Source organism: Desulfoprunum benzoelyticum (assembly GCF_014201505.1).
Classification (GTDB): domain Bacteria; phylum Desulfobacterota; class Desulfobulbia; order Desulfobulbales; family Desulfocapsaceae; genus Desulfoprunum; species Desulfoprunum benzoelyticum.
The window spans coordinates 114,447-170,688 of record NZ_JACHEO010000004.1 but is presented as its reverse complement, the minus strand read 5'-3'; the positions used below and the strand labels follow the sequence as shown (position 1 = coordinate 170,688).

At 53.4% G+C, this 56,242-nt stretch carries 56 protein-coding genes and 4 tRNA genes (2 of these 60 only partly in view); 28 read left to right on the top strand and 32 right to left on the bottom strand.

All coding sequences use genetic code 11. The features are described 5' to 3' along the window. On the bottom strand, positions 1-916 hold the 5' portion of the coding sequence (gene radA / locus HNQ81_RS06075; RefSeq protein WP_183349352.1) for a DNA repair protein RadA. The gene continues 452 nt to the left of window position 1, outside the view; 916 of the gene's 1,368 nt are visible here — the first part of the coding sequence; its start codon is at positions 914-916; its stop codon lies off the left edge, out of view. 146 nt (positions 917-1,062) lie between these two features. Here radA and HNQ81_RS06070 point away from each other — a divergent pair, with 146 nt between their 5' ends. Both HNQ81_RS06070 and HNQ81_RS06065 read left to right on the top strand, forming a co-directional pair. Beyond that, positions 1,063-1,857: an EI24 domain-containing protein gene (locus tag HNQ81_RS06070; protein ID WP_183349350.1), complete on the top strand. Its 795-nt coding sequence runs from the start codon at positions 1,063-1,065 to the stop codon at positions 1,855-1,857. Positions 1,858-1,866: 9 nt separating this feature from the next. Continuing rightward, a complete protein-coding gene (locus HNQ81_RS06065; RefSeq protein WP_183349348.1) occupies positions 1,867-2,340 on the top strand; it encodes a CYTH domain-containing protein in 474 nt (157 codons plus the stop codon). A 19-nt stretch (positions 2,341-2,359) separates the two neighbouring features. On the opposite strand, the gene hemW is transcribed toward HNQ81_RS06065, so the two are convergent. The 5 genes from hemW to rdgC are packed head-to-tail and all read right to left on the bottom strand — an operon-like array spanning position 2,360 to position 6,876. Continuing rightward, complete coding sequence (hemW, locus tag HNQ81_RS06060; protein WP_183349346.1) at positions 2,360-3,487, bottom strand: radical SAM family heme chaperone HemW; 1,128 nt, start codon at positions 3,485-3,487, stop codon at positions 2,360-2,362. 7 nt (positions 3,488-3,494) lie between these two features. Next, on the bottom strand, positions 3,495-4,226 hold the full coding sequence (gene radC / locus HNQ81_RS06055) for a RadC family protein (RefSeq protein WP_183349344.1): 732 nt from the start codon (positions 4,224-4,226) through the stop codon (positions 3,495-3,497). Then, positions 4,226-5,662 carry an Asp-tRNA(Asn)/Glu-tRNA(Gln) amidotransferase subunit GatB gene (gene gatB / locus HNQ81_RS06050; RefSeq protein ID WP_183349342.1) on the bottom strand — a complete coding sequence of 479 codons (1,437 nt, stop codon included), beginning with the start codon at positions 5,660-5,662 and terminating at the stop codon, positions 4,226-4,228. The genes radC and gatB overlap by 1 nt, the downstream gene beginning before the upstream one ends. Positions 5,663-5,678: 16 nt before the next feature. After that, the gene (locus HNQ81_RS06045) at positions 5,679-6,230 is read right to left on the bottom strand and encodes a hypothetical protein (RefSeq protein ID WP_183349340.1); all 552 of its coding nucleotides are present in this window, start codon (positions 6,228-6,230) and stop codon (positions 5,679-5,681) included. 40 nt (positions 6,231-6,270) lie between these two features. After that, a complete protein-coding gene (rdgC, locus tag HNQ81_RS06040) occupies positions 6,271-6,876 on the bottom strand; it encodes a recombination-associated protein RdgC (RefSeq protein WP_183349338.1) in 606 nt (201 codons plus the stop codon). 294 nt (positions 6,877-7,170) lie between these two features. Here rdgC and HNQ81_RS06035 point away from each other — a divergent pair. The 3 genes from HNQ81_RS06035 (at position 7,171) to HNQ81_RS06025 (ending at position 7,607) form a co-directional block, all read left to right on the top strand. Then, a tRNA-Lys gene (locus tag HNQ81_RS06035) sits at positions 7,171-7,246 on the top strand. A 10-nt stretch (positions 7,247-7,256) separates the two neighbouring features. Next, a tRNA-Glu gene (locus HNQ81_RS06030) sits at positions 7,257-7,334 on the top strand. Between the two features lie 96 nt (positions 7,335-7,430). Next, positions 7,431-7,607 carry a hypothetical protein gene (locus HNQ81_RS06025; RefSeq protein WP_183349336.1) on the top strand — a complete coding sequence of 59 codons (177 nt, stop codon included), beginning with the start codon at positions 7,431-7,433 and terminating at the stop codon, positions 7,605-7,607. Between the two features lie 184 nt (positions 7,608-7,791). Here HNQ81_RS06025 and HNQ81_RS06020 read toward each other — a convergent pair whose 3' ends face one another. After that, the gene (locus HNQ81_RS06020; protein WP_183349334.1) at positions 7,792-8,232 is read right to left on the bottom strand and encodes an RT0821/Lpp0805 family surface protein; all 441 of its coding nucleotides are present in this window, start codon (positions 8,230-8,232) and stop codon (positions 7,792-7,794) included. Positions 8,233-8,349: 117 nt separating this feature from the next. After that, a complete protein-coding gene (gene nadB / locus HNQ81_RS06015; protein ID WP_183349332.1) occupies positions 8,350-9,999 on the bottom strand; it encodes an L-aspartate oxidase in 1,650 nt (549 codons plus the stop codon). Positions 10,000-10,216: 217 nt separating this feature from the next. Between nadB and HNQ81_RS06010 the strand changes: the two genes are divergently transcribed. From HNQ81_RS06010 to HNQ81_RS06000, 3 genes are all read left to right on the top strand, one after another. After that, positions 10,217-10,996 (top strand): ParA family protein, encoded by a 780-nt coding sequence (locus HNQ81_RS06010; RefSeq protein ID WP_183349330.1) that lies wholly within the window; start codon positions 10,217-10,219, stop codon positions 10,994-10,996. 4 nt (positions 10,997-11,000) lie between these two features. After that, positions 11,001-11,870: a ParB/RepB/Spo0J family partition protein gene (locus HNQ81_RS06005; RefSeq protein ID WP_183349328.1), complete on the top strand. Its 870-nt coding sequence runs from the start codon at positions 11,001-11,003 to the stop codon at positions 11,868-11,870. Between the two features lie 94 nt (positions 11,871-11,964). Next, positions 11,965-12,360 (top strand): SH3 domain-containing protein, encoded by a 396-nt coding sequence (locus HNQ81_RS06000; protein ID WP_240191648.1) that lies wholly within the window; start codon positions 11,965-11,967, stop codon positions 12,358-12,360. A 72-nt stretch (positions 12,361-12,432) separates the two neighbouring features. On the opposite strand, the gene HNQ81_RS05995 is transcribed toward HNQ81_RS06000, so the two are convergent. Together HNQ81_RS05995 and HNQ81_RS05990 are read right to left on the bottom strand one after the other, a co-directional pair. Continuing rightward, positions 12,433-12,525: transfer RNA gene (locus tag HNQ81_RS05995), tRNA-Ser, on the bottom strand. A gap of 9 nt (positions 12,526-12,534) precedes the next feature. Continuing rightward, positions 12,535-12,620 (bottom strand) — tRNA-Ser (locus HNQ81_RS05990). A gap of 167 nt (positions 12,621-12,787) precedes the next feature. Between HNQ81_RS05990 and HNQ81_RS05985 the strand changes: the two genes are divergently transcribed. From HNQ81_RS05985 to HNQ81_RS05975, 3 genes are read left to right on the top strand one after another with little or no spacing between them, the layout of a single operon-like run. Beyond that, positions 12,788-14,341 (top strand): sigma-54 interaction domain-containing protein, encoded by a 1,554-nt coding sequence (locus HNQ81_RS05985; protein ID WP_183349324.1) that lies wholly within the window; start codon positions 12,788-12,790, stop codon positions 14,339-14,341. Positions 14,342-14,344: 3 nt separating this feature from the next. Beyond that, on the top strand, positions 14,345-14,932 hold the full coding sequence (locus tag HNQ81_RS05980; protein WP_183349322.1) for an epoxyqueuosine reductase QueH: 588 nt from the start codon (positions 14,345-14,347) through the stop codon (positions 14,930-14,932). Then, positions 14,898-15,569: an XTP/dITP diphosphatase gene (locus HNQ81_RS05975; protein ID WP_183349320.1), complete on the top strand. Its 672-nt coding sequence runs from the start codon at positions 14,898-14,900 to the stop codon at positions 15,567-15,569. Before HNQ81_RS05980 ends, HNQ81_RS05975 begins: the two co-directional genes overlap by 35 nt. Positions 15,570-15,578: 9 nt before the next feature. Here the strand turns inward: HNQ81_RS05975 and HNQ81_RS05970 are convergent, their stop codons facing one another. From HNQ81_RS05970 to dnaN, 4 genes are read right to left on the bottom strand one after another with little or no spacing between them, the layout of a single operon-like run. Then, positions 15,579-16,604 (bottom strand): NAD(P)H-dependent glycerol-3-phosphate dehydrogenase, encoded by a 1,026-nt coding sequence (locus HNQ81_RS05970; protein WP_183349318.1) that lies wholly within the window; start codon positions 16,602-16,604, stop codon positions 15,579-15,581. Further along, the gene (gene gyrA / locus HNQ81_RS05965) at positions 16,582-19,038 is read right to left on the bottom strand and encodes a DNA gyrase subunit A (RefSeq protein WP_183349315.1); all 2,457 of its coding nucleotides are present in this window, start codon (positions 19,036-19,038) and stop codon (positions 16,582-16,584) included. Before gyrA ends, HNQ81_RS05970 begins: the two co-directional genes overlap by 23 nt. Positions 19,039-19,090: 52 nt before the next feature. Then, entirely contained in the window at positions 19,091-21,508 is a 2,418-nt protein-coding gene (gene gyrB / locus HNQ81_RS05960) for a DNA topoisomerase (ATP-hydrolyzing) subunit B (protein WP_183349314.1), read from the bottom strand. Positions 21,509-21,546: 38 nt separating this feature from the next. Continuing rightward, the gene (dnaN, locus tag HNQ81_RS05955; RefSeq protein WP_183349312.1) at positions 21,547-22,683 is read right to left on the bottom strand and encodes a DNA polymerase III subunit beta; all 1,137 of its coding nucleotides are present in this window, start codon (positions 22,681-22,683) and stop codon (positions 21,547-21,549) included. 315 nt (positions 22,684-22,998) lie between these two features. Between dnaN and HNQ81_RS05950 the strand changes: the two genes are divergently transcribed. Beyond that, positions 22,999-24,141, top strand: coding sequence for a serine hydrolase domain-containing protein (locus tag HNQ81_RS05950; protein ID WP_183349310.1), 1,143 nt, complete (start codon positions 22,999-23,001; stop codon positions 24,139-24,141). A 66-nt stretch (positions 24,142-24,207) separates the two neighbouring features. Here HNQ81_RS05950 and HNQ81_RS05945 read toward each other — a convergent pair whose 3' ends face one another. The 4 genes from HNQ81_RS05945 to HNQ81_RS05930 all read right to left on the bottom strand — a co-directional run bounded on the left by HNQ81_RS05945 (position 24,208) and on the right by HNQ81_RS05930 (position 25,385). Continuing rightward, entirely contained in the window at positions 24,208-24,381 is a 174-nt protein-coding gene (locus HNQ81_RS05945; RefSeq protein ID WP_183349308.1) for a hypothetical protein, read from the bottom strand. A 25-nt stretch (positions 24,382-24,406) separates the two neighbouring features. Beyond that, positions 24,407-24,712 (bottom strand): hypothetical protein, encoded by a 306-nt coding sequence (locus HNQ81_RS05940; protein WP_183349306.1) that lies wholly within the window; start codon positions 24,710-24,712, stop codon positions 24,407-24,409. An 11-nt stretch (positions 24,713-24,723) separates the two neighbouring features. After that, positions 24,724-25,038 carry a peroxiredoxin gene (locus HNQ81_RS05935; RefSeq protein ID WP_183349304.1) on the bottom strand — a complete coding sequence of 105 codons (315 nt, stop codon included), beginning with the start codon at positions 25,036-25,038 and terminating at the stop codon, positions 24,724-24,726. A gap of 89 nt (positions 25,039-25,127) precedes the next feature. Further along, a complete protein-coding gene (locus HNQ81_RS05930; RefSeq protein WP_183349302.1) occupies positions 25,128-25,385 on the bottom strand; it encodes a sulfurtransferase TusA family protein in 258 nt (85 codons plus the stop codon). Positions 25,386-25,699: 314 nt separating this feature from the next. Between HNQ81_RS05930 and HNQ81_RS05925 the strand changes: the two genes are divergently transcribed. From HNQ81_RS05925 to cmk, 6 genes are all read left to right on the top strand, one after another. Continuing rightward, on the top strand, positions 25,700-26,944 hold the full coding sequence (locus HNQ81_RS05925; RefSeq protein WP_183349301.1) for a YeeE/YedE thiosulfate transporter family protein: 1,245 nt from the start codon (positions 25,700-25,702) through the stop codon (positions 26,942-26,944). A gap of 76 nt (positions 26,945-27,020) precedes the next feature. After that, positions 27,021-27,638, top strand: a complete 618-nt coding sequence (locus HNQ81_RS05920) for a 5-formyltetrahydrofolate cyclo-ligase (protein WP_183349300.1) — start codon at positions 27,021-27,023, stop codon at positions 27,636-27,638. Positions 27,639-27,670: 32 nt separating this feature from the next. Continuing rightward, entirely contained in the window at positions 27,671-28,876 is a 1,206-nt protein-coding gene (locus HNQ81_RS05915; RefSeq protein WP_337833425.1) for an HD domain-containing phosphohydrolase, read from the top strand. A gap of 33 nt (positions 28,877-28,909) precedes the next feature. Continuing rightward, positions 28,910-29,194: an Asp-tRNA(Asn)/Glu-tRNA(Gln) amidotransferase subunit GatC gene (gene gatC, locus HNQ81_RS05910; RefSeq protein ID WP_183349299.1), complete on the top strand. Its 285-nt coding sequence runs from the start codon at positions 28,910-28,912 to the stop codon at positions 29,192-29,194. A 63-nt stretch (positions 29,195-29,257) separates the two neighbouring features. Further along, on the top strand, positions 29,258-30,715 hold the full coding sequence (gene gatA, locus HNQ81_RS05905; protein ID WP_183349298.1) for an Asp-tRNA(Asn)/Glu-tRNA(Gln) amidotransferase subunit GatA: 1,458 nt from the start codon (positions 29,258-29,260) through the stop codon (positions 30,713-30,715). Positions 30,716-30,817: 102 nt separating this feature from the next. Next, complete coding sequence (gene cmk, locus HNQ81_RS05900) at positions 30,818-31,549, top strand: (d)CMP kinase (RefSeq protein ID WP_183349297.1); 732 nt, start codon at positions 30,818-30,820, stop codon at positions 31,547-31,549. A gap of 6 nt (positions 31,550-31,555) precedes the next feature. On the opposite strand, the gene pal is transcribed toward cmk, so the two are convergent. Continuing rightward, positions 31,556-32,152 (bottom strand): peptidoglycan-associated lipoprotein Pal, encoded by a 597-nt coding sequence (gene pal, locus HNQ81_RS05895; protein WP_183349296.1) that lies wholly within the window; start codon positions 32,150-32,152, stop codon positions 31,556-31,558. A 199-nt stretch (positions 32,153-32,351) separates the two neighbouring features. Here pal and rlmKL point away from each other — a divergent pair, with 199 nt between their 5' ends. From rlmKL to tsaA, 7 genes are all read left to right on the top strand, one after another. Beyond that, the gene (gene rlmKL, locus HNQ81_RS05890) at positions 32,352-34,496 is read left to right on the top strand and encodes a bifunctional 23S rRNA (guanine(2069)-N(7))-methyltransferase RlmK/23S rRNA (guanine(2445)-N(2))-methyltransferase RlmL (protein ID WP_183349294.1); all 2,145 of its coding nucleotides are present in this window, start codon (positions 32,352-32,354) and stop codon (positions 34,494-34,496) included. Positions 34,497-34,798: 302 nt separating this feature from the next. Then, positions 34,799-36,463, top strand: coding sequence for a response regulator (locus tag HNQ81_RS05885; protein WP_183349284.1), 1,665 nt, complete (start codon positions 34,799-34,801; stop codon positions 36,461-36,463). Between the two features lie 146 nt (positions 36,464-36,609). After that, positions 36,610-37,653, top strand: coding sequence for a 3-oxoacyl-ACP synthase III (locus HNQ81_RS05880; RefSeq protein ID WP_205240182.1), 1,044 nt, complete (start codon positions 36,610-36,612; stop codon positions 37,651-37,653). Then, entirely contained in the window at positions 37,654-38,214 is a 561-nt protein-coding gene (gene amrA, locus HNQ81_RS05875; protein ID WP_183349282.1) for an AmmeMemoRadiSam system protein A, read from the top strand. A gap of 1 nt (position 38,215) precedes the next feature. Continuing rightward, on the top strand, positions 38,216-38,821 hold the full coding sequence (locus tag HNQ81_RS05870) for a hypothetical protein (protein ID WP_183349280.1): 606 nt from the start codon (positions 38,216-38,218) through the stop codon (positions 38,819-38,821). 208 nt (positions 38,822-39,029) lie between these two features. Next, positions 39,030-39,425, top strand: coding sequence for a PaaI family thioesterase (locus HNQ81_RS05865; RefSeq protein WP_205240183.1), 396 nt, complete (start codon positions 39,030-39,032; stop codon positions 39,423-39,425). Positions 39,426-39,445: 20 nt separating this feature from the next. Beyond that, the gene (gene tsaA, locus HNQ81_RS05860; protein WP_183349278.1) at positions 39,446-40,180 is read left to right on the top strand and encodes a tRNA (N6-threonylcarbamoyladenosine(37)-N6)-methyltransferase TrmO; all 735 of its coding nucleotides are present in this window, start codon (positions 39,446-39,448) and stop codon (positions 40,178-40,180) included. Here tsaA and lptC read toward each other — a convergent pair. The 8 genes from lptC to HNQ81_RS05820 all read right to left on the bottom strand — a co-directional run bounded on the left by lptC (position 40,167) and on the right by HNQ81_RS05820 (position 47,404). Further along, a complete protein-coding gene (gene lptC / locus HNQ81_RS05855) occupies positions 40,167-40,745 on the bottom strand; it encodes an LPS export ABC transporter periplasmic protein LptC (protein ID WP_183349276.1) in 579 nt (192 codons plus the stop codon). The two genes, tsaA and lptC, sit on opposite strands and share 14 nt — an antisense overlap. Next, positions 40,742-41,386 carry a KdsC family phosphatase gene (locus HNQ81_RS05850; RefSeq protein ID WP_183349274.1) on the bottom strand — a complete coding sequence of 215 codons (645 nt, stop codon included), beginning with the start codon at positions 41,384-41,386 and terminating at the stop codon, positions 40,742-40,744. The genes lptC and HNQ81_RS05850 overlap by 4 nt, the downstream gene beginning before the upstream one ends. A gap of 22 nt (positions 41,387-41,408) precedes the next feature. After that, on the bottom strand, positions 41,409-42,251 hold the full coding sequence (gene kdsA / locus HNQ81_RS05845; RefSeq protein WP_183349272.1) for a 3-deoxy-8-phosphooctulonate synthase: 843 nt from the start codon (positions 42,249-42,251) through the stop codon (positions 41,409-41,411). After that, the gene (gene pyrG / locus HNQ81_RS05840; RefSeq protein ID WP_183349270.1) at positions 42,244-43,902 is read right to left on the bottom strand and encodes a CTP synthase; all 1,659 of its coding nucleotides are present in this window, start codon (positions 43,900-43,902) and stop codon (positions 42,244-42,246) included. Before pyrG ends, kdsA begins: the two co-directional genes overlap by 8 nt. Positions 43,903-44,124: 222 nt before the next feature. Next, complete coding sequence (locus HNQ81_RS05835) at positions 44,125-44,865, bottom strand: YkgJ family cysteine cluster protein (protein WP_183349268.1); 741 nt, start codon at positions 44,863-44,865, stop codon at positions 44,125-44,127. Positions 44,866-44,956: 91 nt separating this feature from the next. Next, the gene (locus HNQ81_RS05830; protein WP_240191650.1) at positions 44,957-45,412 is read right to left on the bottom strand and encodes a YqaA family protein; all 456 of its coding nucleotides are present in this window, start codon (positions 45,410-45,412) and stop codon (positions 44,957-44,959) included. Between the two features lie 26 nt (positions 45,413-45,438). Further along, entirely contained in the window at positions 45,439-45,633 is a 195-nt protein-coding gene (locus HNQ81_RS05825; RefSeq protein ID WP_183349266.1) for a hypothetical protein, read from the bottom strand. A 115-nt stretch (positions 45,634-45,748) separates the two neighbouring features. Next, on the bottom strand, positions 45,749-47,404 hold the full coding sequence (locus HNQ81_RS05820) for a hydantoinase/oxoprolinase N-terminal domain-containing protein (RefSeq protein ID WP_183349264.1): 1,656 nt from the start codon (positions 47,402-47,404) through the stop codon (positions 45,749-45,751). A 260-nt stretch (positions 47,405-47,664) separates the two neighbouring features. On the opposite strand from HNQ81_RS05820, the gene HNQ81_RS05815 reads away from it, so the two are divergent. Beyond that, positions 47,665-48,480: an enoyl-ACP reductase FabI gene (locus tag HNQ81_RS05815; protein ID WP_183349262.1), complete on the top strand. Its 816-nt coding sequence runs from the start codon at positions 47,665-47,667 to the stop codon at positions 48,478-48,480. Between the two features lie 86 nt (positions 48,481-48,566). Continuing rightward, positions 48,567-49,103, top strand: a complete 537-nt coding sequence (gene lspA, locus HNQ81_RS05810; RefSeq protein WP_183349260.1) for a signal peptidase II — start codon at positions 48,567-48,569, stop codon at positions 49,101-49,103. Here the strand turns inward: lspA and speB are convergent. Genes speB through speA form a run of 4 tightly spaced genes read right to left on the bottom strand, consistent with a single transcriptional unit; the run spans position 49,067 to position 54,344 of the window. Beyond that, positions 49,067-49,975 (bottom strand): agmatinase, encoded by a 909-nt coding sequence (gene speB / locus HNQ81_RS05805; protein WP_183349258.1) that lies wholly within the window; start codon positions 49,973-49,975, stop codon positions 49,067-49,069. The two genes, lspA and speB, sit on opposite strands and share 37 nt — an antisense overlap. Beyond that, on the bottom strand, positions 49,972-51,153 hold the full coding sequence (gene nspC / locus HNQ81_RS05800) for a carboxynorspermidine decarboxylase (protein WP_183349256.1): 1,182 nt from the start codon (positions 51,151-51,153) through the stop codon (positions 49,972-49,974). The genes speB and nspC overlap by 4 nt, the downstream gene beginning before the upstream one ends. A 4-nt stretch (positions 51,154-51,157) precedes the next feature. After that, positions 51,158-52,375 carry a saccharopine dehydrogenase family protein gene (locus HNQ81_RS05795; RefSeq protein ID WP_183349254.1) on the bottom strand — a complete coding sequence of 406 codons (1,218 nt, stop codon included), beginning with the start codon at positions 52,373-52,375 and terminating at the stop codon, positions 51,158-51,160. 43 nt (positions 52,376-52,418) lie between these two features. Continuing rightward, positions 52,419-54,344: a biosynthetic arginine decarboxylase gene (gene speA, locus HNQ81_RS05790; RefSeq protein ID WP_183349252.1), complete on the bottom strand. Its 1,926-nt coding sequence runs from the start codon at positions 54,342-54,344 to the stop codon at positions 52,419-52,421. Between the two features lie 570 nt (positions 54,345-54,914). Here speA and pyrF point away from each other — a divergent pair. Further along, entirely contained in the window at positions 54,915-55,628 is a 714-nt protein-coding gene (gene pyrF, locus HNQ81_RS05785; protein WP_183349250.1) for an orotidine-5'-phosphate decarboxylase, read from the top strand. Positions 55,629-55,654: 26 nt separating this feature from the next. Here pyrF and HNQ81_RS05780 read toward each other — a convergent pair whose 3' ends face one another. After that, positions 55,655-56,242, bottom strand: the 3' portion of a protein-coding gene (locus HNQ81_RS05780) for a hypothetical protein (RefSeq protein WP_183349248.1). 186 nt of this gene lie beyond the right edge of the window; 588 of the gene's 774 nt are visible here — the last part of the coding sequence; the start codon falls outside the window, past its right edge; the stop codon is at positions 55,655-55,657.

Here is a 56,242-nt window from a genome sequence, read left to right as displayed (position 1 = left end):
GGATCGGCCGCGTCCCTTCGACACTGGGAAGAACGACCGAACCGGGTTCATCGAGGGGGCGCTCGGCAAGAAAGATTTCCGAGGGGTTGCTGACCTGAACCAGCCCCTCTTCCTTCATTTCAAAGACCCCGATCTCATTGGTCGAGCCGAAACGGTTTTTCACCGTCCGCAGGATGCGGAAGGCGTGACTGCGATCGCCTTCGAACGAGAGGACCGTGTCGACCATATGTTCGAGGACCTTGGGACCGGCCAGGGATCCTTCCTTGGTTACATGACCAACCAGTATCACAGGAATATTTTGCCGTTTGGCCATGCCAAGGAGCCGATAGGCAGTCTCCCGGACCTGGCCGACCGATCCTGGGCCGGAGGTGAGATCAGCACAGGTCATGGTCTGGATCGAATCGACGGCGAGCAGGGCCGGCCGCATCTTTTCGGTCAGCGCCATGATCTCCTCGACCTCGGTTCCTGTCGCCAGGTATTCGTCCTCGTGAATAGCCAGCAGTCGCCGCGCCCGCATCTTGATCTGGCTGGCCGACTCCTCGCCGGAGACATAGAGAACCTTCCGTCTGCAGCTCGCAGCAACAGCCGCCAGGATATGGAGGATGAGGGTCGATTTGCCTATTCCCGGCTCGCCGCCAATGAGAATGACCGACCCCGGGACTATGCCTCCGCCCAGCACCCGATCGAGTTCGACCATGCCGGTGGCGATCCGTTCCTCATCGCTGTCGGGAGCATCGGCGAGGAGAATAGCCGGCAGGGAACCACCACTCCTGCTACGCGGTTGCGGCGCCGTCTCTTCGACGAGGGTCTCCCAGCCGCCGCAATCAGGGCAACGGCCGAGCCACTTGATACTCTGGTAGCCACACTGCTGACAGATATAACGATTGGCTGATTTTTTTCTTGGTATTGCCGTCATGAACAGAGTGTATACCAGCGCTGGGCAAAAGTCATTAGCTGCTCTTTACTCCAAGCACAAATGCGCTATGGTGTAGGGAGTTTTCCTGCGAACACCGTATTCCCAATTACAAAGACTTCTGTGTTGTTCAAGAGCAAACGACCATCATGCCATCTCCATCGACCTCCACCAGGCTACATTTCTCCCCACCGACGGGATGGATACCGCTCTCGCGGTCGGTCTCCCTGATGTTCAAAACAAAGCGTTTGCTCGGATACAGTATTGTCCTCTTCGCCGTGACCATCGCCCTGACCTGGTTCGGGTACATGGTCACCACCAACTATGCCGACACCTTTATCAGCGGCTATTTCAACAGTCCGCCGGTCGCTGAAGGTATCTGGGGATGGATCAAACACTCCGGATGGGTAACCGGTAAATGGTTTTTGCTCGTTATCTCCCGGATATTCGCCTTCTATCTCTCGTTTCTTTTTTCCTACTCGCTGACAACCCCCGGCTACGTCCTGCTCAGTACCGCCACCGAAAAGGTGCAGTTAGGAAAACACTTCGATCCTGATGATGGTTTTTCCCTGCGCGGCGCACTTATCGACCTTGTCGAGGGGATCAAGATCGGCCTGTATGGTGTCCTGGTCGCCTTCGTCGCCCTGCTCGTCAACTTCATCCCGGTCATAGGCCAGGTTGTCGTTTTCCTGCTCTACACCTATTATTCTGCCCTGATGTTCATCGACTATCCTGCCTCCAGACGACGCTGGACACTGAGTCGCAAGATCGGCTGGATTTCAGCCAACCGGGTAGTCTCCTTCAGGCTCGGTTTTGTCCCCGCCGTGCTCAGTATGGTACCTTTTCTCAATATCTTTCTGCTGGCGTTACTTTTTCCCATACTCACCATTCACGCCACCTTGAACTTCACCAGCATCCAGCCGCACAACGACGGCACACAATAAGGAAGTCTTATGGGCACTGAAATCGAACGAAAATTTCTGCTGGCCAACGACGATTGGCGGGGACTGGCCGAAGGCAAACCGTACTGTCAGGGATACATCTGTTCGGGAGCACCCGGGACAGTCCGGATACGGATCATCGGCGAAAACGGGTTTCTCACGATCAAGGGCCCGACCCGGGGGCTGGTGCGGGCCGAATACGAATACCAGATTCCCGTTGCGGATGCCAGGGAGATCCTTGCAAATCTATGTAGTCGCCCTCTTATCGAGAAAATCCGTTATACGATGAACTTCGCCGGCTCGATATGGGAGATCGACGAATTCAAAAAGGAAAACGACGGTCTTTTGATCGCCGAAATCGAACTGGAAAATCCGCACCAACAGTTTGTCATGCCGCCGTGGGTCGGCAGAGAAGTCAGTGACGATCCGCGTTACCGGAACTCCTCCCTCGTCATCAACCCATACAGCACCTGGGGTAAGAAGTAAGTCTCCACTTCTTTCCCCTTCACACCAGTTCCGCCAGCACCGTGTTGGCCACTCTACGCCCGTAGTCGGTCAGGCGAAGATGTGTCGGGCTCAGTTCGACAAGTCCACCGTCCTGAAGTCTGTCCAGCAGACCACCATAACAGTCCTGTACATCCATGCCGTACCGGGCAACCAGGTCGGCTCGGGATATCCCGGTCAGCATACGCATACCGATGACGACGCTTTCCCTGAAAGAGGTTTCTCGATCCAGATTCTCCTCTTCGATCACCGGACTTCTACCGTTTTCAACCATACGGCAGTATGCAACCGGGTCTTCAGTTCTCCTCTGCCGTCGACCAGAAATGCAGCTGACCGCACCCGATCCGACGGCATAATAGTCTCCGTTCCGCCAGTAATTGATATTATGGCGACATTCTCTGCCCGGCCGTGCAAAATTCGAAATCTCATAGTGCCGCAATCCGGCCGAGCGACATACCTCCACCGTCATCTCATCCATCATCTCAATATCCTCTTCGCCCGGAAGGTCCAAATCCCCCCTTTCCATCATTTCCGCAAAAGGAGTGCCATCCTCGATGGTCAATTGGTAGCAGGACAGGTGTTGAGGGACGTAGCTCAATGATTCCTCCAGGGTCTGCCGCCAGGTTGCAGGCGACTGTCCGGGGACCCCATAGATGAGATCGATGCTGAGGTTGTCGAACCCTGCCGCTTTCGCCGCCATGACCGCCTGTCTCGCAACACCAGTCCTGTACCGACGGCCGAGTTTACCGAGCTCCGAATCATTGAAAGATTGGATTCCTAGTGATATCCGGTTGATACCGGCCTGGCGCAGCCGCGCGAGACTCTCCCTGGTGACTGTCCCGGGATTGGCCTCGATCGATATCTCCGCCTCTGCCGCCAGAGAAAACTTTTTCCTGATTGCGTCGAACAGTGGAATCAGCAACTCCGTCGGCAGAATCGTCGGCGTTCCACCGCCTGCAAACACCGTTTCGATCGGCGTCTCCTGTTCCTGTCGAACCAACGTGGCCAATTCCGATTCCACGGCCCTGGCATAGCGAGGCATGACCTGTTCCATTCCGGGAAAGGAGACGAAAGAGCAGTACGGGCACTTGCTCGAACAGAAGGGGATGTGAAGGTAAAGGCCGGCCATGAACCTGTTATGCCAGTGACGTGAGAAGGACTGAGCTCTCGTCCTTAATACTTGACATCAGGCCATTATCGGCAAAGCTGAAATAGCCGTCGCCGATGATCATATGATCCAGCAACTGGATCTGGAGCCATGAACAGATGATGAACAGCGTTCGGGTCAGATGGAGATCCTGGGGAGATGGCTTGAGTGCGCCGGAAGGGTGGTTGTGAGCGATGATCAGGGCGGCGGCGTGGAGGGCGATCGCTCTCGCAATCAGTTCACGGGGATAGACGGTATTGACATTGATGGTGCCTTCGGCGATGACCTCCGTGTCGATTATGGCGTGCGACGAATCGAGGAAGATGGCCATGAAGACCTCTTTTTTCAGGCCTCGCAGGGCATGCTGCAGATAATCGGTGACTTCCCGCGATGAATGCACATAGCGTTTGCCCCGCAACCGTTCCCGGAGATAGCGACGGGCCACCGCATGAACAAAGTGCAGGGCGATGCTGTTTTTCGGGCCGACGCCATCGACCTTCTGCAGCCCTTTGACGGGAGCCTCCAGAACCGCCGCCAGGCTGCCGAACAATGCCAGCAGGGCCCGTGCCTGTTCCTTGCAGTCTGATCGGGGCGTACCAAAAGTCAAGAGCAGTTCGAGTACCTCAGCATCGGTAAATCCATCCAGCCCCCTCTCCAGAAACCGGTCCCGCAGCCTTCCCCTATGTCCTTCGCCTTTTTGCTGCCAGAGCTCCTTTTCCACTACTGTTGCTCGTCACCAAATATCGCCTTACGGAACAATTCATTGGCCATTGCCGGATTGGCCTTGCCCTTCATTTGTTTCATCAGCTGCCCGACAAAAAATCCCATCAACTTTTCCTTGCCTTCACGCAATTCCCTGGCTTGATCAGGATGCTGCTCGAGGAGCTGCTGCACGACGGTCATGATTTCCCCGACATCGGAAACCTGAACGAGATTTTTTTCCCGAACAATGATCTCAGGATCCTTGCCGGTCTCGAACATGATCTGAAACACCGTCTTCGCAATCTTACCGCTGATAGTTCCTTTCTCGATCAGCAGAAGGAGTTGTGCCAGCTGCTGGGCGCTTATCCGGCACGTGCCGATGGCTTCCCCCTTCAACTCGCGCATCAGTTCGGTCATGATCCAGTTCGAGACCTTTTTTGGATCCGCTCCGGAATTGACCGCCAGCTCGAAATAATCCGCCAGCTCACGCTCGCCCGTCAGAATTCCGGCATCATAGAGCGGCAGCCCATATTCGGCGATGAATCTTTTTTTCCTGGCGTCGGGCAGTTCCGGCAGGGTGGCACGGATCGCCTCGATCCACTCGTCGTCGAGTTCGACCGGCACCAGGTCGGGGCAGGGGAAATAACGGTAATCGTGGGCATCCTCCTTGCCCCGCATCGGCTCAGTTCTTCCAGTATCTGGATTCCACAGCAGCGTCTGTTGCACCACCTTGCCGCCGTCAAGAAGAAGGTCCCGCTGTCGCCGGATTTCATATTCCAGCGCCGCCTGGACATTACGGAACGAGTTCATGTTCTTTAACTCGGTCCGGGTTCCAAATTCCTTTTGACCGACCGGTCGCAGGGAAATGTTGGCATCGCAGCGGAAACTTCCTTCCTGCATGTTGCCATCACAGATATCGAGATAACGCAGGATGGCATGAATTTTTTTCAGATAGGCCGTTGCTTCCTGCGGTGACCGCATATCCGGTTCCGAGACAATTTCGAGGAGCGGGGTTCCGGTACGGTTCAGGTCGACATACGATACCGGTTCACGCTCATCATGAACGAGTTTGCCGGCATCCTCTTCCATATGCATCCGGGTAATGCCTATAATCCTGGTCGCACCATCGACCTCAATCTCCACCTGGCCGTGCTCGATAATCGGCTTGTCGTACTGCGAGGTCTGATAGCCCTTGGGCAGGTCGGGGTAGAAATAATTCTTGCGGGCAAACTGGTTTGACCGGTTGATCGTTGCCTCGGTCGCAAGTCCCATCCGGATGGCGAATTCCACCACTTTTCTATTGAGAACCGGCAGGACTCCCGGCATTCCCTGGCATACAGGACAGGTATGGGTATTCGGGGGTGCTCCAAACTCGGTGGAACATCCACAGAAGATCTTCGACGCCGTTTTCAGCTGGGCATGTATTTCAAGCCCGATGACAGTTTCAAACTCCATGATTATCCGTTACGTATTATGAAACAATGTGTCGATTATCGACTACCCAGGTGCGAACTTTTTCCAGTTCACCGCTCCATTCATCGCTGGTCCGCCTCTCAAGGAATTGACGGAACAGGGCATTGACCGTCTGGACGAGGTCCTCGTAAAGAAAAAGCCTCTCCAAAATCATGCCTTCGACTTCCTCACGGCTCCCACTCTCTTCAGATTCCGTCCCCGCCGTTTTAGGTAATCTGACATTTCGAAACTCCATGAGCCCGGCTGCAAGTGTGAAATTGTATTCATGATCGTCTTTGACAATCCTGACTCTCGCCTGCTCGAGCTTTTTCCCTACCTGCAACCCGGTACGCGCCTCCTGTAGTTCGGCCTTCAACCCACTGCAGATCAACTTTTCGGCCGACTCTCCTTCGCCATATTCAAGAAGCATATGCTTTTCAAAGGCAACAACGATATCGCCATACTCCGGGATCTCGACACTGCCGCCGCGTTCTTCACTTCTCCACCACAGCCAGGTGAGAAATTCCTGTCCAATAAAACGTTTCTCTTCGATAAGATCGACTAAATCCAAAATACACCCCGCTTTTGACTAAAATTCAACCATCAGGTGATTATAAAAATAATGCAGGAGAAAGGGATGGAAGTTTTTCCGACAATCGACCAGGAAGAAGCTGTTCCGCGATTGTGTACGGCGTTTGCTGGCGAAGGAGCAAGCCAAAACTCTCCTTGAAAAAATCTTCCAACACCGTTTGCGCTTTTTTACTGGTCGAAAAAAAGAAGAGCGTCGAATCTGCTAGATTCCAGCACACGTCATACACGGCAGGAAGAGGGATTGCTTTTCGCATCTGCTCGGTTTTGATTCGCTCGCGGATTTCAACCTTCATTGTACGGCTGATTTTCGGGATTTGTTTTTCTCGTTTTACCCGCTCCTCTTCTTTCTGGGTAAGTTTCTTGAGTATCGCCGACGAGACCTTTCGTTCATCGATCCGAAGAGCGAGTACAACGTAGTCTCCACAAAGGTGTGATGAATAGTTAAATGCCGAATCAAACATATTCATTACCGACACCCAACCAATGGAATATTCATCGTAACTGTCATCAATATCGCGAAAGGAGAAGGAGGAAACCCGTTCAGCGATAAAATCCATGGGGGAGGGCGGTAAATCACCTTCGACTCGAAAACGGACAAAACTTGCTGTTCCTTTTAAAAATCCCATTTGCTACCAGTCTATCCTCTTGTTCAGCTGAAATTTATCTGATTGAAAATGAATTGATGTACCACTAACAACGATGCAGGTTGACACCTATCATATAACACCGATGTGGAGGCGACAACGTATTAGTGCAGGAAAGATATTTCCATTCCAGCTTCAATCACGGCAAGGCTAATCATCTAATACGCCAGAAAGAATCCAGCTTGACTAAAGCAAACGCTGATGATAGAAACAATGCAATTGTATTTTTTTATATTGACATGTGAATAATGGCTTTGTATAAGATTGCACTTTGCAGGGTCGTTAACTCAGTCGGTAGAGTATCTGCCTTTTAAGCAGAGAGTCGCGCGTTCAAGTCGCGCACGACCCACCATCACAGACGAGTCCCCATCGTCTAGTCAGGTCCAGGACACCGGCCTTTCACGCCGGCAACACCGGTTCAAATCCGGTTGGGGACGCCAATATAAAGGCCCGCTGATTCAATGAATCAGCGGGCCTTTTCTTTTTTAATACCAGGCATAGCCCATAGGTCGTCTTTCAGCGACACTCGAATTTCGATGGCAATAAAAGAAGCGGAAATTGTGATTGAAATATCAGTGATCACTGCTGAGGAGGGTAACGACCGGAAATCGCAAGAGCAGGCGATGGTGTATCAAACATCTCGATATGCTAAAAACCTTGCTGGACGAAAGCGAAACGTGACTGATGGAAGAGGTGTCATTCGCTGCAACTGAGATTGGTTTCAGTTTACAGACCAACGCAGACGTTTTCAATGTGCTTTGTAATCCACAGCATATAAATCTGTGCTGTGTACACGGGAGGGGATGGAAGGAGGCGGGAGGAACCTCGCCGCCTCCTTCCTGATTCTCAAACTATCAGAACCTGATCACACAGCGCTCGACAACGATCAGCGCCGGCCTACTGCAGCACCCACTGGCCATAATCATCGCGGCATGCCGTAGAATATGTCGTTTCCCTCCGTCCGTCTATAACAGCCTGAATCTCTGCTCTTCTGCACGTACCACGGGGCCCCTGGACGGCGGGTTGCGGTGTGACAGAGTACCTGTTGCCACTATCAGGATTGTGCCAGGCACTCGGCTGGCCAGAGACACCGGTCTCGTACACGTTGTTGAGTTGCTGACGATCGAATTTGTCCATTTCATTGCCAACGATATAGCCAAGCATCGTTCCAACCGCCATACCGATCAGCGTTGCCTCCGTACTCTTTCCAATCGCTTGACCGACAACCGCCCCTCCTGCCGCGCCCATACCAGCGCCAGCCTGTCCTTTGGTAAGTTGTCCACCACAGGACGATAGTGCAAAAATAGACAACGCCAGAACAACAGCCATTCGTTTCATCGTACGCCTCCTCTTTTTAAAAATTTATCCGTGATAATCATCAAGACGGATATCCAGCTCAGATACAACATCCGATCATTATTAATCATAATACACTTGTTCTCTCCGCGACAACTGTCAAGACGATATTTTTTTAGTTCGAACATTGACACCCTCATGCCCAACTGCATCAACGACCTTTTTAAAAACATACCATTTCTGACAGCTTTCTTTTTTTTCAGGATAATCGATAATGTAATGAAGACCTCTCGATTCCTTTCTCTTCAAAGAAGCCATAATGATAAGCGAGGCAATAAGCGCAATATTTCTCAACTCGATCATATTCGGCGTTACCCGATAATCCTGATAATGCTGTTCAATCTCCTGCTGTATTTCAGCAATCCGTTTCTGTGCCAGAAGCAGTCGTTTTTTTCTTCTTACAATCCCGACATAGTTCCACATCGTTCTTCTGATAATATCCCAGTTGTGGTTTATCAGTATTTCTTCATCAAGGCTGGTAGCATTTCCAGATTTCCACAAATCGATATCTGTTTTTTTGTTCGCTTTGATCTTGGAAAGTTCTTTTTCGCAGTAAAGGAAGGCCTTATTAGCGTAAACGACTGCCTCCAGAAGGGAATTGCTTGCCAATCTGTTTGCCCCATGCAATCCTGTACATGCAGTTTCGCCTAAGGCCATCAATCCGTCAATCGTTGTATTTCCCCACTCATCGGTCACCACACCACCACACTGATAATGGGCCGCCGGCACAACAGGTATTCGATCCTTGGTAATATCTATGCCGTATTCCTTACATTTGGCATAGATTCCCGGAAATCTCTTTCGAAGAAAACCAGCATCCTTATGGCTGATATCGAGAAAGACACAATCCTTTCCCGTTTTCTTCATCTCTTCGTCTATCGCTCTTGCCACAGTATCCCTGGTGGCGAGTTCCATCCGTTCCGGGTCATATTTATGCATGAATCGGTTACCGGATTCATCAACCAGTATTGCTCCTTCTCCACGTACTGCTTCAGAAATAAGAAAGTTTTTCGCATCCCTATGGTAGAGGCATGTTGGATGAAATTGAACAAATTCCATATTCGCAACTTCTGCCCCGGCCCTGAAGGCCATGGCAATGCCATCACCAGTCGAGATATCCGGGTTGCTTGTATAAAGGTACACCTTGCCTGCACCACCGGTACACAGTATCGTTCTTTTAGCCTGAAACGGCACGATGTCGTCGCCTTCTTGCTTTAGAACATAGGCGCCGACACATGTTTTGATCTTTCCCGTTTTCGATTTCGGCACAATGAGCAGATCAACACATATAGAATTCTCAAAAAGTTGAATATTCGGATTTTCTTTCACTTTTTCCAACAGAGCTCTTTCTATCTCTCTGCCGGTGAGATCGTGAGCGTGTACCACTCTTCTGCGCGAATGTCCGCCCTCTCGTCCAAGACTCAAGGGTGAGTCCTTGCTTCCTCCTTCCCTTACAAACTGAACACCAACCTCGATAAGATTTCGTACCTGTTCCGGACCATCACCTACAACCAAACGAACTATTCTCTCATCACATATGCCGGCTCCAGACTGCAATGTATCCTGAACATGGAGATCAAATGTATCCATAGTAGAGGTCACCGCGGCAATCCCACCTTGAGCCAGGTTGGTCGCCGTGTCATTTCCCTCTTTTTTTGTTATAATAACAACACTACCCAACCTTGAAGCCCGCAATGCAAACGAAAGCCCCGCAATACCACTGCCAACGATCAAAAAGTCACACTCCATATTCTTCACCGTGGTTGAATGTTTCACGTGAAACACACAAGCGAATGACCACTTTATATATTTGTTCGAAAATTGATTTAAAGTACCTTTCGAACCAGATCCCTACTAAAATCGAAACAAATGCCATCAAGATGTTTCAATTACCTGTTGTTTGAGTTCTCAAGATGGATTAATAGTAGCTTCAGTACACAATGGATAGTTATTTATGGGACGCTGTATGAATGTAAAACGGAAAATCATCGCAATTGCCAATCAAAAAGGTGGAGTTGGCAAGACCACAACCGCAATAAATCTAGCTGCCGCGCTGGCCTTAAAAAAGAAAAAGGTCCTCCTGATAGATTCAGACCCCCAGGGAAATGCTTCCAGCGGTTTAGGGGTTGTCGTTCCCAAAAACAGTCAACACCTGTACCATGCACTTACTGCTGGGGCCCACACAGAAACAATAATCCAGCAAACCGCTTTCAAAAACCTTGATCTCATCCCAACCAACATAGACCTGGTCGCAGCAGAAATTGAACTCGTTTCAATAAAACACCGTGAACAACAACTTGCGACGGTATTATCAAATCATCTCTGTGACAGTTATGATTATCTCTTCATCGATTGTCCACCATCGCTCGGACTTCTTACGATAAACGCCCTGACGGCGGCGGATTCAGTTCTCATTCCCATGCAGTGCGAATATTTTGCGATGGAAGGACTAGCCCAGTTAGTATCAACTATTAGGTCGGTCAAAAAATCCTTGAATCCCGATCTGTATATTGAGGGCTTATTGTTAACCATGTTCGACAAAAGAAACAAGCTCACCCATCAGGTAGCAGACGAAATTTCGAAACATTTTGCTCATCAGTTGTTTAAGACAGTTATCCCGAGAAATGTGCGGTTGAGTGAATCCCCAAGTCATGGGCAGACAATTTTCGCCTATGACAACCTTTCCACAGGGGCAAAATACTATACCGCACTCGCCAAAGAATTTCTTTCTCTACAGAGGAATTGAAACAGTGGCAAAACAAACCGGTTTGGGATTAGGGGCAAGTCTGCTCTTTGGCAAAGATCAGGAAGAGAAATATTTTCAATGTGATGTTGAAAATATTGTTCCGAACAAACATCAACCACGGACAGCGTTCAACGATCGTGAAATACAGGAGCTATCAGATTCAATCAAGGAAAACGGGGTTATTCAGCCCCTGATCGTCGCTCAATCCACCACTCAACCAGGTTTCTTTGAACTTATTGCCGGAGAACGTCGGCTCAGAGCATCCAAATTGGCTAACCTTTCAACCGTTCCGGTTGTAGTTCTCGAAGTTGAAGATGAACACTCACTTCTCGAAATGGCCTTGATTGAAAATATTCAACGAACCGACCTCAATCCCCTTGAAGAAGCAGAGGCATACAATAAGCTCATAGAAAAATTTGGATATACCCAGGAAGAAACGGCTCGACGAGTTGGAAAAAACAGGTCAACCATTACCAACATGCTGAGGTTATTGCATCTTCCTCAATTTGTCAAATCAGATATTATCGAAGGACTTCTCTCCGAAGGACATGGAAGGGCGTTATTAAAACTTATTGAAGACCCTCTCAAACTCAGAGAAATCCGGGATAGTATTATCAACAAAAATCTTTCCGTCAGGCAGACCGAACAACTCGTTCGCAATGTTTCGATCTCCTCTCGGTCAAAGACGAAGCAGAAAAACCTCAAGGAAAATGAAATTCCCGGTTCATACTGTACGACACTGACCAATCAACTGACAAATAAACTTCACTCCCGAACATCTATCGTTCAAAACGGAAACCGTGGAAAAATTGAAATAGAATACTATTCTCTTGATGACCTGGAACGTCTCATCACCCTCATCGTCAGTGCATGACGGGTTACTTTCACAAGGATAACTTAAGGCAAAAATGCGATTTCTTATACTTTATAGTCTCTTCGTTTTCATCATACTCAATCCCGCCAACTTAATGGCTGAAATGCTATCTGTAAAATCCCAAAAGCTGAACCTTCGATCCGGACCGGGTCAAAATTACAGTGTCAAATGTGTCTACAGTAAAGGATTTCCCCTTAAGGTTTTGAAAAAGAAAGGAGATTGGGCCCAGGTCAGAGATTTTCAAAACGAGGTTGGATGGGTATCAAAACAACTACTTGCCACGACACCTCATGCGATTGTCGCTGTAAATCAAGGGAAGAAGAGTAAAATCAATATCCGCTCAGGTCCCGGTACTAATTTCAAGGTTGTTGGACAGGCATATTATGGCGTAGTCTTTGCCGTTGTAGATAAAAAGGGGCAGTGGCGAAAAATACGACATCAGTCCGGCCTATCTGGATGGATTCAGCAGGATCTTCTCTGGGGAACCTGAAATCCAGATTGGAGTGGCTTTTTAACTAAAAACGCCAACTGTTTATCAACAGTTGGCGTTTTTATTATTCTTTGGCGGAGAGAGAGGGATTCGAACCCTCGGTGGGGTTTTACCCCCACACTCGCTTAGCAGGCGAGCACCATCGGCCAGCTCGGTCATCTCTCCATAGGTGGATGGCGGAGGGAGTAGGATTCGAACCCACGGTACTTTCGTACAACGGTTTTCAAGACCGCCGCCTTAAACCACTCGGCCATCCCTCCGAAAACATGTTTTTTTACCACCTTCATGTCGTCATGTCAACTCCACGAGTTAGAATTCTCCAAAACTCTATTTCACGTTTTTGTAATATCTGGTCGAAATATTTTTTATAATCTGGTAATTTTGAAAATATTTTCGGTTTTATTAAATTTAAATCCCATACGTTGCCATGTACGACAATTCAGAAATCTCTTCCAGACTGAAAGACCTCACTACTCTATATGAAATTACCAAAGAGCTCGCCTCGTCACAGGATCTGTCCGAAAGTCTAAAAAAGATCATGCATATATTGTCTTCCATGAAATCGATGGAAAATGGGACAGTGACCATCATCAATCCGATAACTGGAAAATTGGAAATTGAGGTTGCTCACGGATTATCAGAAGAAAAAAGATTGCGAGGTAAATATACCATCGGTGAGGGTATAACTGGCAGGGTTGTGGCTACCGGCCATCCGATTATCGTTCCTCAGATTGCCAAGGAACCTCTTTTTCTCAATAAAACTGGAGCCAGAGCCGATGCTATCGACCAACAGCGGTCTTTTCTCTGCGTACCAATCAAACACGGAGAACAGGTCATCGGCGCCCTCAGTATCGATCGATACTATGAAGGCGGTCTTACCGAACAAGCTAATACGGATCTTCAATTTCTTACTGTACTCAGTGGGCTGATTGCCGAAAGCGCTGTCCGTATCCAGATGGTTAACCAGGAAAAAGAAAGTCTGTACTCCGAAAATCTCAAATTAAAAAGAGAACTATCCGAAAAAAACCGTATAAACGATATCATCGGTAATTCCAGTAAGATGCAGGATGTTTACGAAATGATTCATCGCGTAGTAGATTCCAACGCCACGGTACTTCTGCGGGGAGAATCCGGAACAGGAAAGACTCTGGTTGCCAAAGCCCTCCACTACAATGGTAAACGAAAAGATAAACCTTTCGTTGTGGTGAACTGTTCGGCTCTACCGGAACCGCTTCTCGAAAGTGAATTATTCGGACACGAAAAAGGCGCATTCACCGGTGCAACCGAACGTAAAACAGGTAGGTTTGAACAGGCAGAAGGCGGAACACTGTTCCTTGATGAGATCGGTGAAATCAGCCACGCCGTCCAGGTAAAACTTTTACACGTTGTTCAGGAAAGAAATTTTCAGCGTCTGGGCTCCACTAAACTGATCAACTGTGATGTCCGTCTTGTTGCCGCGACCAACCGGGATCTGGAGAAAGCTGTCTCAGAAAATAAGTTTAGGGAAGATCTATATTACCGACTCAACGTCTTCCCCGTTTATCTGCCACCTCTGCGCGAGAGGAGAACGGATATTCTGCTCCTCGCCGAGTTTTTTCTCGAAAAATTTTCAAAAGAAAACAACAAGACCATCAAACGTATTTCAACATCGGCAATAGATCTGCTCGTTCAATACCATTGGCCGGGAAATGTCCGGGAACTTCAGAATTGTATGGAACGGGCCGTCCTTATCTGTGATGAAGACACCATCAAGTCGATTCATCTCCCGCCATCCCTGCAGACTGCAGACCCAAGAAGCAAAGGAAGTCCACTGTCACTTTCATCCGCGGTTGAAAATTTTGAGAAAGAACTCATTATTGAAGGGTTAAAGAAAAACAATGGCAATCAGACCAAAACAGCACAATATCTGAGTACGAGTCTGAGAATCATTAATTACAAAATTCATCAGTACAATATCGACCCGAAAAAATACAGGATCTGAAACATGACGAAACTCCTTCTTCATGTCTGCTGCGCCCCCTGTGCCGTATATCCGACCGATTTTCTGTTGATTCGTAATTATGATATAACGCTGTTTTTCTACAACCCCAACATCCATCCTTTTCGAGAATTTCAAAAAAGAAAGGAGTCTGTTGAAATTTTTGCAGAAAATCATAATTTACCTGTTCTTATCGATGTTCAGTATCGTTTGACTGAATTCATCAGATCCGTTGTTTTCAGAGAAAAATCGAGATGCTCTGTGTGTCAGCAAATGCGCATCAAGGAAACGGCGCTTTTTGCAAAGAACAACGGATTTGATGCGTTTTCCACAAGTCTGCTCTACAGCAAATATCAAAATCATGAGGAAATTCGACAACAATGTCTTGATCTTTCGAAATCATTGGGAATTCAGTTTTTTTACCATGATTTTCGTGAGGGCTGGAAGATTGGTATCGAATCTTCCATCGCTCAGGGGTTATACAGACAATCCTATTGCGGTTGTATTTACAGCGAACAGGATAGATACGATAAGAGTTTGAGAAAAAAAGGAAAAGATAATGGTGAACATGATCGTTCTGGCTACCAACAATAAGAAGAAAGTCGAGGAATTTCAGGAGATACTCAAAGGCTACAACATTGAATTGAAATGTGTTTCGGATTTCGGCCGTTTGCCTGAACCGGTTGAGGATGGCGATACTTTTGATGAAAACGCCTATAAGAAGGCCCTTCATTATGCGAAGGTCCTTGGTCTTCCAGCTATAGCCGATGACTCCGGACTTGTTGTGGAAGCACTCAATGGGGAACCTGGTGTCTATTCGGCCAGGTATGCTGGAGAGAATGCGACCGATGAAGAAAATTGTTATAAATTGCTAGAAAAAATGGAGGGAATAACAAATAGAAAAGCTGCTTTTCAATGTGTTCTTTCCATCGCTGTGCCGTCCGGTCCCGCTCTGACGTACGAGGGAAGCTGTCAAGGTGTCATAACCGAAACAATGCAGGGGAGTGGGGGATTTGGCTATGATCCGCTGTTCTTTTATCCGGAATTTGGGAAAACCTTCGCGGAAATGACAGCCGAGGAAAAAAACACGATAAGTCATCGCAGCAAGGCTCTTGCCGAGTTCGCCACCGAATTCGCAAAGGTCAGGATATGGATCGATCAAAGACTTGCTGAAGAAAAACCTCCAAAACCAGATCACAGCCAATTTGAGGACAACGATTGGTCGAGTTGATATGCTGTATTATTCCACTTTCAGTTCCCTTGCCAGAAGATCCTTAACGGCAAGGGAACATTCCTTATCTTCATAGAGAATGGCGTATACCTGTTCCAGAATCGGCATTTCGATATCGAGCGGTCGGGTGAGATCGTAAATTGATTTTGTCGTTTTCACCCCTTCCGCCACCATCTTCATTTCATTCAGAATATCAACAAGTTTCCGTCCTCGCCCGAGTTCCATTCCCACGAATCTGTTGCGGCTGAGATCTCCTGTACAGGTGAGGACAAGATCTCCCAACCCACTGAGACCAAAGAACGTTTCTCTTTCTGCGCCAAGATGGACTCCGAGCCTGGTAATCTCAGTCAAGCCCCTGGTGATCAGTGCCGCTCTGGTATTCATTCCATACCCCAATCCATCACATATTCCAGCGGCAATAGCGATGATGTTTTTGAGTGCGGCGCTGATTTCGAGGCCCATGACATCGGTACTTGCATACACCCTGAACGTTTCGGTAACAAAGACAGTTTGCAGATACTGGGCAATTTTCAGATCTTTACAGCCTATTGTTACCGCTGTGGGGATTCCCTGCGCGACTTCCTTGGCAAACGAAGGTCCCGACAAAACGGCAGTTTGAATATCATTTTGTCTTTGTTCCTGTTTCAGGATCTGGTCCATGATTTGAGTCATGGTCATCAAGGTGCTATTCTCAACCCCCTTGATAGCTGAAACAACAATTGCACGATGTTCCAGCAATGGTGTCATCTTTTCAAAAACAGAGCGAAAACTATGGGATGGGACGACAGCGCAGATAATTTCCGTATTCATTACTGCGTCCCTTATGTCACTGGTGGGAATAATATTGTCACTGAGAACAATTCCGGGAAGATGCTTTCTGTTTTCCCGGTCGACTACAAGTTGATGCACATGTTCTTCCCGGTGTCCCCATAGCATGACAGTTCCCGCTTTTCGAGAGAGGACCGTCGCGATTGCCGTACCCCAGGAACCGGCCCCGATGACGGCGACTCTCTCAATTCGATTCTTCACTGTCATCTTCCATGCTGCCTGAAGAATCCTTGGCGACTGAATCCATCCCGACAACCTTTTCCCCCTCCTCCAGGTTGATCATTTTGACGCCCTGCGTGCTTCTTCCTATGATCCGAATTGAAGATAGATCCATCCGAATCATCTTTCCGGAATCAGCGATGACTATTATTTCATCGTCATCCTTGACCTGTTTGGCATCGATCACATAGCCGTTTCTTTCGCTGGCCTTGATTCCGAAAACACCTTTTCCTCCCCGCTTCTGAATCCTGAATTCGTCGATCGCACTGCGCTTGCCATATCCATTTTCGGTGACCGTAAGGATGGATTGATCCGACGAGACGACGATTGCACTGACAACCTTATCGTCGCCCACCAGCCGGATAGCCCTCACTCCGGCCGCCGCCCGTCCCATGCTGCGAATATCGGCTTCGTGGAAGTGGATACACATTCCTTTCTGGGTATAAAGCAGGATACTGCTGTTTCCATTGAGTATATGGGCTGCTATGATCTCATCGCCCTCGTTGATGGTGAGGGCTTTTTTCCCTCTTCGCAACGGACGGCTGAACTCCTGCATGTCGGTTTTTTTGATTCGTCCGGAACTCGTCACCATCATAATGGTTTTATCGCTGTTTTCTACATCCAGAGATGAAACCGGCAATATTGCCGCCACTCGCTCCCCATCGGCGAGGTTCAAAAGATTGACAATCGCCTTGCCCCGGGCAATTCTTCCGGCAAGTGGTATCTGGTAGACTTTTCGCCAGAATACCTTGCCATGGTTGGTGAAAAACAGGAATGTATCGAGGGTCGATGCGACATAAAGATTGGAAACGAAGTCCTCTTCGATATTTTTGACCCCGGTGACTCCCTTGCCGCCGCGATTCTGAGATTTGTAGAGACTTACCGGGTTCCTCTTTATATATCCAGAATGGGTGACGGTAACGACCATGTCCTCCGGGGCAATCAGATCCTCCGGCAGTAATTCATCTGCAGCGTCGACTATTTCCGTCCGGCGGTCATCACCATATGTGTCTCTGATGTCGAGAAATTCCTCTTTAATTATCTCCATGATAAGGGTTTCATCGCCCAGAATTGTTTTAAGGCTTTCGATTTCGATTAATATTTCATTGTATTCCGAAACGATCTTTTCTCTCTCAAGCCCAGTTAAGCGCTGCAGCCGCATATCAAGAATGGTCTGGGCCTGAATTTCCGAGAGGTTAAACCGGTTGATCAAGCCCTCCTTCGCCTCCTGTGGATTTCTCGCCGCCTTGATCATGGTGACAACCTCATCGAGGTTGCTTATCGCGATATTCAGGCCGGCCAGGATATGGGCTTTTTCCTCTGCCCTGTTCAATTCGAATGCCGTTCGCCGATAAACGACACTCTTGCGATGGATAATGAAATGCTCCAGAATTTCCTTGAGATTAAGTACTTCTGGTTTGTTGTTGACAATAGCGAGGAAGATGATGCCGAAAGATTTCTGCATCGGTGTCATCTTGTACAATTGATTGATAACAATATCGGCTATCTCGTCCTTTTTCAGTTCCAGGACAATCCGTAAGCCATGCCGGTCCGATTCATCCCTGACTTCAGCTATTGAACTGATTTTCTTGTCTTTAACAAGGTGGGCTATTTTCTCAACCAGAACGGCCTTGTTCTGCTGAAAAGGGATTTCAGTGACTATTATCGACTCCTTCTTGGAATCCTTCGATCTCTCAATGTGGGTCAAGGCCCGCGTAACAACAATACCTTTCCCGGTCTCGTAGGCCTCCCGGATTCCTGCCCGACCGCAGATCAACCCGCCGGTTGGAAAATCAGGGCCTGTAATGATCTTCATCAACTCACTGATGGTGATGTTTGGATCTTCAATCAGGGCTATCAGACCATTGATGACTTCATTCAGATTATGCGGTGGGATATTGGTCGCCATGCCGACGGCAATTCCTGAACTGCCATTGATAAGCAGGTTTGGAATCTTGCACGGCATGACCGAAGGTTCAACAAGTGAGCTATCGTAGTTCGGAACGAAATCCACCGTGTTCTTTTCAAGATCACCGACGATCTCCCGATCGATTCTGGTCATCCGCGCCTCGGTATACCGCATTGCCGCCGCAGAATCTCCATCCAGTGATCCAAAGTTGCCCTGCCCATCGACCAGAGGGTACCGCATCGAAAAATCCTGGGCCATGCGGACGATCGTATCGTAGGCGGCCGTATCTCCATGGGGATGAAACTTACCGATAATATCACCGACAATCCTGGCAGATTTGACGTACGGTCGGTTGTAGAATACACCAAGTTCGCGCATCGCGTACAGGGACCGTCGGTGAACGGGCTTCAGTCCGTCTCTGACATCCGGCAGGGCCCTGCCTATGATGACACTCATGGCATAGTCAAGATAGGATTTTTTTAATTCATTCTCTATTGCTATGTTATTAATCATTTTTTTCACTGTCCATATATTGCTGAAAAACTCTTGCGCTCATGCTGGCATGTCAGATATCAAGGTCGACAACTTCCAAGGCATGATTCTGGATGAATTCCCGTCGTGGTTCCACCTTGTCGCCCATGAGGGTTGTAAAAATATCATCGGCTTGTTCGGCATCATTGATCGTTACTTTGACCAACCGTCGTTTTTCGGGGTTCATCGTGGTATCCCACAACTGTTCCGGATTCATTTCGCCGAGACCTTTATATCTCTGCAGGTGGCTTCCCTTGAAAGATTCATCACGTACGGTCTGCAACAACTCTTTCCATTCCGGTATTTTCTGAATTGTTTCCTGACCGCTTCCTGTCTGGATGCTGATAACGAATTTCTCCGTCAAAAAACGTTTGATCTGTTGAAAAAGAGAAATGGCTGTACGATATTCGTTGATCAATGGTATCTGCGGTCCCAGTGTCGTTCTTGCCTGGACCTGGCCCTCGAGCGCAATATCAATCTCATAGCAAGTGGGGCGCCAACGGCATGAGCGGATAGTTCCGATGATGTATTTTTTTTCTGGAATCTTATCAATAAGATCTTTGACAAACGATTCATCCATGAATTGATCTGCCGAATGAACCCCGTTATCGAGCAACAAATAGAGCATATCTTCCGTTATGTTCATCCGTTGCATGTATGAAACTATTTTCTGATAGATCGAGAGTTTTTCGAGAATGGAAATAAAATCGTTTCCATCTATGAAAGATGTGTCATTTTCGAATTTCATCGTGATTCTGTCACTGGCCTGACTGAAGAGAAAACTGTTCAATTCAGATTCCTCGAGAAAATATTTTTCCTTTTTCCCTTTTCCAAGTCTGAACAGAGGTGGTTGACCGATATAGACATACCCCCCCTGAACGAGTGGCAGCATCTGTCGGTAAAAAAAAGTCAGCAGCAAGGTCCGGATATGGGCACCGTCGACATCTGCGTCGGTCATTATTATAACTTTATGATAGCGCAGGCGGTTGAGATCAAATTCATCCTTGCCAATACCGCACCCCAGGGCGCTGACGAGCTGTTTTATTTCTTCACTTTCAAGCACTCGATCAAAACGCGCCTTTTCGACATTCAATATCTTGCCGCGAAGAGGCAGGATAGCCTGGATGGATCGGTCCCTTCCCTGTTTGGCTGAACCACCGGCAGAATCACCTTCAACGATGAATATTTCCCGTTTTACCGGGTCTTTTTCTTGACATTCTGCAAGTTTTCCAGCCATCAGCAGACTGGTTGAACCTTTTTTCCGCGACAGTTCACGTGCCCGTTTGGCCGCTTCACGAGCTCTGGCTGCTTCAACCACCTTGAAAAGAATTTTTTTGGCGACAATTGGATTCTGCTCAAAGAATATGGTCAGTTTTTCACTGCAGACTGATTCGACAATAGACTTGACTTCAGAGTTTCCCAATTTGGTCTTTGTCTGTCCTTCAAATTGTGGATTCGGGACGTGTACGGAAATAACGCACGTCAGACCTTCACGAACATCATCCCCCCCCATTTTTTCCCGCAGATTCTTGGGAATGATATCGTCACTCGCGTAACGGTTGATGCACTTGGTCAGAGCGGCCCTGAATCCAGCAACATGCGTTCCTCCCTCTCTTGTACTGATATTGTTTACAAAAGAGAAAAGACGCTCAGAATAACCATCAAAGTACTGTATCCCTATATCTACCTTGACCTGGTCCTTTTCCGCGGAAATTACTATTGGTTCAGGAAACAACGGAGTTCTGTTCCTGTTGAGATACTCGACATAGGAGTATATTCCTCCCGGGGCGTGAAATTTATCCTCGGCACCACTCCGTTCGTCTTTGAGGTAGATGTGCACATCCTTATTGAGAAAGGCGAGTTCTCTCAGCCGGTTTTTCACCGTATCGTAGACATAAGCAGTAGTTTCTTGAAATATACCAGGATCTGCCTGGAAGGTTATCTTCGACCCTGTTCTTTCACTCTCACCAACAATTTCGAGTTCGGATGTTTTTTGTCCATAGCGATACGTTTGCCTGTATATTCTGCCGTTTCTTTTTATCTCCGCCACAGTATGTATAGAGAGTGCATTAACAACAGAAACACCGACGCCATGCAGACCACCTGAGACCTTGTATGTGGCATGATCAAACTTCCCTCCGGCATGGAGAGTGGTCATGACCAGTTCTAGGGCCGATATTTTCTCTGTGGGATGCATGTCGACAGGGATCCCACGACCGTTGTCTTCAATTGAAACGGCGTTGTCCTTATGGATGGTTATTCTGATATGAGAACAATAACCGGCAAGGGCTTCATCAATACTATTATCCACGACTTCCCAGATCAGGTGATGCAGACCTTCTTCACCAGTATTTCCGATGTACATGGATGGTCGTTTGCGTACGGCCTCCAACCCATCCAAAACCTTGATCTGTTCAGCACCGTAATCTCCGTTTTTTTCTGTACCACTCATTATTGTTGCCTATAAAATTCTTTAATATTTTTAGTATATTATAGTTGCATTGGCATAATAATACTAAGAAAACCACTATCTGTATCCGATTTCAACATGCATGGACTACTGCTGCTGTTGATATAGGCATCCAGACGTTCACATTCCATGACCTGCAGGGTTTCAATGAAATAACGGCAATTGAAACCTAAAACCATCGGTTCACCTGAATACGAAATGGTCTGCTCATCCTTGGCGTTTCCCAATTCGGCGTTCTGTGATGAAAGAATCATTTTGTTATTTTCAAGACTTATCTTGATGGTGTGAAAATTATCTTCAGTAAAAAGATTGATCCGTTTCAACGAGTCGAGAAAAGGAATTCTATCAATCTCTATTTTATTTTCCTGTCTGATCGAATTGACAATGGCATTGTAGTTAGGAAATTCACCGCCTTTCAATCGAATGACCATCGTTGCCTTGTCATCTTTTAAGACCATTTGTTTTTTTTCAAACGAAATAGAAACACTGTCTCTACCTTCACAAAATTTCTTCCACTCCTGAATACCCTTTTTCGGTATAAGCGTAACGGGATTGAGGGTCAGCGCATCCAGGTCCTGATCAACCTGTTTTTCCATTATCGAAAGACGGTGACCATCAGAGGAGATCATTTTGAGGTATGAATGTTCTTCCCTTTTTTCTTTTTCAAAAAGAACAGCATTCAATGAGTATATATTCTCTTGTTCATTGGCTATAGAGTAAATAATTTTATCGATGAGCTCGAGAAATATCTGAGAATTTAATGAGATAAACGTATCGTCTTCAATTTTAGGAAATTCGGGAAACTCGTCGCTGGCCATACCTGCCAGGTTATATGTGCTATTTCCAGCGGTAATGAGGACCCAGTTGTTTTCCGTTTCATGAATCGTAATCAGGTTGTTTCCAGATTCACGCACTATTTCGAATAGTTTTTTGGAGGGAAGGGTGATACTTCCTTCTTCTTCTACATCTGCGCGAATGTGAAGTCGAAGACCAACCTCCAGATCGGTACCAGTAAGAATTAATTCTCCTTCGCGTGTAACTTCGATGAGCACATTGGATAATATTGCCATGGTAGTGCTCTTTTTTGTTGTTATATTTTGTAGGCTGTTCAGTCCTTCGATGAGAATGTCGCGGGACACGGAGCAATGGATTGGCATTGCAGACTCCTTTTATTATTTCTTTTTTTTATTGTTATTAATAGTCGGGATATGTTAAATAATATTGTAAAATACTGATTTATAATACTTTTTTTTAAACAAACATATTTTGGATAAACGGTCTGTTTTTGCTCAAATAAAGATATGAACACGGTCTTAACAACCAGTTAAAATATGTTTGAAAAATTCGAGTGAAAAACAATGTTAATATACGGTGGAGAGACATCATGGCCGTTGAAAAATGTTTAGCAAAAACAGATAAATAAAGAAAGACCTGACAAATAACCACTCTACTCTAAAATGGCCGAAAATTCAATGAAATTGAGTGATGGAAAGTTGAAAGACAATCTTTCACAACACCTTGAAAAAAAAGGATTTGAGGTATTGCAGCAGGGAGTGTCAGGTGGTGTCTTTCCGGGAGGGGTTGGAGGTATAATAATTGATAGGCATGATATCAGAGAGCGGGTTGTATGGACCTGCGGCTATACAGATAATAATCGCAGGCATGTGGTTCAGGAACAAACATTTTATGATCTCGCTTCATTGACTAAACCTCTCGTTACGGTGCTGTCTCTGCTTGTTCTTATCGAAAAAAACAAGATAACATGGAACACACCACTTGCAGATCTTCTGCAAAGAAGTGTCCCTGTCGAAAAAAAAAGAATAAACCTTACCAGTCTGATGCAGCATAATTCCGGTTTGCCTGCATACAAACCCTATTATATTGATCTGTTGAAATTTGCTGATGAGCAGGTTCGTAAGGACAAGATTGTGGAATCCATACTCAACGAGCCGTTTGAATATACGCCTGGATCATCCACACTGTATAGTGATCTTGGCTTCATTCTCCTTGGCCACGCTATTGAACAACTGTCTGTTGAGCCTCTTGACTCTTTTTGGGAAAACAATGTTGTCCTCCCTCTATCGCTTGAAAAGCAACTGCTGTTTTCACCAAATCGGAAAAATATAGGCAACGGCCTCGTGGCTTCGACGGAATTGTGTCCGTGGACAAAAAAAATGCTCTGTGGCGAGGTACATGACGAAAACTGCAGAAGTCTTGGGGGGGTTGCCGGCCATGCGGGACTGTTTGGTACAATCGTAGGTGTTTTGGATATGTGTAAACATTTACTCCGGCAATGGAGAGGAGACGAAGAACATCCCCAATATTCTTCGGGTCTCCTGCGGTATATGTTCGAGCATAAGCCCGGATCAGCCTGGCGCTATGGTTTTGATACGCCGTCAAAGATAAATTCGAGCAGCGGACGATTCTTCTCCTCACGGAGTGTCGGTCATCTTGGTTTTACCGGTACGTCTTTCTGGATTGATCTCGAAAAGGGAGTGGCTGTTGTCCTGTTGACCAACAGGGTTCATCCTAGCAGAGTGAATGAAAAAATTAGAAAGTTCAGGCCATTATTCCACGATGCTTTAATGCAGTCGCTTGTTGAGTGTATCGTTTAAATGATAAAGGCACGATGGATCTTCCTTCCATCGTGCCTTTATTCCATTTGATTCAAACCTTCGCTATTACCACCAGCTTATGGTCTGATCTGCTGCAAATATTTTTTCAACCAACTGATCGTAATCGGGGTTTTCAACGTTGAGATAAAACTCATCAGATTCCCTGTCCCGGGTTACAATTTCAATGAGCCTTTTGGTAACATCGTCAGGTTCTGATCGATAGACATTTAAAATCTTCATAAAAGCGCTCTCCTTTGGATATGGGTTATTTCAAACCATAGGGAATAACATGGGTCATTTCACGAAGTTTCTCTCCCAGTTCTTCCAAAGAAATTGCTTCCAGACCAAGATTCTCGACATTTGCAGGTACGGTAGAATAAATTTCTCCTTCCATATCACGCAACATTTCTATACTCTCTTGAGTATTGTCATCAAGGGAATCGATCTGTGTGTCCATGACTACACCATATGAGTACATGTTCTCGACGGCTAGACCCAGTGCCGACCGAATCCCATCAACGGCATAATCTTTGTGCCTGTACATGAAACAAACTTTTTTATACTCGGACATCACTCCCTCCTCTACAGACTGAGATAACAGTCGAAATCTTCAATTATTATACCGTGCTGTGCTTGCGTGGCCATCTTTTTTGGAGTCAGGCCAGCAGGAACGTCGTTGATGTCGTATCCTTGTTTTCTATAGCTGTCGACACATATGGAGACATCGTCCGCTATTTCACATAGTGTCGCAAACAATGGATCTTTGCTTGAGTGAGTGGCAATCCAGGTGAAGAAGACCTTCACTGTTGATCCCTTTGCTTTGGCAGCCTTGGTTATGCCAATTACATGGGGAAGACTTTCTTTGGTTGTGACGAAAATACCAAGACTTTTTGCCATAGTATCCTCCGGCGGAATAATAGACATGCTGGAAAGTGGTTCAGAACAGCCCGGTCCAGTCATTGACCGAACCGGGAGGAGTACATGAATCAGCCTTTTTTAATGAAAAAGCTGATATAACCGGAGTGTTCTTTCTCACCGAGATATTCATGGCCCGATCTTTCACACCAACCGGGAATATCATTGCGGGAACCCGGATCGGTTCCATCGACCTGCAGGATTTCCCCGGCAGAGAGTTTTCCAATCTCTTTCTTGGTGCGTAGCAGCGGCATTGGGCAACTCAGACCTTTTGCATCTAGAACTGCTTTTGGCTGAATACCGTCGTCGGCTACTTTAAACTCACTCATGATTGTCCTCCTGGGATTGAATAGGTTATCTGTTAGGTGAATACAGGGTATAAGTAAACATATTTCTTTCATATTTTACAATTACATTATGTATTTACTTTAGCCAAAATGTAAAGTCAAGGTCAAAATTCCCATGCGGTAAGCATCCGATAACAAGAAAAAAATAACAGAAAAATGTATTCAGGAAATCGAAAAATTGAGCCCATGGCGGAGAGCCTGACCATACATTCTTGACAAATGATTTTTCGGAGGGTAGAGCTTTAAAAATTCGTTTGAAAACAAGGAACAAACATTATTTTCTTGGAGGATGGGTCATGAGTGACGAAAGCATCGTGAAAAATAAGGCTGGTGAACTCTACAAGGCGATCTGCCAAAATGAGTGGAATCCAACCGTAACCGGGGTCGTCGTCGCGTTTCTCTCGGTTATGATGATGGCCTGGTGGCGACCCTGGGGTGCGGTTGGAGCCCTGAGAAATTGGGGAGATTGGTTCCTGTACTGGCTTGCCGGCCTTCTCGGCACGGATGCCGGCATCTTCGCCTTCTATGAAGAGGCTCCAAGATCGATGTTCGTCGATTCCGGATCGATAATCGGCCTTGGCTTTATCGCTGGCGCCTTTATTTCGGCATGCCTGGGCAAGGATTTTGCCTTTAGAATTCCTCCATACCGGGAGATGGTCAAGGCGGTCATTGCCGGTATCTTGATGGGCATTGGCGCTTCGCTTGCCGGGGGGTGTAATGTTGGGGGATTCTATAATGCTATCGGCAATCTGGCAGCCAACGGCTTTGCCATGTGGCTGGGTCTGGTGTTAGGGGTCATCCTCGGACTCAAGCTGCTCTATCTTGAAATGGAGCATATTGAGTGGGGATCGGGCGGTGCCAAGACCCTGAGCATCCCCACCACAGTTCTGCCATACATCGGTATTGCCGGGGTCATTCTGCTTCTGTATGTCGCAAACGTATTTTCCGGCAATGAAGATGATGATTATATCGCGTCACTTGGGGGGGTTATAGTCCTTGCCGCTGCTCTGGGCTATTCCATGCAGCGAGGACGGTGGTGTATGGTTCAGGGGTTCCGCGAACCACACATGACCGGTGATTGCACGATGGCGAAATCGGTCATGTTGTCGATCATCCTGGTCGCGGTGGGAGCCGCAATCTTGAAATATGCAGTACCGATGCGGGCCGAGGGAGAGGCGGTGCTCGCCCCCATCAACTATGTTCGTGGAACCTTTGGTTGGGGAGGTGTTGTCGGAGGTTTTGTTTTCGGTCTGGGCGCCATGTTTGCGGGTGGCTGTGGTTCCGGCACTCTGTGGCGGGTTGGCGAGGGACAGGTAAAGCTGATGATGGTGGTCCCGTTTTTTGCCGTTTCCACCTCGATCATGACAGCCTGGTTCAGGGACAACGATTTTGAAGCCGACGGCGTGCTCGGTTCATACGTTTACCTGCCGGATGTCATGGGGTATGGCCCGACATTGCTGTTGATAATTGCCTCAATGGTGGTCTGGTATCTGGTTGTTACATGGAATGAAGAGACCAATAAACTGATTGTGCCGATGTGATTTTAAATCCTGATCGGAGGTAAAATCGCCAGCTCCCAAGGCCGAGTTGGCGATTTTTTTTTGGAGGATTGAAACTATGCATGATTCACAAAGCATTCGTAAGCAGGTGCTGGCCGAAAGAGATTTGCTCAGTCCCGGGGAGAGAAGAGAGAAGAGCGAGATCATTCATCATCACTTTCTTGACCTGGTGAATCCTTTTCATCCCGTTACCTTCTTTCTGTTTGTCAACTTCAGAAGTGAAGTTGAAACGTTGGAGTTGATCGGACAACTGCTCAAGTCCGGTAAAACCGTTACGGTACCCCTTGTCTCCGTTCAGGAAAAGTCGATGACCGCTGTTCGACTGATCGATCCAGAGACAGACCTTGTCCCTGGTTATTTCAACATTCTTGAACCACGCAAGGATTTGCTCAAGACACGGACCATTGATCACAAAAGTATCGATATCGTGGTGTTGCCGGGGTCGGTGTTTGATGAAAGAGGGGGCAGGCTCGGCTATGGGGGAGGATTTTATGACCGCTTTCTGGCAAACGAAGTGCTTCCTTCGGCGCTGCGGATCGCCCTGGCCTTCGAACTCCAGGTGCAGGGTGAAATTCCCCAGGAACCGCATGATCAACCCGCCGATTTCATCATAACCGAACAGCGGGTCATTCGCGGCAATCTCGATCCCTCGCGCCGAAAATATACGGAGAGATAGCAGGTGCATTGTTCTCGGGGAAGACTTTGGCTGTGGAACGGGTGGGGATGTTGCAAAAAAAAGTCGGAAATTGTACATTTTGCCCTCACAATCCAATCCACCTGCAGGTGATACCTACTGGAGACGGTCTGTTGATAGAGATGCAAGCAAAGATACTTATTGCGGATGACGATGTGATGGTCCGCACTACGGTGACGAAGATCCTCGAGATGTTCGGTCATAACGTGGTGACGGTGTCTGACGGCAAGGGTGTTGTTGATGCCGTCGATGACAGCTTTGATGTCATCATCCTTGACATCAACATGCCGGACATGGACGGCTTTGCAACCATCAGCGCCCTGAACCAGCTGAACTACAACATTCCGGTTCTTTTTCTCACCGGTGCAGGTTCGATGGATTATGCGGTCAAAGCCATAAATCTGGGTGCCTATGATTTTCTGACGAAACCCATCGAGGATCTTGATATCTTCAATGTCAAGATTCGCAGAGCCATCGAAAAAAGAATGTATGTCCTGCAGGAACGACGGTACAAGGAGTCCCTTGAGGATGACATCCAACAGAAGGCTCGACAACTGGAAGAGCAGAATCGACTCTTGTTGCGCTACAGCCACAGTCTGGAGAACGCGACCATTCAACTTATGAGCAGCTTCCAGAACGCCATGGAGGAGAAGGATTATTACACGGCGGGACACACCATGCGGGTGACGGAGTATGCTGTCATGCTGGGCAGGGCCATGGGGCTGGCCGAGCAGGATATGGTGATTTTACGGCGGGCGGCCCAGTTCCACGATATCGGTAAGCTTGTCATCGATCTTTCCTGTATCCAGAAACCTGGAAAATTGACTGAGGATGAATGGGTCCTTATCAGAAAGCATCCGAGCGTGGGTGCCAATATCATCGAGCCGCTCGGGTTCATGGATAGGGAACAGTTCATCATCCGTCATCATCATGAACGGATGGATGGCAGCGGATATCCGGATGGTCTGAAGGGGGAAGAACTTGACGAACTGACCAGGATATTGATTGTCGTCGACAGTTATGATGCCATGACTTCCCGTCGTAACTACAGAAAAAACATGACGAAGGCAGAGGCTGTTGCGGAATTGATCAAGTGCAGCGGCAGCCAGTTCGATGCCTCTATCGTCGAGGTTTTTTCACGGAGCATATTGGATTTTATCCCCACCAGGAGCTTCTTTTCTCAGGGATATCTCGAACCAGCCTACAACAGGCGGAACTAACCACGCGTTTCCTTGAGTTTTGGAGATATATTAATGAAGATATCACGAGCTGAAGTGGAGCATGTCGCTCATCTGGCACGTTTACACCTGACCGAAGGCGAGCTGTCGATCATGACAGAGCAATTGGATTTAATTCTTGCATATGTGGAAAAGCTGCAGGAGTTGGATACCAACGGTCTTCCTCCAACCACCCATGCGATATCGGTGTGCAACGCCTTTCGTGAAGACAGGGTCTTGCCGTCGCTGGCGCAGGACGTGGCGCTTTCCTGTTCCTCCAGGCATAACGAAGAGATGTTTCAGGTTCCGCGGATCATCTGAAAATGCCTCTATCCGGTTTTCATTCCGTCAGGCTGCAGAGCAGCATGGTTGTTCGGGGGGTATATGAATCTGTATGAATTGACCGTCGCTGAGGCGATGTCGAGTTTGGCGGCCGGTGATATCACCTCCGAGGCCCTGACCAGGAGCTGTCTTGACCGTATCGACAAGGTCGACGGTGAGGTGGGAGCGTTCATCACTCTTGATCGCGAGGGGGCTCTCGAGCAGGCCAGGAAGGCTGATATTGAGCGGAAGCGGGAGCGGGTCGGAACCTTGTGCGGTATCCCCGTCGCCATCAAGGATCTCCTGTGCACGAAGGACATGCGGACCACCTGCGGTTCGCAGATGCTGGCCGATTTCATCCCTCCGTATGACGCTACGGTGGTGGAAAAAATCAAGGGGCAGGGGGGGGTCATTCTGGGCAAGGTATCGATGGACGAATTCGCCATGGGATCGACCTCCGAATCCTGCGCCTTCGGAGTCCCGCAAAACCCATGGAAAAAAGGGTATGTCGCCGGAGGCTCTTCCGGTGGATCGGCGGCGGCGGTCTCCGCTGGTGAATGTCTGGCCTCGCTCGGCTCCGATACCGGCGGCTCAATCCGGCAACCTGCTTCCCTCTGTGGCGTAATCGGAATGAAGCCGACCTATGGCCGGGTCTCCCGCTATGGTCTGGTGGCTTTCGCCTCATCTCTGGATCAGGTCGGCCCCCTCTGTCGTGATGTCACCGACTGCGCGATCCTGATGAATGCCATCAGTGGCCATGATCAGCGCGATTCTACCTCTGTCAGGATCGATGTTCCTGATTTCACGTCATTTCTGAAGGAGGATGTCCGCGGATTGCGCATCGGGGTGCCGCGGGAATATTTTTCTGCCGGACTTCATCCGCAGGTCGAAAGGGTTGTCAGAAGCGGGATTGATCTTCTCCGCCAGGCGGGTGCCGTGGTGGTGGACATTACCCTGCCGCATACTGAATACTGTGTCGCCGCTTACTATCTTATTGCTCCGGCTGAGGCCAGTTCCAATCTGGCCCGGTATGACGGGGTGAATTTCGGCCGGCGCGATATGAAAGCCGATACCCTGATGTCCATGTACAAGGATACCCGCTCCGCCGGCTTCGGCACCGAGGTGAAACGACGTATCCTGATAGGCACCTACGCCCTCTCCTCCGGCTACTATGATGCCTACTACAAAAAGGCCTCGCAGGTCCGGACGATGATTCTCCGGGATTTCCAGGCAGCGTACGAATCGTGTGATGTGCTGGTGTCTCCGGTTACACCGACTCCGGCGTGGAAACAGGGAGAAAACAGCGACAACCCGCTTGCCGTCTATCTCTCCGACATCCTGACCATTTCGGCAAATCTGGCCGGAATTCCGGGAATATCGGTCCCCGGGGGCTTCAGCAGCGATGGTCTTCCCATAGGTATCCAGATTCAGGGCCGCCATTTTGATGAGGGGTCACTGCTGAGAGTTGCGTATGCCCTTGAAAAAATGGTCGGTGTAACCAGGGTTCCGTCACTGGCTTGACGGAAAGGAAGTGATGGTGCCGGAAAAGATGAACACGATGGTCAGGAAGGTGCCGGTGGTCGAAGACACCAGGCCTTCTGTTGCCGACGATTGGATCGAGAGATGACCGAAGCGCTGGCAGTGATCACCATCGATGGCCCATCCGGGGTCGGGAAATCGACAATCAGCAGAAAGGTCGCCAGGGTGCTGGGGTTTACCTATCTCGATACCGGTGCCATGTATCGGGCGGTAGGGTTGTTTCTCCAGTGGAACCGGGTTGATCTGAGCGATGACCAGGCGATGCGGTCTATCCTTGCCAAAATTCATATCCAGTTGCTGCCCGGTAAAAATGAAGATGATGACACCGGGGTTCTCTTGAACGGGGAGGATGTCAGCGGCACGATCAGGACTCCGGAGATGGCGATGGTTGCCTCGAAGGTATCGGCCATTCCCCTGGTACGGGAAAAGCTGACGATGTTGCAGCGACAACTCGGTAACATCGGCGGAGTGGTTGCCGAGGGGAGGGATACCGGGACTGTGGTCTTTCCGCGAGCCAGATACAAATTTTTCCTTGATGCCAGACCGGAGGAACGGGCCCGAAGGCGAGTCCGGCAACTTTGCATGCGAGGTGAGGCCGTCGACGAGCGGAAGATCCTCGAGATGACGCTGGAGCGGGATAAAAACGATCGGGAGCGGGCAATCGCTCCGCTTCGCCAGGCCGAAGACGCCTGGGTCATCGATACTACCAGCAGGGATATCGACGAAGTCACCCACCTGGTTTTGGAAGTGATAAGGGCGGGCAGAAAAAAGACGACCGACCCGCGGGAAGGTTGTAACCAGCCCGCGGATCGGTGATAGCCGTTACTGCATTATGAAATCGTCTCTTCTGTTCTGGCTGTAGCTTTCTTCATCCATTCCGGGAAACAACGGCCGTTCTTCACCATAGCTGATGGTCTGTATCCTCGAGGAATCGACCCCCAGATCGATAAGATACTGCTTGGCGGCCATCGCCCTTCTTTCGCCCAGAGCGAGGTTGTACTCGTTGGTTCCCCGATCGTCGGTGTTGCCTTCAATGACAATCGCCCCTCCGGGGACGGACTGCATGTGCTCCGCGTTCTTTACCAGGACCTCGGTCATATCGGCGCGGATGCCGTACTGATCGAAGTCGAAGTAGATCGGGAACAGGTTGTCGGAACAACGACCGTGTAGTCTCTTGTATTCGTCGGAAGCGCTGTCCGCCATGGATCCGCCACCGGTTCTGCCGGGATCATCGAGGGTACCCTCCGATGCCAGGTTGTTTTCATCGTAGCCACTGCTGCCTGCACCACTGTCCATTCCGCTTGCACTGCTGCCGCCGTCGGGCGGAATGACCGCTTTCTTGCTGCAGCCGCCGGCGAACAGGGCAAGTGACCCGATAAGGGTGATGAGTACTGCGGTCCCGCAGAGCGTCTTTTTCATATGTTCTCCTGTCGTCGAGAGATTGGTATGTACATTAGGCAATACTAAAAATGATAGTGCATGATTGTATACAGATTTCAACAAATCGTATATTTTATCTCTAATCGGCGGAAGGTCAAGTAAATTTGACGTTTACCCGGCGTCGATGACGCAGAAACAGACCCGCCTTTCAAGGCTGAAAGGCAAAGACAGGAACCTGATGGACGAAACATACTACAGCCTTGCGGCCAGCTGTGCAATTGGAATGGAAGAGTTGGTGGCGGAGGAGGTTGCGTCCTTTGATGGCCGCAATATCAGCCGGTCGCCTGGCCTGGTATCCTGGGAGGGTGCCCTTGCCAGCGGTTACAGCGCGTGTCTGTGGTCACGCTATGCGTCCCGGGTTTTTCTCGAATTGGAATCGTTCGAGATGGCGGACGAGTCGGCGCTGTATGGCCGGAGCCGTGAAATCTGCTGGCAGGACCATCTGGACTTGGATACGACCTTTGCTATCGATTGCACCCTTTCCGGAAAACCGCTTCTGACCCACAGCCAGTTTGCCGCTCTGCGGCTCAAGGATGCGATTGCTGATAATTTCCGCGACCGTCTCGGCCGCAGGCCATCGGTCGATACCAACGCTCCCGGGGTTCGCTTCCATCTACATATCCATGATTCCTTGGCCCACATCTCCCTCGATCTTTCCGGCGACAGTCTGCATCGTCGGGGATACCGTGTCAGTGGTGGCCCCGCCCCGCTCAAGGAAACCCTTGCCGCCGCTCTGGTGGCGTTGAGCGGTTGGACCGACCAGCCGGGAGAGGTGTTGCTGGACCCGATGTGTGGAACCGGGACCCTGCTGATAGAGGCAGCGCTGATGTTCGGCGACTCGGCCCCGGGATTATCGCGCAAGCGGTTCGGCTTCATGGGGTGGAGGCAGCATGACGCGTCGTTGTGGAACACCCTCGTCGCAGAGGCGATAGTTCGGGAAGAGGCGGGCATGTCCCAACCTTGGCCCCAGTTTCTGGGATTCGATGCCGATCCGGCAATGGTGACCGCGGCGAAAAAGAATCTCGAGCGGGCCGGCATTGCAGATCATATAAAGATCAGACAGGGAGAGGTCGCCAGGCTGGAATCGCCCGGAGGGAGGGGGATGCTCCTCACTAATCTTCCTTTCGGCGAGCGACTTCTGGAAAAAGAGGAGGTGGCGCTCCTCTACAGGGCCTACGGCAGAATCGCCAGGCAGAGATTTCCCGGCTGGAGGATGGCGGTCTTTCTGTCCAGTCCGGAACTGACCGATTCGTTCGGGCTTTCATGGGACAAGCGACTCAAATTGTACAACGGTGATCTGGCCTGTCGATTGCTGGTGGGGACTGTGCCGGAAATCGATGACCAGGCGTTCACCTGGAATCTGGCTGATGTCGGCAATAGCGACGAGTTTGTCAACCGTCTGCGTAAGAATATGAAAAAAATGCAGAAATGGGCCGACAAGGAAGGTGTGCACTGTTACAGGATCTACGATCGCGATCTGCCGGAATATAATTTCAGCATCGACCTGTATGAAAAATGGGTGCACTTGCAGGAATACGCACCGCCGGGTTCGGTTGATCCGGATCTGGCCACGGCCAGGCTGAACCATGCGCTGCAGGGGATCAGGGATGTGTTCGGCATGCGCCGGGACAGGATATTCGTCAAGACCAGGCGGCGGCAGAAGGGAAGTGAGCAGTACCAGCAGCGAGAAAGCAGAAAAAAGCTGTATGAGGTCCGGGAGGGTGGCTGCCGGTTCCTGGTGAACTTCACCGATTATCTCGATACCGGTCTCTTTCTTGATCACCGCCCCGTCCGGATCCGTCTTGCCGGCAAGGTCAAAGGAAAGAGTTTTCTCAATCTTTTCGGTTATTCGGGAACAGCGACAGTCCATGCGGCGATGGGCGGCGCCCGATCGACAACCACTGTCGACCTGTCTGCCACCTACCTGCACTGGACCAGGATGAACCTGGCCTTGAACGGATTCTCGAGTTTCGCCCACACCACGATCAAAGCCGATTGTCTGCAATGGCTCGAGCAAAATCGTGGACAATACGATGTGATCTTTGTTGATCCCCCAACATTTTCCAACACCAAAAAGGAGCATCGGGTATTCGATATCCAGCGTGATCATGTTCGCCTGCTGACCCTGGCAATGGCGAGGCTGGCGGATGACGGTTTCCTTGTGTTTTCAACCAATTTTCGACGATTTTCACTTGATCCTGGGCTCGAGCGAAGTTTTGCGATTCGTGAGATCAGCAAGGAGACAATCCCCTTTGATTTCCAGCGAAATCAGAAAGTCCACAGGTGCTGGGAAATACGAAAGAAAAGTTTGGGTACCGGATAATATCCACTGAATCCATCGTTATATCTGAGATCGCAGGAGATACTGCAGGCTTCGCCATTTTTTCATCCCTGCCTCTCTCCGTTCCATCCACCCGCTTTCATATTGACAGATTCTGCTCTTCTGCCGTACGTCGGCCATAAGTCAATGTTTGTTCTGTACCTTTTTGCATATTCTGGTAAGTTGGAAAAAGTCATGTCTCAGTTGGAAGATGGGGGGGAATCCATATAACCAGCGCAAGGGGAGGTTCGTCGGTGTCAGAGACAAGAAGACTTCAGCAGCAGATACAGGATCTGCATGAACAAATGAGTGCTCAGCAGAAAGCCAACGCCTTTCTCCGTGAAAAAGTAAAACTATCGATTCTCACTGGCGAGCGCCCCGGCGGAACAGTCGAAAATGCGCTGGTCGAAGAAGAGGTGAAGAGAAGGACGCGCGAACTGCAGGCAGCTCTCGAGCAGGCCAGAAATGCCAACCGCCTCAAGGCTGAATTTCTTGAAAACATGAGCCATGAGTTACGGAACTCAATGAACGGCATCATGGGCATGACCGGACTGGTTCTGGAGAGCGATCTGGCTCCGGAACAGCGGCAGTACCTCGAAATGGTCGATGAATCAGTCGATCGCCTGCTTGATGTCGTCAACGACATCCTTGATTTTTCCCGGATCGAGGCCGGTCGTCTCGTCCTCGACCTTCAGGATTTCAACCTGAAAGAAAGTCTTGATCTCGACCTCTACCTGCTGGACCTGTCGGCGAGGGATAAGAATATCGCCCTGATGTGTGAAATAGATCGCGATGTCCCGCTCTTTATTCATTCCGACCCGATCCGCCTGGTCCAGATTCTGACCAATCTGGTCGCCAACGCCATCAAGTTCACCAAAAAAGGCAGCGTGACGATCCGGGTTTCCAATGACGGTTACGACGACAACGGGATGTTGATCCTGAAGTTTGCAGTCACCGATACCGGAATCGGCGTCAAACCTGAACGGCGCAAGGAGATCCTCAACACCTTCCATCAGGTCGGTTCGGAGAGTGCCCTGGCGACCGGGAGGGTCGGTCTGGGTCTGACCATTTCATCCCAGCTTGTCAGGCTCTTTGGGGGCGAGATTGGACTTGAAAGCGGCTCAAAGGGCTCGACGTTCTGGTTTACCGTGCCGGTGAAGGAAGTCACCGATATCGACGCGTTTGATGAGCTGGACCACCAGTCGTACGAGATTCCCGAAGAAAAGGCAGTATACGCCCTGCGTGGGGCGCAGATTCTGCTCGCCGAAGACGAGCCGATCAACCGGGTTCTGACCGAAACGCTGCTGCGGCAGGCCGGTGTGGAGGTGACCGCGGTTGAAAATGGTCAACTGGCCGTGCGGGAGGCAAAAAAAAGTTGTTATGATGTCATTCTGATGGATGTGCAGATGCCGGTGATGGACGGTCTTGAGGCGACACGTAAAATCCGCGATCACGAACGACAGCATGGCGGCCATCAGTGCATCATCGCCCTGACCGCCCTGGCGATGCAGGGTGACCGTGAAAAATGTCTGCAGGCCGGTATGGATGATTATTTGACCAAGCCGGTGGAGAAGTCCGATCTTATCGATATCCTGGTTAAATATCTTACCAACAGGGCCCTGGTGATCGACAATGATCCGGCGAGCCAGAACTTCATCGTCAGCTCTCTGATCGAGTCCGGGTGGAATGTCGTGATTGCCGAAACCGGCCGCTCGGCGATGTATGAGGCTTCTCTCGCCAATTTCGATCTGATCCTGCTCGATACCCAGATGTCTCAGGGTGACAGCCTGGAGGTGACGCGGATTATCAGGAAGCTGGAGGGTTATTCCGGGCGGCATTCCTACATTCTCGGGATCGGCTCCCTGGCCCCGGATGAAGGTCAGAGGTTTGTCGAAAACGGTCTTGACGCCTACCTGCAGCGGCCGATCACCGAGGCCTCGCTGCACGAGAAACTGGCGTTGTTCGAATAAGGGGAATATCTTGTGTTTCCCGTCTAGCGACAGCGCGCCGAGCTGATATTCCACCAAAATTCGACGAGAATCGATCTTTCCTGTAAAAATGGTCTGTCTGTCCAGCGCCGCCAGCCCCTTCCATCAAACGCCAGAGCTTGTCCATCATGCTGCAGTATTCCCGAGTCTGTCTTGATACCTTCGGTTATCAGCTCCCGCCTAGAATCCTGACCTCGGCGGAGATTGAAAACCGCCTTGCCCCGTTGTATGACCGGTTGCGTCTGACGCCGGGACGTCTCGAACTGATGACCGGCATTCAGGAGCGGCGCCTGTGGCCTCCGGGGACGAAACCGAGCGAGGCGGCGATCATGGCGGGACGGATTGCTCTCGAGAAGGGGGGCTGGGATCCGGCGCGCATCGAGTGCCTGATCTTCACCTCCGTGTCGCGGGACATGATGGAACCGGCCACCGCCTCGTTTGTCCACCTCGGTCTTGGACTGTCGCCGACCTGTCTGATTTTCGATATCTCAAACGCCTGTCTGGGTTTTCTTGATGGCATGGTCATGCTGGCCAATATGATCGAGCTTGGTCAGGTCCGTAACGGGCTTGTCGTCTCGGGCGAGACCGCCGAAGAGTTGCTGGAATCGACGATGGAAACCCTCGTCCGGGACACGAGCCTGAGCCGGAAGGCGATCAAGCCGGCATTTGCCTCTCTGACGATCGGTTCCGGATCGATCGCTCTGGTCATGGAGCGGGCCGGCGCCGACGAGCGGCGATGCCGTCTGGTGCACGGGAGCTGGAGGGCGAGCACGGTACATTCCGACCTGTGCCATGGCAATCAGCATGGAGCCAGGACGACATTGATGGAGACCAACTCGGAGGAGTTGATGCACCGCGGGGTCGAGGCAGCCTGGCGGACGTGGCAGATTTTCTCCAGTGTTCCTGGATGGGGGGGGGAGGATGTCGATCGGTTTTTCTGTCATCAGGTCGGAACGGCCCATGCACGGCTGCTGTTTGAACGCCTCGGACTCGATAGCGGTAAGAATTTTGAAACCCTGGAAACGCTGGGCAATGTCGGTTCGGTCTCAGCCCCGATCACCATGGCCATGGCGATGGAGCAGGAGGCATTCAAACCGGGACAGAAAGCGGCTCTGCTGGGGATCGGCAGCGGCATCAACTGTATGATGCTCGGGGTGGATTGGGGGCAATAGATGGAATTCACGAACGAACAGGGGCAGACCCTGCTGAAACTGGCCCGCCGTACCATCGCCTCCCGGCTCGGTCGCGGTGAGGCTCCGGAATGCGGCGACGACTACAGGGACCTGCAGCAGCAGAGGGCCGTCTTTGTCACCCTGAAAAAGCGGGGACGATTGCGTGGCTGTATCGGCAACCTCGAACCGGTCGGACCGCTGTGGCAGGGGGTCAGGGACAACGCCCTCAACGCCGCCTTTAACGACTTCCGTTTTCCGCCGCTGACGGCCGAGGAGATTGATGAAGTACATATCGACATCTCGATCCTTGGTCCTGCGGTGCCGCTCGAATATTCCGATGCCGACGATCTCCTGGCCAAGCTGCAACCAGGGCTGGATGGGGTGATTTTGCGCAGCGGCACGGCCGGAGCGACGTTTCTGCCTCAGGTCTGGCAGCAGCTGCCGGATCCGGAAAATTTTCTCTATCACCTGTGCCGGAAAGCGGGGTTGAGCGGTTTGGCGTGGCGGCATTCGCAACCGGAGATCCTTATCTACAGGGTTCAGAGTTTTGAGGAGGAATGAGTTGAACGAGCTTCCGCTTCCTGAGCCACTGGTCCAGCGGCTCAAAAATATCTATCGGGCCCTGGAGGAGGATTATGATGAGGTGGCCCGGCAGCTGCAGTTCAGCTGTTCAGGGTGTCCGGACAATTGCTGTGACTCGTATTTTCTCCATTATACCTATGTCGAATGGGCCTACCTGTGGCAAGGTTTGAGAGAACTGCCCCCGGTACGGCAGAAGAATATCCTTGACCGGGCCGGAGAGGTGGTCCGGGTCTGTCGGGAGGAGCTGGCGCACGGACGAAGGCCGGTCGTCATGTGCCCGCTGAACGAAAATGGGCTCTGCGTCCTGTACCCCTATCGGTTATTGGTCTGCAGGACACATGGGGTGCCGGCGGTGATGACGCTGCCGGACGGCAGGCGGTTGTCCTTTCCCGGTTGCTACCGCTGCCAGGAAGTCGTCAGGGGCAGGGAAAATGATGCCGGAGTCCCCTTCGTCGATCGGACCAAACTGCTTCAGCTACTGGTCATGCTGGAGAGCGAACTGCTGCAGGGACTCCACAGCCCTCGCCCCAGGATCAGAATGACCATCGCCGAGATGCTGGTCAAAGGACCCCCAACCCTCACCTGACCGGTTGGACGGCTGAAAACCGGGGGCGCGCCGGCCCTGGCAGACCGGGATCCGGTGTGCATCCAACTCGTTTCAACTCAATACAGTGATGACTATGCAGGTCAACGTCAAAAAAAAGCAGCCGAATTCAAAGATGTGTTTTGTCTGCGGCCTGAAGAATGCGTTCGGATTGAAATGCCGGTTCTATGAGCTGGATAATGGCGAGCTCATGGCGATATTTCAGCCGTCGCCGGAACACCAGGGATATCCTGGACGGCTGCACGGGGGGATCGCTGCCACCATCCTCGATGAAACCATCGGGCGGGCCATCATGCAGGCGTACTCCGATAATATCTGGGGGGTGACCGTCGATTTTTCGATGCGTCTGCGCAAGCCGGTACCGATAGACCATGAAGTCCGGGTGGTCGGCCGGATCGTCAGGGACGGCAAAAGAGGCTTTGAGGGCACCGGCGAGATCATCCTCGACGATGGAACGGTGGCGATAGAGGCGAAGGGAAAATACCTCAAGATGGACATCGGCAAGATCGCCGATTTCGACCATCGGGAGCAGGAATGGGGCGTCGTTGGATCTCCGGATGATCCGGACTACGTCACATTGCCCTGAGACGGTGGAAGAGAACGGGGATGACGATTGATCCGGAAAATCCGGGGGAAGGATGGACCCTCACCCCGATTGGTCGCATCCATTCCTGTTTTACCGAAAAATTCGGGATTCCGCGACAGCCGGGACTGGTTGCAGAGGCGAAGGCGACCCTGGAGATCCTTCCCCCCTTTGATCGTCGAGAGATGTTCAAAGGGTTGGAAAGATTTTCTCACCTCTGGCTCCACTTCATCTTTCACGGGACCCTTGTCGAAGGCTGGAAGAATACGGTCCGGCCCCCATGGCTCGGCGGTCGGACCAGGGTGGGGGTTTTTGCCAGCCGCAGCCCGCACCGTCCGAACTTTCTTGGTCTGTCCGTCGTCCGGCTCCTGGCCCTCCGTTTCGAAAACAGCAAGATCCTCCTTGAGCTTGGCGGGATCGATCTCCTCGATCAGACGCCGGTGGTCGATATCAAGCCGTATCTGCCCTACAGCGATCGGATCACCGAGGCGACAAGCGGATATGCGATGACGATCCCGGCCTCGGTGGCTGTGAGCTTCAGCGAAGAGGTTGTCGCCTTTGGCATGAACTATCGGAACGAGTACGGACGGGATATTCTCCGGTTGATTGGCCAGATCCTGAAACAGGACCCGCGTCCTGCCAGTCAGAAGGAGACGGGACGGGAATTCGGCATGCAGCTCTGGGATGTCAATGTCCGCTGGCAGGCGAGGGAGAAAGATTTTCTGGTGCTGAGCTGTCGGCAGGTTACGGCCGGCTGAAACCTTCGATGACACTGCGCACCCGACCGCCGATCTCGTACTGGCCGGTTTCGACGTCGTAGCGGAGGCTGCCTCCATGAATCTCGGCATCTTCGGCGACCAGTCTGGTCGCCCCCGGGCACCAGACCGTCCGTTTTTCATCGTCATAGTAGAGCAGATCGGTATACAGGCTCTGTTTGTCCTTGGTCTTGTTGATGACGACGTTGTCGATCAGGGTGAGCTGCTTGGTCTCGACGTTGTACAACCCCCGGTCGGCGGTGATGTTGGTGATCTCGCCTTCATTGTCATAGATGTCGGTATCGACTCCGGTCATCATATACTCATCGGGCTTGTCGCCCGTCCGGGCGTTTTCCGCTCGTATTTCCGCCGACTTTTTACCGCTGTGGATCTGCTGGACCCGGACCTTGTCCATGGTGAAATTGTGGGTCTCGTTGTCGACGTTGGCGTAGGCCGGGTCATAACCGCCGCGCGGAGTGAGAAAGGAGGCCAGGGGGATCCGCCACAGCGGGAACGTGACGAGCAGGACCAGCGGCACCAGCCACAGGAGGTTGCGTTGACTGATCATCGGCTCAGGTACCGTTGCAGCAAACCGGTAAGCAGTCCCTTCGCTTCCAGAATGACCTCGCAGGCCTCGCGCACCGCCCCTGCCCCTCCCGGCCGCGAGGTGACATAATGGGCGGTCTCTTTGACGGCGGCAACGGCATTGGCCGGGGCGAGGGCCAGGCCGACCCGTGACAGCAGGCAGAGATCGAGCCAGTCGTCTCCCATGTAGGCGATTTGGTAGGGCCTGAACCCGGAGGTCTTGAGGATCTCGTTCAATGTTGCCAGCTTGTTTGAAGATCCCTGGAAGGTGTAGCGCAATTTCAGTTCACTGGCCCGGCGTGTCACCACCTTCGACCGGCGGGCGGTGATCAGGCCGGCCTCGATGCCGGCTTCCTGCAGCAGCCTGAGGCCGAAACCATCCTGGGTATGAAAGCTTTTCCCTTCGACCTCGCCGCCTGAATAGTGGATGGTGCCGTCGGTCATTACGCCGTCGACATCCAGCAACAGTACCTGTATTTCCTTGGCCTTGTCGCGGACAAGAAGATTGTCGCGGCTGCTGTCCGCGCGCTGGGTCCGTTCGCGGGCGAGGGTGCGGTAACCCTCGGTAATCTCGCAGTCGGACGGATAGGCGCCTGGATTGGCGGGTGAGCATGGGCTGGTCATTGCGATGCGGTGTTTCCTGATTTCAGAGGGCGGCCCGGATCCTCAGCAGCTGGGCGAGAACCGGCTCGATGCCGTCGAGGGGCAGAGAGTTTGGACCGTCGCAGAGAGCCTTTTCCGGTTGCGGATGGATTTCGATGAACAGCCCGTCGATCCCGACCGCCATCGCCGCCCGGGCCAGCGGCACGATGAACTCCCGCTGCCCCCCGGATGAGCCGCCGGCCCCGCCGGGGAGTTGGACCGAATGTGTCGCGTCGTAGATCACCGGACAGCCGAACGAGCGCATGACCGGCAGCGACCGCATATCGACCACGAGGTTATTGTACCCGAACGTCGCCCCCCGTTCGACCAGCATGATCCTGCTCCCGCCGGCGCCGCGCAGTTTGTTGACGGCGTTCTCCATATCCCAGGGGGAGACGAACTGGCCTTTCTTGACGTTGACCGGCTTGCCGGTTTCGGCGGCGGCGACGAGCAGGTCGGTCTGGCGGCAGAGAAAGGCCGGAATCTGCAGGATGTCGAGGACCTCGGCGGCCCTGTCGACCTGGGACACATCATGGATATCGGATATGACCGGCACCCCCAGCTCATGGCGGATCCGGGAAAGAATGGCCAGCCCTTCCGTGATCCCGGGGCCGCGGTAGGATCGAAGCGAGGTGCGGTTGGCCTTGTCGAAGGAGGCCTTGAAGACATACCTGATTCCCAGTCGGGCGCAGATTGCCTTCAGGGTGCCGGCGACCTGGCGGGCGAGCTGTTCGGACTCGAGGGCGCACGGCCCGCCGATCAGCAGTAGCGGCTGGCCGCTGCCGACCAGGATCGGCGCCTCGGTCGGATGATCGATGGCAATGGGTGCTACCAACTGTTCACCCATTGTTTTTCTTGGTCAAGGCGGCACTGATGAAATCACGGAACAGGGGATGGGGGTGCATCGGTTTGGACTTGAACTCGGGGTGGAACTGGCAGCCGAGAAACCAGGGATGGTCCTCTATCTCGACGATTTCAACTAGATTGTTGTCGGGAGAGACCCCAGAAACCACCAGGCCGCAGGCCTCGAGTTGTTCCCGGTACAGGTTGTTGAATTCGAAGCGGTGCCTGTGCCGCTCGGAGATTTCCGCCTGCCCGTAGGCCCGGGCCGCATGGGTGTCTTCCTTGAGGACGCAGGGATAGGCGCCGAGCCGCAGCGTTCCGCCCATATCGGAGGTTTCGTCCCGGACCTGCATCTGGTTGGTGCGGTAGTCGAACCACTCTTTGATCAGGTAGATCACCGGATCGGGGGAGGCAGAATCGAGTTCGGTCGAATTGGCATTGGCAAGACCGGCGATATGGCGGGAGAACTCGACGACCGCCAGTTGCATACCGAAGCAGATCCCGAAGAACGGAATCTTGTTGCTCCGGGCGTGGGAGATGGCCCTGATCTTCCCTTCCGCGCCGCGTTTGCCGAAGCCGCCGGGGACGAGGATACCGGTGCAGCCGTCGAGCAGTTCGGCCGGATCTTTCTCTTCGAGGTCTTCGGCGCTGATGTAGCGCAGCCTGACTTTCGTGCCGTTGGCCAGACCGCCGTGGATCAAGGCCTCATGCAGGCTCTTGTACGATTCGGTGAGCTCGACGTACTTGCCGGTGATGGCGATCGTCACCTCGTTTTTCGGGTGCTTGATGGTGTGGACCAGGTCTTCCCACGGTTTGATATTGGGTTGACCGGTCCAGACGTTGAGCAGTTCGAGGATCTTCGCGTCCAGGCCCTCGCGATAGAAGTGGAGAGGCATCTCATAGATGGTCTCGACATCGATACCGGTGATGACCGCATCCTTCTGGACATTGCAGAACAGGGCGATCTTGGCCTTGAGGCTGTCCTCGAGGGGGACCTCGGTCCGGCAGATCAGGATGTCCGGCTGGATCCCGTCCGCCCGCAGTTCGCGGACCGAGTGCTGGGTCGGCTTGGTCTTGACCTCGCCGGCGGTCTTGATGTACGGGACCAGGGTCAGGTGGATGAACAGCGAGTATTCCCGACCGAGGTCGGTTCGCAGTTGGCGGATAGCTTCGATGAAGGGCAGGCCCTCGATGTCGCCGACCGTGCCGCCGATCTCGATGATGGCGAAATCGGCGCAGCCGTCAAGCTGGAGGATGGCCGCCTTGATCTCGTCGGTGATATGGGGGATGACCTGTACGGTGCCGCCGAGGTATTCACCGCGCCTTTCCTTGGTGATGACCGAATAATAGATGCGGCCGGTGGTGTAGTTGTTTTTCTGGGACATTACGGCGTTGGTGAAGCGCTCGTAATGTCCCATGTCGAGATCGGTTTCGGCGCCGTCGTCGGTGACGTAGACCTCGCCATGCTGGAACGGGTTCATCGTCCCGGGGTCGACGTTGATGTAGGGGTCAAGTTTCTGGAAGGTGACGGTGAGCCCCCGGCACTCGAGAAGTGCCCCGATGGTGGCTGCAGCGAGCCCCTTGCCCAGGGAGGAAAGAACGCCGCCGGTGACGAAAATGAACTTGGTCCGTTTGCTGGTCTGTGGTGTTTTCATGGCGCTACTATAGCAATGGCACCCCTTTTTTGGAATAGAAAAGCCGGAAGCACCGCTGAAATTATGGCTGAATATGCGATAGGCGGCCGCCGTTTCCGCCTCGGCCGCATCTTTTTCGATCCTCCGCCGATTTCAGTTTGGCCTTGGCGTTCTCGCGGCCGGCAGCAGGACGGTCATGTGCTCGGTTTCGGAGGTGGTTTCAGGTGTCGGATGCATTTTTTGTCAGCTGGACGAAGCGGTGGCCTCTGTTCTGCCGTTGAGGATGTCCTCGACCGTGAGGTCACCGATGCGGGTGGTGAAGATGGCCTGCAGCAGCGGCCGCAGTTCCCTCTCCTCGGCTTCGGTGAACAGAAAACCGGGGAGAGGGCGGGCGGTCATGGTGCGGAGCCGTCCCTGCATGATCCGCGACGGATCGGCGAGGGCCTCGGCAACCGGGCGGTAGGCCGAGATATCGAGAAGTGCCAGCAGGACGTCGACAATGTTGCCCCAGTACTCCTTTTGTCCCAGGTGCTCGATCAGCTGCAGCATGGCGGTGCCGGCGGTGAGATAATCGGCGTCGACCTCGGCCGGCTGCGTCGCCGAACAGCGAACGGTCGAGATGAAACAGCGGCAGGCAAACGGGCGCACCGGATAGATTCGACAGACATCGTCTTCAAGCAGGGGGCAGGTGGTCAGGGATTCGTTGGTCCCGGCATCGGCCTCCCGTTGGTTGATGCAGGCGTGGGCGAACTCGTTGGTGGTCATTCGCGGCCGTTCGACGTGGGCCGGCAGGCGCAATCGGTCGGCCAGCCATTGCTCCAACCCGCGGCTGATGACATAGGCAAGGATTCTTTCTCCTTCGAGGGCGGTAATGGTGACATTCTCGGTACAGCAGGCACTGCATCCCATTGAGCAGACACGGTCGTATTGCTGTCCCCATTGGTCGAATTCGGCGATGATGGTCTGGTAAGCTGCTTTTTTCATTATGTTCTCTATGGTGTGTGATTGCTGGGTTGGAAATATAATAATACGGCTGTTTGGCCGGTTGTCATCCCTGGGGTGAAATCAGCATGTCTCAGCGCAGGCCCTGCAGGGTCAAAAAGGCCAGTGCCGAATAGCGGCAGACCTTGCCGAGTGGGACGAGGACCAGGAACAGCGGCAGGGGGGTCCGCAGGGCCCCGGCGACAAGGCAGAGGGGATCTCCGACGATCGGAACCCAGGAGAGCAGCAGCGACCAGACGCCGAACCGGCGGTACATCGTTCCGGCACGGTGGAGGTCGTGGGCGGAGAGCCGCAGTACCCGCCGGGTGAGGACGTCGGAACCGAAAATGCCGATCAGGTAGGTCGTAACGGCCCCGAGGGAATTGCCCAGAGTGGCGACCGCCACGGTGGTCGGGGCAGGATACCCCTCGACGATGAGCAGAATCAGCAGCCATTCCGAACCGAGCGGCACCAGGGTCGAGGCGAGAAGACTGAGGCCGAACAGCGACACCAGGCCATAGGGCGGCGACAGCATCCCGGCGATATCCATATCAGCGGATCATCTCCATGGCGATTTCATTTCTCCCGTGAACTTCCCGGCTGCCGGGATTCGCCCACTTGCTCCTCGTCATCGAGGTCGAGGCCGGTACCGCCGCAGGCCGGGCATTCTTCGGTCGTCAGCAGGAACCGGCTGACACCCTTGAATGAGGAGATCTGGCCGCAGCCGTTGCACAAGGGGCACGGCGGCGGCGCCGGGGTCGGCTCGTTCATATCACCGTCGCCGAGGCCGCGACGGTCGTGCCCACAATGTGTGAGGCCTGGTAATTGGTGGTCATGAACATGGTTGCCGGATGGCCGGTATTCCCCATCGCTCTCTCGGTATGGTTCAGACCACGGGCGGTTTGGTCTGGTCGGCCAGGGTCTGCTTGCAGATCAGGGCCGCCCCGACGGCGTTGCCAACCTCGCAGTACTGTGGGAACGATACCGTGGTCGCCAGCCTCGAGGCGACCGCCGGCAGAAAGTACCGGGCGGCGGCGCCGATGCCTATCAGCGGGATCTTCAGCGAGAAGTTGACGCCGAGGACCGGATGGTCGTTGCGGCCGGCGATGAAGCTGGTCAGCGAATTGCCCCAGTAATGCTGAACGAGGTGATCGATGACGAGGTTCTCGATCTGCTCTTCCGTCCGCCTGAGGACGAGCTCGCAGAAGGCCTCCGCGGTCATGCCGATCTCCCGAGCCAGAATCGCGGCCCCGGCCAGGGCCCTGGTGCGATCCCCCAGATCGATGCGGTGAAGGACATGCAGGGCGTCGGTCGGGGTAAAGCCGCATTCGTAGGTCCGCTGCAACCTCTCCAGATTTTCGAGATCCCGGTCGAGGGTAACGCCGCTGAGGCCGGTGGCCCGTCGGATCTGCTCCGGGGTTGCCTGGCCCTGGGTGCGGAGGAAGGTTGTCAGCCTGTCTTCCGCCGGCATTTTTGATTCGGGACGAAAGACGATGAGCCGGCTCCGCTCTTCCTTGCCGAACCAGCCGTCGATCGGCGGCAGGTCTGCCGCCATCGCCAGGGGGACGACGCGGTTGGGGCCGATGGTGAGGTGCCCCTTGTCGTTCATAGAGACATGTGAATCACCGCCGATACCGCCGGTGCTCATGTCGATGGCCTCGACGTGAGTCCGCCAGCCCCCGATTTTGCAGCCTTCGGTGGCCATCAGCGGCTGGCCGTCCTTGATCATCGCGATATCGGTAGTGGTTCCGCCGATATCGATGATGAGGGCGCTGGCGGTGGTTTGCTCGGCACCGAAACTGGCGGTGCAGGCCGGGCCGCTGGCGACTGTCATGCCCGCCAGTTCCACGGCCCGGTCGGAGGAAATGGTCCCGGCGTTACCGCTGATGATGACCATCGGGCAGGACAGGCCCCGGGCGGTCATCGCCTGCTGCACCCCGGTGATATACTCCTCCATGATCGGCATCAACTTGGCGTGGAGGCCGGCGGTCGCCGCCCGCTCCTGCATGCCCGCGGTCTGGCTGACGCGATGGGAACAGAACACCGGCTTGGGATCGATCATCTCGATGGCCTTTGCCGTCACCAGTTCATGGGTCGGGTTGACCATCGACATCGCCGCACATACGCCGTAGGCATCGACCTCATCCTTCAGGCCATGGATCAGGCTGACAAGATAATGAAGTTCGAGCGGTTCCTCCTCTTCGCCCATGATGGTGTGGCCGCCCTTGACGAAGATCACTGCCTTGACCGGGAGTTTGAAGTGCCTGACGTAGCCGATGACGAGCAGGGCGACCCGGGCTCCCTTGTTTTCGACGACGCTGTTGGTGGCCAGGGTCGAGGAGACGGCCACCGCGCCGATTTTTTCGAGCGGGATCCCAGCCCCCTGCAGCAGGGCGGCAAGGGCGGCACCGGTGCTGTCCGCCAGCTGGTGATGGGTGGTTGGTTTCTTGGCGACAGCGACGATCCTGCCGCTTTCCCTCTCCATCAGGACGGCATCGGTGAACGTGCCGCCGGTATCAATACCGATAATATATGTGTGCATGCCCAGTAATGTTCGTAGGGATTTTCGAGATCAACGATGCGGCCGCCTGACGCTGCAGATGGTCTGCCGGGGCGTATTCCTGCAGATCATATACCGTAATAAAGAAGGAAAGGACAATGGAAAACGCCGGCGGTGGGGGCCGGCGGCAGGAGGGAAGGGTGGTTACAACGGTGATTGCGGCTTGTCTCGTATTACCGGGTAGTGTATCCTGCAACGGATGGAAGTGGTTAATTTCAAAGACCTACTCTGAAGACGGGACAATGGGCTTTCTCGAGCTGGAAAACAGGCGCTTCGTGGTCTTCGGCCTGGCCAACAAAAAATCAGTGGCCTGCGCCATCGCCAGGGCGCTGGCGGCCGAGGGCGCCAAGGTCATCCATGTCGTGCGCACCGAAGAACGGCGGGCGACCGCCCGCAAACTGTTTCCGGGGATGCCGGTGTTTGTCTGCGATGTCGAGGATGAAGCCAATATCATCCGGGTCCGTGACGAGATCGCCGCGGCGATCGGGGCGGAAGGAGGCGGACGGCTGGACGGCATCGTCCATTCCATCGCCTTTGCCAACTACTCGGATGGATTCAAGCCCTTCCACCAGACGATGAAACGGGATTTTCTCCAGGCCGTCGATATCTCATGTTTTTCATTTATCTGTATTGCCAATCATTTCAAAGATCTTCTCGATCCCGATGCGTCAATGTTGACGATCTCCATTTCGACGACGCGGATGGCGGCTGAGAACTACGGCTATATGGCGCCGATCAAGGCGGCGTTGAACTCGTCGCTCTGTTTTCTGGCCCAGAGCTTCTCGTCCTTCTCCCGGATCCGTTTCAACGCCGTCGCCCCCGGCCTGTTGAAGACCTCGGCCTCCGCCGGTATTCCCGGTTATGTCGACAGCTATCTCTTCGCGGAAAAGGTCATTCCCCGCAAACAGGCACTGCGGATCGAGGAGGTGGCGAACACCGCCGCCTTCCTGTTGTCGCGCCGGTCGTCCGGCATCAACGCCCAGGCCATTGTCGTCGATGCCGGCATGGAGATCAACTATTTCGACCGGGAGATCGTCAGCAAGTCTGTCGGCGGCTGAGGGGGCCGGGGAGGGGGGATGATCGCATTCCATGGCGGCAAGGGGAAGTGTAACGGTTGCGACCTGTGCACCGCCGATCTCCGCTGATGCTCCTGCAACCGATCAGGGTGGTGAGGTTGACCGCCCTGCTGCTGGCTATCCTGGTCAGCGACCAGCTGAGCAAGTGGCTGGCCTGGCGTCATCTTGATCCCGCTGCACCGCTATCACTCTTCCATGATACCCTGCGCCTGGCCTATGTCGAGAACAGCGGCGGCTTTCTCGGTCTGCTCGGCGGCCTGCCCGAGGAGTTTCGTTTCCTGCTGTTGATCTGGGGAGTGGCACTGCTGATCGTTCCCGGCATCGTTTATGTCCTGTGGCGGGCATCGCTGCCCCGGTCGATGGCGGTTGCGGCGCTGCTGGTTCTCGGTGGGGGGCTGAGCAATCTGCTCGACCGCCTGCTCCATGACGGTCGGGTGATCGATTTCCTCAATTTCGGTCTCGGCACTTTCCGCACCGGGATCTTCAACCTCGCCGATGTCGCGATCCTGACCGGCTCGTTCGCCCTGGGGGCGATCTGGTTCCAGCGTGGTGGCGAAAACGGCGGCGGTCAGGGACCAGGAGCCGGGTCCGGCAGCCGCCAGTAACGCCGGTTGCGCGGGCTGCCGACCAGGTAGCCCATGATGGCATAGGTCAGCTGGGCGGCTGTGAAGGCGGCGCCGTGCAGGCCGGCCAGCGGCGCGAACTCGACGACGTCGAAGCCGATGCAGACTCGTTCGGCCATGATCCGCTCGATCAGCCACAGTGCCTGGTACCAGCTCAGGCCGCCGGGCACCGGGGTGCCGGTGGCCGGCATGACTGCCGCATCGAGGCCATCGACATCGAAGGTGATATAGACCTTGTCCGGGAAATCCGCCGGCAGGGTGACGGTGCCGATCCCCTGACGCCAGATCGTCTCGGCATCGTAGTAGGCAATGCCGTGGTCGCGGCGGTAGCGCTGTTCCTCCAGACTGTAGCTGCGGGTGCCGAGCTGGAGGATGGGGATGCCCTGCTCGGCGACCCGCCGCATCACGCAGGCGTGGCTGAAGAGCGAGCCCTCGTAGGAGTCGCGCAGGTCGGCGTGGGCGTCGAACTGGATGACCCCGAATCGCTCGTGGGCCTGGCGCAGGGCGGCGATGGCGCCGCTCGTCACCGTATGCTCGCCTCCCAGCAGCACCGGGCATTTGCCCAGGGCCAGGCAGCGGCCGACGGCCGCCTCGATTCGCGACAGGACCAGTGGCGGCGGACCGGCGCAGTCGACCGGGACGGCGGTGTGGATGCCGGCGTCGGCGGGGATGCAGCGGCCGTCGAACAGTTCCAGCTGTGCCGAGGCCTCGAGGATCGCCCGTGGGCCGTGCGCCGTGCCGGTGCCGTATGACACCGATTCCTCGTAGGGGGCCGGGATGACGTGGAAGAGGGCCGATTCCGGGAGCGACGGCGGGACGTCGGTGCCGTGAAAATTGAGGGTCTGGTCACTCATGCCAGGCGGCTCCGGTAGTCGGGGTAGCCGAAGCGGCGGATCAAGGTCAGCCGGTCGGTCGCCGGGCTGCAGCTGTAGAGCGACGGCAGTTCGACTCCGTTGAAGGTGGTGTTCTTGACGAAGGAGTAAAGGGCCATGTCGGCCAGCACCAGCCGGTCGCCGGGGAGCAGCCGGACCGGGAAAGAGTAGTCGCCGATGACGTCGCCGGCCAGGCAGGAGATGCCGCCGAGGCGGTAGGTGTGGGCCAACTCGCCCGGTTGGCCGGCCCCGAGGATGTGGGGCCGGTAGGGCATGGCCAGGACATCGGGCATGTGGGTTTCGGCCGAGCAGTCGAGGATGGCGATATCGATGCCGTTGGAGATGGTGTCGAGGATGGTGGTGACGAAAACCCCGCCGTGCAGCACGACCGCCTCGCCCGGTTCGAGGTAGACGGCGATGCGATCGTGGCGGCGGCGGAAATCGCTGACCGTGGCGCAGAGCAGGTCGAGGTCGTAGTCGTCGCGGGTGATGTGGTGGCCGCCGCCGAAGTTGACCCAGCGCAGCCGCGGCAGCAGGTGGCCGAAGCCCTGCTCGAAGCTGGCCAGGACCCGGACCAGGACATCGGCGTTCTGCTCGCACAGGGCGTGGAAGTGCAGGCCGTCGATGCCGTCAAGGTCGATGCCGTCAAGCCCCGCCGCCGGGATGCCGAAGCGCGACCCCGGCAGGCAGGGGTTGTAGAGATCGATCTCGACCTCGGAGTGGCCGGGGTTGACCCGCAGCCCGACCTCGATCCGCCGGCCGCCGGCGGCGATCGCCTCCCGGTGGCGGCGCCACTGGGCGATCGAGTTGAAGACGATGTGATCGGAGAACCGGATCACCCGCTCCATCTGGGCGGCGGTATAGGCCGGGGCGTAGGTGTGGACCTCGCGGCCGAAGTCCTCGCGACCGAGCTGCGCTTCGATCGGGCCGCTGGCGCAGACCCCGTGCAGGCGGCGGGCGATCAGCGGGAACAGGGCCGGCAGGGCGAAGGCCTTGAGAGCGAGGAGAATCTTGGCCCCGGTCCGCTGCTGCACCTGATCAAGGACCCGGCAGTTGGCGGCGATGACGTCCTCGCTGAGCAGGTAGCAGGGGGTTTCCACCCGATCGGTGAAGGCCTTCGGGAAATCGTGTCGCAACCGCTCGTCCAGGCTCGTCGTCATCGCTCTAATCCGGCAGCTGGCCGTCGAAATCGACGATCTGCCAGGGCAGACCGTAGCGGTTCAGGCAGTCCATGAAGCGGTCGGGGTCGAGCTGCTCGACGTTGTAGACCCCGGCCCCCTGCCACTCGCCGGTCAGCATCATCATCGCCCCGATCATCGCCGGCACCCCGGTGGTGTAGGACACCGCCTGGGCCTGGACCTCGCGGAAGGCCTCGGCGTGGTCGCAGACGTTGTATATATACTTGCGGCTCTGTCTGCCGTCCTTGACCCCGTCGAAGATGCAGCCGATGACTGTCTTGCCGGTGTAGTTGGTGCCGAGCGAACCGGGGTCGGGCAACAGGGCCTTGAGAAAGCGCAAGGGGATGATCTTGTGACCCTCGTAATCGACCGCGTCGATCCGGGTCATGCCGACGTTCTCCAGCACCTTGAGGTGGGTGAGGTAGGCCTGGCCGAAGGTCATCCAGAAACGGATGCGCTTCAGACCATCGATGTGCCTGACCAGTGATTCCATCTCCTCGTGGTAGAGGAGGTAGCTCTCGCGCGGGCCGGCCTCGGGATAATCGAAGCTGAAGTGAACGCAGTTGTCGTCGAGGATCGGCGGAGTCTCGATCCACCGGCCGTCCCGCCAGTGGCGCACGGTCTGGGTGACCTCGCGGATGTTGATCTCCGGGTTGAAGTTGGTGGCGAAGGGATGGCCGTGGTCACCGGCGTTGCAGTCGAGGATGTCGATGGTCTGTATGCTGTCGTAGTGGTGCTTCCGGGCCCAGGAGCAGAAGATGTTGGTGACCCCGGGATCGAAGCCGCAGCCCAGCACCGCCATCAGCCCCTTGTCTCTGAATTTGTCCTGGTAGGCCCACTGCCAGCTGTATTCGAAATGGGCGGAGTCCTGCGGTTCGTAGTTGGCGGTGTCGAGATAGTTGACCCCGCACTCGAGGCAGGCGTCCATGATCGTCAGGTCCTGGTAGGGCAGGGCGACGTTGATCACCAGCTGCGGCTTGACGCCATTGATCAGGGCCACCAGTTGCGGCACGCTGTCAGCGTCGACTTCGGCGGTTTTCACCGTGACGTTGTACAGCTGCTTGATCTCGGCGGCGATGGCGTCGCACTTGGCCCTGGTGCGGCTGGCGACAACGATCTCAGTAAAGACTTCGGGATGCTGGGCGCATTTCTTGGCGACGACGTTGCCGACCCCCCCGGCCCCTATGATCAGTATCCGTGACATGGTCTCCTCCTGTAGTTCGTAATGGTCAGATATCTCTCCGACATCATTCTTTTTCGTAATAGGTGTAGCCGCGCAGGCCCTCGTCGAACTCGTTGAGGATCGACTTGCGCTCCTTGGCGGTGATATAGCCCTTGTGGATCGCGTCCTCGGCGATATGCTTGAGGCGCTTCTTCAGCGACTTGACATCGTACTCGACGTAGGACAGGACGTCGGCGACCGAATCACCCTCCAGTTCCCGGAGAAATTTATAGCTGCCGTTCTCGTTGACATGGATCGACACGACGTTGGTGTCGCCGAAGAGGTTGTGCAGGTCGCCGAGGGTCTCCTGGTAGGCCCCGACCAGGAAGACCCCGATATAGTACTCCTCGTCGTCCTTGAGGTCGTGGAGCATGATGCTGTTCTTCTCGTGCGAGTAGTCCGGAAAGGAATCGATCTTGCCGTCGCAATCGCAGGTGATATCGGAGATGATCGCCGAGCGCGACGGCGGCTCGGTCAGGCGGTGGATCGGCATCACCGGCAGGATCTGATCGATCGCCCAGACGTCGGGCAGCGACTGGAACAGGCTGAAGTTGCCGTAGTAGATGTCGTAGACCAGCCGGTTGATCTCCTTGATCTCCTTCGGGATATGCTCCATGTAGCGGGAAAGTTTGGAGATCTTGATCAGGGTGTGCTGGGCCAGGTTTTCGGCCAGGGCCCGCTCGCGGATGGTGATCTGGCCGTGCTTGAACAGCTGGCGGGCCTGGGTGCGGTAGAACAGGGCGTCGTTGAGGCACTCCTGGATGTTCTTCGGCGACACCATGTCGTAGGCGATCATCAGGTTTTCGAGCAGGTCATTGGTCGATTGCGGGAGCTGTTCCGGGATCGGCGGCGGCATGAAGGAGGAGACGTCGAGGATGTTGAACAGCAGCACCGAGTAGTAGGCGACGATGGCCCGGCCCGACTCGGTGATGATCGTCGGGTGGGGGATGTCGTGGCGCGACAGCACGGTGATGATCGACTCGACGATGTCGCTGCAGTACTCCTCGATCGAGTAGTTGCGGCTCGAGTGGAAGTTGGTGTTGGAGCCGTCGTAGTCGACGGCGAGACCGCCGCCGAGATCGAGGTAGCCCATCTTCGCCCCCTCGTTGACCAGCTCCTCGTAGATGCGGCAGGCCTCCATCGCCCCGGCCCGGATATCGCGGATGTTGGGGATCTGCGAGCCGATATGGTAGTGGAGGAGCTGCAGGCAGTCGAGCATGTTTTCTTCCTTGAGGCGGTCGATGACATCGACGATGTGGGTCATGCCGAGCCCGAAAACGCTGGCGTCGCCGCCCGACTCGGTCCACAGCCCTTCGGCCTGGGTCGACAGTTTGATGCGCAGGCCGAGATTGGGGGCGACCTTGTGGTATTTGGCGCGCTCGATGATCAGCTCGACCTCGCCGGGGACCTCGATGACAAAGAAGACCTGATACCCCATCTTGATCGCATACAGCCCGAGATCGATGAACTCCTCATCCTTATAGCCGTTGCAGATCAGGCAGGCCTTGCGGCTCTTCATCATCGAGATTGCGGCGATCAACTCCGACTTGCTGCCGGCCTCCAGGCCGTGGTTATAGTCCTTGCCGAACTGGGTGATGGCTTCGACGACCTCTTCCTGCTGATTGACCTTGATCGGGAAGACCCCCTTGTACTCGCCTTCGTAGTTGTTTTCCCTGATGACCTTGCGGAAGGTCTCGTGCAACAGCTTGATCTGCGAGCCGAGGATATTCTCGATGCGGAGCAGCACCGGCATGGCCATGCCGCGTTCCTCCACCTCCCTGGCGATCTCGTGCAGACTGATCTTCGGGCCGTGATCGGCGCCGTAGGGGGTGACCACCACATCCCCGTGTTCATCGATGGAAAAGTAACCGGCGCCCCATTTGTCGATTCCGTAGAGCTGTGTGGCCTTTTCTACTGTCCACTGTTCTTTTTTATAAAAATCTTGCCACATGATATATACGTACCTGTTGCGGATAGGGGTAGGGTGAAGGGGGCATGTTGCGGGACACGCAACATTTTCGGGTTGCCAGTAATATGAAAAAAGAACAGAAAGTCAAGGTCTTTTTCAGCACGCCAGGTGATTAGTCTGCGTTGCCGAGGGGTGCGTCCGGAACCGAATAAGAGGATCGCCACCACGGTCAGGTCCGACAGGCATCGCCATCTTTACCAATACGTGCGAGTATACCTTTTTTCTGAGTATTAATCCATGGATCTGCACCGGTTGGCCAGCCATGATCCATGGAGACCGGCGATGACACTGGTGAACGGAGCGATAAAGATTGATCGGTAAAGGAAGGAGCGTGAACCGGCAACTGGCGCCGCTGTGTCAACGACAGGTTGCCTGGTCTTTCTGATCCCGGGGTTGATTATGTGCAGGAGGTCTCGGGCGGTAATGGCAGCGGGAACAAAGAGATGGCGGTCTCCTGTCTTTTACGGTATTGCTTTCGGCAGGTGTTGTAAAGACAGGCTGGTTCATCCGGCAGGAGAAATACGAGCAACGACGAGCAACGGGACGGAGAAGATGAGCGTGGAGATTGCCCTGCGCGACAGGATCATTGTCGCCCTTGATGTTGAGCACCCTGACCTGGCCAGGGAAATGGTGAAGAAATGCGAATCCCGGACCGGCTTTTTCAAGGTCGGGTTGCAGCTCTTTATGGCCGGCTGTTTCGATATCGTCGACTGGCTGGTCGATCGCGGCCACAAGGTCATGCTCGATCTCAAGTTTTTCGACATCCCGGAAACCGTCAGACTGGCGGTCGAACAGGTCAATCGTCGTGGCGTGACCTATGCCACCGTCCATGGCAACGACCCGATTGTCCGCGCCGCCGTAGCGGCGAGGGGGGATATGAAACTGCTCGCCGTCACGGTCCTGACCAGCTTCGGTGAAGAGGATATGCGAGCCATGGGGATGACAGCCACTATCGAGGAACTGGTCTATTACCGGGCAAAAAGGGCTCTGGAACTCGGCTGCGACGGTGTCGTTTCCTCCGGGCTCGAGGCCAGACGGTTGCGGGACGGTCTGGGCGACCGGCTCCTGATCGTCACGCCCGGGATTCGCCCCGGGGCCAATGTCCGGGACGGATCGGATGACCAGAAGCGCATCGTCACCGCCGGCATGGCGATCCGGGGAGGGGCAAGTCATGTGGTCGTCGGCCGGCCGATTACCAGGGCCGAAGATCCGGCCGCGGTCCTGGCGATGATGCAGGAAGATATCGTTGCAGCTATCGGCGGCTGAGTGGGTAAAAGCGGTTTTCCGGCACTTTACTCCATGTCGATGCAGGTTCCGGGTGGAGGCAGAGTCGATTGGATGGCAGTCGGCTTTGGCGGCGACAGCACGGTGATGATGGTCTGGCCGGCGGGCGAGAAAATGTTTCCGGAAACGGGAAATCCTTCAAGCAGGTCGAGAAGACCGACCGGATCGATCCGCCGCAGCAGCGGGTATTGTTGAAAAACCCGGCGGTGCCGGCCGGCAATGGCCATAAGTGCAACGACGCCTGGATAATCGCGGGATGTGCGGTATTCGGCCGTGGCGAACGGAAACTGCTGGCCCCAGTAGTGCGCTACCGGTGCCACTGCGGTCTGGGCAAGGGCCTGCTGCATGCCGAAACTGATGTGCTGACGGTCCGGGGCGGTCGTCGAGGCGGCGATTGTGACGGCGGCGGCCGGCAGATCGGGATGGGGGCGGCCGAAGGGGTAGCTGCGGCAGGATTGGCCTGGCGGATCGATGCGGTAGATGCGGCGGCCCGGGTAGTCGATCAGGATCGTTTCCTTTGGCCCGGCAATCCGGGTCAGATCGTTGGATACCGAGCAGGTGATTACAATTGGCTGGTGCGGGTCACTGCCGGTGCC

Excerpts from the sequence above, each read along its gene's own strand:
- HNQ81_RS05865 (WP_205240183.1), top strand. The coding sequence starts at position 39,030 with ATGGCGATATTTCAGCCGTCGCCGGAACACCAGGGATATCCTGGACGG.
- nadB (WP_183349332.1), bottom strand. The coding sequence starts at position 9,999 with ATGGAGTGTGACTTTTTGATCGTTGGCAGTGGTATTGCGGGGCTTTCG.
- HNQ81_RS05925 (WP_183349301.1), top strand. The coding sequence starts at position 25,700 with ATGAGTGACGAAAGCATCGTGAAAAATAAGGCTGGTGAACTCTACAAG.
- HNQ81_RS06010 (WP_183349330.1), top strand. The coding sequence starts at position 10,217 with ATGAATGTAAAACGGAAAATCATCGCAATTGCCAATCAAAAAGGTGGA.
- gatA (WP_183349298.1), top strand. The coding sequence starts at position 29,258 with ATGAATCTGTATGAATTGACCGTCGCTGAGGCGATGTCGAGTTTGGCG.
- HNQ81_RS05850 (WP_183349274.1), bottom strand. The coding sequence starts at position 41,386 with ATGACCAGCCCATGCTCACCCGCCAATCCAGGCGCCTATCCGTCCGAC.
- HNQ81_RS06020 (WP_183349334.1), bottom strand. The coding sequence starts at position 8,232 with ATGAAACGAATGGCTGTTGTTCTGGCGTTGTCTATTTTTGCACTATCG.
- HNQ81_RS05920 (WP_183349300.1), top strand. The coding sequence starts at position 27,021 with ATGCATGATTCACAAAGCATTCGTAAGCAGGTGCTGGCCGAAAGAGAT.
- HNQ81_RS05940 (WP_183349306.1), bottom strand. The coding sequence starts at position 24,712 with ATGTCCGAGTATAAAAAAGTTTGTTTCATGTACAGGCACAAAGATTAT.
- gyrA (WP_183349315.1), bottom strand. The coding sequence starts at position 19,038 with ATGATTAATAACATAGCAATAGAGAATGAATTAAAAAAATCCTATCTT.
- HNQ81_RS05885 (WP_183349284.1), top strand. The coding sequence starts at position 34,799 with ATGAGTGCTCAGCAGAAAGCCAACGCCTTTCTCCGTGAAAAAGTAAAA.
- rlmKL (WP_183349294.1), top strand. The coding sequence starts at position 32,352 with ATGGACGAAACATACTACAGCCTTGCGGCCAGCTGTGCAATTGGAATG.
- HNQ81_RS05815 (WP_183349262.1), top strand. The coding sequence starts at position 47,665 with ATGGGCTTTCTCGAGCTGGAAAACAGGCGCTTCGTGGTCTTCGGCCTG.
- gyrB (WP_183349314.1), bottom strand. The coding sequence starts at position 21,508 with ATGAGTGGTACAGAAAAAAACGGAGATTACGGTGCTGAACAGATCAAG.
- HNQ81_RS05950 (WP_183349310.1), top strand. The coding sequence starts at position 22,999 with ATGAAATTGAGTGATGGAAAGTTGAAAGACAATCTTTCACAACACCTT.
- speB (WP_183349258.1), bottom strand. The coding sequence starts at position 49,975 with ATGAGTGACCAGACCCTCAATTTTCACGGCACCGACGTCCCGCCGTCG.
- dnaN (WP_183349312.1), bottom strand. The coding sequence starts at position 22,683 with ATGCCAATCCATTGCTCCGTGTCCCGCGACATTCTCATCGAAGGACTG.
- nspC (WP_183349256.1), bottom strand. The coding sequence starts at position 51,153 with ATGACGACGAGCCTGGACGAGCGGTTGCGACACGATTTCCCGAAGGCC.
- HNQ81_RS05930 (WP_183349302.1), bottom strand. The coding sequence starts at position 25,385 with ATGAGTGAGTTTAAAGTAGCCGACGACGGTATTCAGCCAAAAGCAGTT.
- HNQ81_RS05825 (WP_183349266.1), bottom strand. The coding sequence starts at position 45,633 with ATGAACGAGCCGACCCCGGCGCCGCCGCCGTGCCCCTTGTGCAACGGC.
- lptC (WP_183349276.1), bottom strand. The coding sequence starts at position 40,745 with ATGATCAGTCAACGCAACCTCCTGTGGCTGGTGCCGCTGGTCCTGCTC.
- cmk (WP_183349297.1), top strand. The coding sequence starts at position 30,818 with ATGACCGAAGCGCTGGCAGTGATCACCATCGATGGCCCATCCGGGGTC.
- speA (WP_183349252.1), bottom strand. The coding sequence starts at position 54,344 with ATGTGGCAAGATTTTTATAAAAAAGAACAGTGGACAGTAGAAAAGGCC.
- hemW (WP_183349346.1), bottom strand. The coding sequence starts at position 3,487 with ATGGCCGGCCTTTACCTTCACATCCCCTTCTGTTCGAGCAAGTGCCCG.
- HNQ81_RS05795 (WP_183349254.1), bottom strand. The coding sequence starts at position 52,375 with ATGTCACGGATACTGATCATAGGGGCCGGGGGGGTCGGCAACGTCGTC.
- HNQ81_RS05975 (WP_183349320.1), top strand. The coding sequence starts at position 14,898 with ATGGTGAACATGATCGTTCTGGCTACCAACAATAAGAAGAAAGTCGAG.
- HNQ81_RS05830 (WP_240191650.1), bottom strand. The coding sequence starts at position 45,412 with ATGGATATCGCCGGGATGCTGTCGCCGCCCTATGGCCTGGTGTCGCTG.
- amrA (WP_183349282.1), top strand. The coding sequence starts at position 37,654 with ATGGAATTCACGAACGAACAGGGGCAGACCCTGCTGAAACTGGCCCGC.
- rdgC (WP_183349338.1), bottom strand. The coding sequence starts at position 6,876 with ATGGGATTTTTAAAAGGAACAGCAAGTTTTGTCCGTTTTCGAGTCGAA.
- kdsA (WP_183349272.1), bottom strand. The coding sequence starts at position 42,251 with ATGGGTGAACAGTTGGTAGCACCCATTGCCATCGATCATCCGACCGAG.
- pyrG (WP_183349270.1), bottom strand. The coding sequence starts at position 43,902 with ATGAAAACACCACAGACCAGCAAACGGACCAAGTTCATTTTCGTCACC.
- HNQ81_RS05820 (WP_183349264.1), bottom strand. The coding sequence starts at position 47,404 with ATGCACACATATATTATCGGTATTGATACCGGCGGCACGTTCACCGAT.
- HNQ81_RS06000 (WP_240191648.1), top strand. The coding sequence starts at position 11,965 with ATGGCTGAAATGCTATCTGTAAAATCCCAAAAGCTGAACCTTCGATCC.
- HNQ81_RS06070 (WP_183349350.1), top strand. The coding sequence starts at position 1,063 with ATGCCATCTCCATCGACCTCCACCAGGCTACATTTCTCCCCACCGACG.
- HNQ81_RS05945 (WP_183349308.1), bottom strand. The coding sequence starts at position 24,381 with ATGAAGATTTTAAATGTCTATCGATCAGAACCTGACGATGTTACCAAA.
- HNQ81_RS05970 (WP_183349318.1), bottom strand. The coding sequence starts at position 16,604 with ATGACAGTGAAGAATCGAATTGAGAGAGTCGCCGTCATCGGGGCCGGT.
- gatC (WP_183349299.1), top strand. The coding sequence starts at position 28,910 with ATGAAGATATCACGAGCTGAAGTGGAGCATGTCGCTCATCTGGCACGT.
- HNQ81_RS05985 (WP_183349324.1), top strand. The coding sequence starts at position 12,788 with ATGTACGACAATTCAGAAATCTCTTCCAGACTGAAAGACCTCACTACT.
- HNQ81_RS05980 (WP_183349322.1), top strand. The coding sequence starts at position 14,345 with ATGACGAAACTCCTTCTTCATGTCTGCTGCGCCCCCTGTGCCGTATAT.
- HNQ81_RS06025 (WP_183349336.1), top strand. The coding sequence starts at position 7,431 with ATGGCAATAAAAGAAGCGGAAATTGTGATTGAAATATCAGTGATCACT.
- tsaA (WP_183349278.1), top strand. The coding sequence starts at position 39,446 with ATGACGATTGATCCGGAAAATCCGGGGGAAGGATGGACCCTCACCCCG.
- gatB (WP_183349342.1), bottom strand. The coding sequence starts at position 5,662 with ATGGAGTTTGAAACTGTCATCGGGCTTGAAATACATGCCCAGCTGAAA.
- HNQ81_RS05880 (WP_205240182.1), top strand. The coding sequence starts at position 36,610 with ATGCTGCAGTATTCCCGAGTCTGTCTTGATACCTTCGGTTATCAGCTC.
- pal (WP_183349296.1), bottom strand. The coding sequence starts at position 32,152 with ATGAAAAAGACGCTCTGCGGGACCGCAGTACTCATCACCCTTATCGGG.
- lspA (WP_183349260.1), top strand. The coding sequence starts at position 48,567 with ATGCTCCTGCAACCGATCAGGGTGGTGAGGTTGACCGCCCTGCTGCTG.
- HNQ81_RS06065 (WP_183349348.1), top strand. The coding sequence starts at position 1,867 with ATGGGCACTGAAATCGAACGAAAATTTCTGCTGGCCAACGACGATTGG.
- HNQ81_RS05935 (WP_183349304.1), bottom strand. The coding sequence starts at position 25,038 with ATGGCAAAAAGTCTTGGTATTTTCGTCACAACCAAAGAAAGTCTTCCC.
- HNQ81_RS05835 (WP_183349268.1), bottom strand. The coding sequence starts at position 44,865 with ATGAAAAAAGCAGCTTACCAGACCATCATCGCCGAATTCGACCAATGG.
- pyrF (WP_183349250.1), top strand. The coding sequence starts at position 54,915 with ATGAGCGTGGAGATTGCCCTGCGCGACAGGATCATTGTCGCCCTTGAT.